This window comes from Kaistella sp. CFF1-2, assembly GCF_059509915.1.
In genome coordinates, this window is the sequence record NZ_JCAKLF010000007.1 from 1 (window position 1) to 57,671 (window position 57,671).

The following is a 57,671-nucleotide window of genomic DNA, read 5'->3' on the forward strand; positions in this document are numbered from 1 at the left end:
GCGGAAAACACCAAATTGGTTTTGGATGAATTAAAAATTGAAAAAGCATCTATTCTAGGACATTCGATGGGCGGAATGCTCGCAACTCGTTTTACTTTGATGTATCCCGAAATGGTTGAAAAACTCATCTTAGAAAACCCCATTGGATTGGAAGATTGGAAACTTTTTGCGCCTTACACCACCATCGAAAAGAATTATCAAAACGAGTTAAAAGCCGATTACGCCACCACGAGAAAATACCAAAACGGCTTCTATTACGACAATAAATGGAAACCGGAATACGATGAATGGGTGTATCTTTTGACAGGTTGGGTAAAAGCGCCTGATTATCCGGAAGTGGCTTTGGTAAACGCAAAAACATCGGATATGATTTTCACGCAGCCCATCGTTTATGAATTTGAAAATATTAAAACGCCTACCCTTTTAATTATTGGAACCCGCGACCGAACTGCCATCGGAAAAGCATTGGTAAAAGATCCTGAAGTTGCTGCAAAAATGGGGCAATATCAACTTTTAGGAAAAGAAACTCAAAAGAAAATTAAAAGATCCCAATTGGTTGAATTGGACGATGTTGGTCATCTTCCTCATATTGAAGTTTTTGACCGTTTCATCGAACCTTTAAAAGAGTTTTTGAAAAAGTAGCAACTTCAAAATTACAAAGAATTCTACGCTTTTATTGAATGTACAGCATCAAAAAAGACTTTCAATTTGGTTTCATCAAGTTTTCCATCAGTGCGAACACTGCTACACAAATCAACTCCAAAGGGTTGAACCATTGCAACGGCTTTCTGAACGTTTGCAGCGTTGATTCCACCCGCTAAAAACAAAGGAATTTTAATGGATTCTCGGACTTTTTTGCTCAACTCCCAATTGTGCGTTCTTCCAGTTCCACCCAATTCTTTAACCTCTAAATTGGGATTTCCGCTGTCTAAAAGCAACGCATCAACATAATTTGAAATTTCAATAGCTTCCTTTACAGAATCTTCGTCAATAACATGAGTAACCTGCACCAATTTCACATGCGGAATTGCTTCACGAATACGCTCATACTCGCGATTTTCTAAACGATCTACAATCTGAATAGTCGTTGTATTTACCTTGAAATAGTGGTTGATAATATCCTCGGCTTTGGTTTCGCTAGTCAGTAAAAAAGTTGAAATCGGCGGTGGCGTTGCTTTAACAATTTCAGAGATCATTTCATCATTAATAACTCCAGGTCCACTTGGCATTTTGCCTACCAAACCAAGAATATCAGCACCATATTTTATCGCTAATTCAGCTTCCTCAACACTACTAATACAACAAATTTTTACTTTTGGAATTCCCATTTTTAAATTTTGAGTGAAGGTAAAGAGAAATTAGACATTTTCATACTTGATTTTATTTACAAATTTTAGACTCTTAGAGTTCTTTATTTTAAGAAAGTTTTTTAATTATTTGACATGGATTTCCAACCGCAACAACATTGGCTGGAATATCCTTCGTGACAACGCTTCCCGCACCAATAGTCGTGTTATCACCAATCGTTACACCTGGTAAAACGACAACATGAGCGCCAATCCAAACATTATTGCCGACAGTGATAGGTTTTGCATACTCCAAACCTTCATTTCGTTGAGGAATGTCTATAGGATGCCCCGCCGTGTAGAAGCCGCAATTTGGAGCAATAAACACATTATCTCCAAAACGAACTTTGGCACCATCCAAAATCACAAGATTATGATTCGAATAAAAATTGACTCCAATTTCAATATTATAACCGTAATCACACCAAAACGGTTGTTCTATTAAAAACTCGGTTTGGCTGGTCTTCAACAAATCTTGAATAATCTTTTTACGCGTATCAAAATCCGAATAATCCGTACGGTTATACTCTTGGCAGAGCGTTTTACAAACATTCCGTTCCTGAATAAGCTCTTCATCAAAATTTGCATTATAAAGCATACCTTTCTCGCACTTTTCCTTTTCTGTCATTTCTAACTGTTCTTATTATTGTAACGTATTTTTTACAAGACTAATTAAAGTCTCCATTTATTTTTCTTCCAACTTCATTTTGTAGTAATCGTAAACATTACCTTCTTCTTTATATTCGGTAACTAAAGCAAAGTATAAAGTCGTGGTATCACTCCAAAATTCTTTATCAATAACGCATAGCCATTTATTTTTTTGCTTTTCGAAAATATCATTTATCTCGATAACTTTTTCAAATTCATTTCCTTTCTTCATCTGCAAGAAATGATCAAAACACTCCTGCCCTTCATAGAGTTTTGTAAACTGATATTTTCCATTGGGAGATATAATTCCATAATCTGGGTTTCCGACATCATACGTTTCTTTTCCAGTACGTAAATTATAGCTTATATCTGTTGTATGACCGCCTTCACATAAGAGAATATCTTCTTCAGGAAAATAGGCAACAGCAATGGTTTCTATAAAATCATATGATACCGTTTTTCCGTTTCTGAATCGTATTTTTCTAATTCCTAAATACTCATCTGTATATTCAAAGGTGACAATTCCTTTTAGTCTTTGTTGAATTAATTTCGGATCCGTAATTCTAACTTTTGGTTTACTAGGAAACTTGACTTGACTTTTCGCGACGTTAAAATCTTCAGAAGTCACTTGTTCGAACGTAATTTTATTTATTCGCTTGGTATCTTGTGAAATTTCTGTTTTTTGTATGGAAACATGCAGGGTATCCGAATTGGGAATGGAAACAGCCACATCTTCGTTCTTCTCCTTTTTACAGCCGATCAAAAATATTCCCATGATTAAAAATCCCGATAGTGTTCTCATTCCTTTCTGTTTTTTTTAAAGCTGGACTTACTCAATTTTTCTATTCCACTTTGCACTCAAAGATGCTAAAATCTTTTAATAAATAATGAAAAATGACAAGCAAAATTATCTCTGTAATTTTCAATTTACTAAAGAACGCAATTCAAGTAGAGACAATTCTCTTTTTAAAATGTTAAATGCGGCAATAACTTTTCAACTACGCTCCTATTTATAATTTCAATTATCTAACTATCTTTGCTTTTTAAAATTCGCCCATGAACACCATACTTCTTATCGACGACGAAGAAAAAATCAGAACCTTACTGTCCAAAATAATTTCTTTGGAAGGTTTTGAGGTCTTTGTAGCTTCCGATTTGAAAAATGGATTGAAGCGACTTGAAGTTTCGGATATTGATGTTGTCATCTGCGATGTAAAGCTTCCTGACGGCAGTGGTGTCGATTTTTCAAAAACCATAAAAGATAAATTTCCTTTGGTTGAAGTGATTTTGCTCACCGCGTTTGGAAATATTCCTGATGGCGTAAAAGCGATAAAAAACGGCGCATTCGATTACATTACAAAAGGCGACGACAACAACCGAATTATTCCACTTTTGTATAAAGCTGTTGAGAAAGTTGCCCTCAATAAGCGAGTTTTGCAACTTGAAAAACAGTTGGGCGGAAAAAAATCGTTCGATTCTATTGTTGGAAAATCCACCGCTATAAAATCGGCAATTGATTCCGCAAAAAAAGTGGCAGGAACCGATGCAACGGTGCTTTTAACGGGCGAAACAGGAACAGGAAAAGAAGTTTTCGCGGAAGCCATTCACAACGCAAGTACGAGAAATAAACAAAATTTTATCGCCGTAAACTGTTCTTCATTCAGTAAAGATTTGCTGGAAAATGAATTGTTTGGGCATAAAGCAGGAGCTTTTACAGGAGCCGTAAAAGATTCAAAAGGAATTTTCGAGGAAGCCAATAACGGAACCGTTTTTCTGGATGAAATTGGTGAAATGCCGCTCGATTTACAAGCGAAATTATTGCGCGTTTTAGAAACGGGTGAATTTTTAAAAGTTGGCGATAGCAAACCCACAAAAACGGATGTTCGCATTATTGCAGCCACCCACAGAAACTTGCAAAATGAAGTGGAAGCAGGAAATTTCCGTGAAGATTTGTATTACAGAATTGCGGTTTTTCAAATCAATTTACCTTCATTACAAGAGCGTTTATCAGATATTAAGGAATTGTCAAAGCATTTTCTACAAACATTTTCACACAAAGCAGGCAAAAATATTTTAGACATTTCGCCGGAATATTTGGATGCATTACAACAGCACCAATGGAAAGGAAACATTCGTGAATTGCGAAATGTCATCGAACGCAGCGTTATCTTAACCGACGAAAATACGTTAGAAAAAGACAGTTTGCCCTTTGATTTCACTTCTTCCAACAGCAGTTCAGGGAAAAACTTATCGGCTTTTTCTATGGCAAGTGCAGAGAAAATTCATATTCAAAAAATTCTAAATTACACCAAAGGAAATAAAGCCGAAACCGCCCGTTTGCTGGAAATCGGTATTGCAACTCTATACCGAAAAATCGAAGAATACGGGATCAATTAACAATGGATAACTGTCAATTGTCAATTGTTAATTATTAATTGTCAATTAAATTTTTTCTTCTCAAAATAATAAAAAGCCTTTCAAAATGATAGGCTTTTTTTCGTGCTAAAATTTCTTCAAAAATCGTAAACCATTTCCTAGAAGTCGTTTGCGAGATTTTCTTGGTTTTCGGTCTGCATCTTGGCATTATGGTTTTGAAATCAATTAAAGATTCAATCATGAAAAACAATTGGCAAAACCGACATCACACAAGACTTCAAAGAATAAAAACAGGATTCTTAACTCCAAAGCAAATTCTGCTCACAATTCTGGCTCTTGCGTTCCTTTTTTGCCTTTTAGTGCAGTTCTTATAAACTTTTAAAATCAAAAATATGCTTACAGTAGTCTTAGTTTTAGCAGGCGTGGCTTGCTTCTTCCTTTTTTACAAATCCATCGATTTTTTTGACAAAATATAAATTCTAAAAACTTAAAAAATGACACTTTTATTTATCGTCGCACTTGCGGTTTTTGGCTACACATGCTACGTACTCTTAAAACCAGAAAAATTCTAAATCCTTTTTCCAGATGAAAATCAATAGCAAAAGAAAATTAAAAGATGCCTTCACAATCCTCATGATGTGGCTCTTCGTCATCGCCATACTTTATTTGGTGATTGAACGGGCAAAACTTCTTCAGTAAAAATTTCATCTCAAGAAAAACGGAACAATTTATTTATAAAACAAAGGATCAACTCAGAAAATGAACACAGAAATATTAGGAATTATCGCCATGTTTTGCGTAACCATCGCGATAGGAATACCGCTCGGAAAATACATTTCCAACGTTTACGGCGGTAAGAAAATGGCGGCCGATAAAATTTTCGGACCCATCGAAAAACTATTCTTCAAAATTAGTGGTCTCGATGCCACCAAAGAAATGAATTGGAAACAGCATTTAACCGCTTTGCTAACCATAAATTTAGTTTGGTTTCTTCTCGGAATGCTGATTTTAATGACGCAAGGAAGTTTACCACTCAATCCAGATCACAACCCAAGTATGTCTGCAGATTTGGCTTTCAACACGATAATTTCGTTTGTGGTTAATTGCAACTTACAGCATTATTCGGGCGAAACGGGCATGAGTTATCTCGGTCAACTTTGGTTAATGTTTTTACAATTTGTAAGCGCTGGAGTTGGCTTAGCAGCTGCTGCCGTAGTTTTCAGAGCTTTTAGAGATAAATGTACCACACAATTAGGGAATTTTTACGATTTCTTCGTGAAATCATGTACTAGAATTCTGCTTCCGCTTTGTATTGTTGTTGCAAGTATTTTGGTTTTCCAAGGAACACCGCAAACTTTTGAAGGGAAAGATCATTTAACGAATTTTCAAGGGGATAAAATGGAAATTTCCAGAGGTCCTGTTGCAGGTTTCGTTGCCATAAAACATGTCGGAACCAACGGTGGTGGATTTTTCGGAACCAACGGAATTCACCCTTTAGAAAATCCAAGTTATTTAAGCAATATGGTAGAAATGTTTGGACAACTTATCGTTCCTGTTGCCATGGTTTTTGCGTTTGGATTTTTCATCAACAGACGAAAGTTTTCCTGGATGATTTTCGGAGTGATGACCGTTGGATTCCTACTTCTCGCCATTCCAAATATCAATATGGAAATGAATGGAAATCCTGCGATTGCTCAAATGGGAATTAATTCAGATCTAGGCGCCATGGAAGGAAAAGAAATTCGTTTTGGTGCGGCTGCGTCAGGTTTTTGGAGCATTGTTACGACGGTAATTTCTACAGGTTCTATCAACTCAATGCACGACAGCTCTATGCCGTTATCTGGGATGAATGAAATGCTTGCCATGATGATTAATGCCTTTTATGGTGGTTGTGGCGTAGGAATTCTCAATTTCTTAGTTTTCATCATTCTTGCGGTTTTTATCAGTGGATTAATGGTGGGAAGAACACCCGAATTTATGGGTAAAAAAATTGAAGCTCGCGAAATGAAAATCGCGATGATTATTGCGCTTTTACACCCGTTTTTAATCTTGGTCGGAACGGCTTTAGCAGCCCATTCGCCAGAATTTGGAGCTTCTACTTTAAACAATCCAGGTTTCCATGGTTTTAGCGAAATGTTGTACGAATTTACATCGGCTTCCGCCAACAACGGAAGTGGTTTCGAAGGTTTAGGCGACAACACGTTATTTTGGAATATCGCAACCGGTTTTGTGTTGATTCTAGGGCGTTTTCTACCGATCATTGGACCTGTTGCAATCGCTGGACTTTTGGCTCAGAAAAAATTCATCCCAGAAAGTGCAGGAACTTTAAAAACTGATACATCAACTTTTGGATTAATGGTTTTTGCAGTGATAGCCATTGTTGCAGCACTTTCCTTCTTCCCTGCTTTGGCTTTAGGACCTATTGCAGAATATTTTAGTTTGGTGAATGGTAAATAGTGAATGGTGAATGGTAAATGGTAAATGGTAAATGGTGAATAGTGAATGGGAAATAGTGAATGGTGAAATGTGTATCAATTCTTCCTTAACAATTTGCAAAAAACATATACAAAATCACAATTTGCTTTTAACAGATTTTATTAACCCCAATAATAATTTAGTAATGATTTCAATTTCATCAAGGTGTTTATCAATATTTTCTTTAGTGGAAAAGTTCAATTCTATGGAAAGTAAAAGTAAAGTTTCTAATTCTGTTAATGAACCTAAAGCAATGTACAAAAAATGAATAAATTCTTTGGAACTATGTCTTGCAGAGCCTTCAGAAATATTTGTAGGAACAGAAACAGCAGCTCTTTTAAGTTGCGAAATCATTCCAAATTTTTCATCAGCAGGAAAAGATTCGGTTAAAATATAAATTTCTTTTACCAAATAAAAACTTCGTTTCCAGACTTCAAGTTGATAATGAGGTCTCATATAAATAAATTTTAAATCAATGAACAATAAAAATAATCAAAAACTCATCAACAGCGAAACTTTTTGGGTAAGTTTCAAAGAGTCTTTTGTAAAACTTAATCCCAAGTTGATGTTCCGAAATCCAGTAATGTTTTTAGTGGAAATCAGTACCATTGTAATGGTCTTTGTGACAATTAATTCATTTTTTTCACACACAGACAATTTACAATTGTCCATTTACAATTTACTTGTAACTTTTATATTATTTATCACTTTACTGTTTGCAAATTTTGCCGAAGCCATCGCGGAAGCGAGAGGAAAAGCACAAGCCGATAGTTTGAGAAAAACAAGAGAAGAAACACCAGCTAAAAAATTGATAATGGAAAATGGACAATTTAAAAATTCAGATTCTCAAAATTATCAAGTATCAATTGTCAATTCTTCATTACTCAAAAAAGGCGACATTTTCCTTTGTGAAGCGGGCGATATTATTCCTGCTGATGGTGAAATTATCGAAGGTTTAGCAACAATCGATGAAAGTGCAATTACGGGCGAAAGTGCTCCTGTTATTCGTGAATCTGGAGGCGACAAAAGTAGCGTAACTGGCGGAACAAAAGTGCTTTCGGATCAAATAAAAGTGGTGGCAACCACCGAACAAGGCGAAAGTTTTCTTGATAAAATGATTGCTTTAGTTGAAGGTGCTTCAAGACAAAAAACACCCAACGAAATTGCATTAACTATACTTTTGGCAGGATTTACTTTGGTTTTCATCATCGTAACGGTTACTCTAAAACCCTTTGCGGATTATGCACAAACGCCGATTACCATTGCCGCATTCATCTCGTTATTTGTTTGTTTAATTCCGACTACAATTGGCGGTTTACTGTCCGCAATTGGTATCGCGGGAATGGACAGAGCTTTGCGAGCAAATGTGATTACAAAAAGCGGTAAAGCCGTAGAAACGGCGGGTGATATCGATGTTTTGCTACTCGATAAAACGGGAACAATTACCATCGGAAACCGTAAAGCAACCCAATTTTATCCTGTAAACGGTGTGGATGAAAGCCAATTTATCAAAGCGGTGGTTTTAAGCTCCATGTCCGATGAAACGCCTGAAGGAAAATCGATTATAGAATTAGGTAAATCGTTAATGGTAAATAGTGAATCTATTTTTACAATTGATGAAACCACCAAGACCATTAACAATTCACCTTTTACAATTCACAAGTTCACGGCTGAAACCAGAAGTTCAGGAATTGATTTTGAGAATTCAAGAATTAGAAAAGGAGCTTCTGATGCCATAAAAAATTTGGTAGAGAAAGCTGGAAACACTTTCCCACAAGAAGCTGCAGAAAATGTAAAACAAATCTCAAGCAACGGCGGAACTCCACTTGTGGTTTCAGAAAATGAAAAAGTTTTGGGCGTTATTGAGCTTCAAGACATCATAAAACCAGGAATTCAAGAGCGTTTCGACAGACTACGAAAAATGGGAATCAAAACCGTGATGGTTACGGGTGATAATCCATTAACAGCAAAATTTATAGCGGAAAAAGCCGGAGTTGATGATTTTATTGCCGAAGCGAAACCCGAAGATAAAATGAACTACATTAAAAAAGAACAATCTGAAGGCCGACTTGTCGCAATGATGGGAGACGGAACTAACGATGCGCCTGCGCTTGCACAAGCCGATGTGGGCGTTGCGATGAACAGCGGAACTCAAGCTGCGAAAGAAGCCGGAAATATGGTGGATTTGGATAATGATCCCACAAAACTCATCGAAATTGTCGAAATCGGAAAACAACTTTTAATGACACGCGGAACTTTAACAACTTTCAGTATTGCCAATGATGTCGCGAAATATTTCGCCATTATTCCTGCGCTTTTCATCACTGCAATCCCTGCTTTACAAGGTTTGAATATTATGAAATTACATTCTCCTGAAACCGCCATTTTATCGGCTATTATTTTCAACGCGATTGTTATTCCGATTCTCATTCCGTTGGCATTAAAAGGCGTTGCGTACAAACCAATTGGTGCATCGGCTTTACTGAGAAGAAACCTATTTATCTACGGTTTGGGCGGAATTATCGTCCCATTTATCGGAATAAAATTAATCGATATTCTGGTTTCTTTTTTCTTCTAAATCTTATTTAAAATTTAAACAAAATGAAACAACATATTTTACCCGCCATCAAACTTACCGCTGTTATGATTCTATTTTTTGCGGTGATTTACCCCGGAATTATTTGGGCAATCGCGCAAGCTGCTCCCAATAACGGAAAAGGAAAAATTATTGAATACAAAGGAAAAACCTATTACGAAAACATCGGTCAGAAATTCGATAAAGACGAGTATTTCTGGTCGCGTCCATCGGCTGTAGATTACAATGCAGCAGGTTCTGGAGCGAGTAATAAAGGAGCTTCCAACAAAGAATATTTGCAAGAAGTGGAAAAAAGAATCGAACACTTTATGCAACACAACCCAGAAATTCAAAAATCGGAAATCCCAATGGACTTGATTACGGCAAGTGGAAGCGGTTTGGATCCCAATATTTCCGTTCAAGGTGCAAAAGTTCAAGTTAAAAGAATTGCGAAGTTGAGAAATATCTCGGAAGAACAAATCCAAAATCTTATTTCTCAAAACACCGAAAAACCTTTGATTGGTCTATTTGGACCAGAAAAAATCAATGTTTTGAAACTGAATATTGCATTAGACCAATTGGTGAATTCTAAGTAGAATATTCGCCTCAAAAATTTAAAGTAGACCATATTTAACTATCATTTCAGTGCTTTTCGGAATTGTTTTTAATTCCGGAAAGCTTTTAAGAGCAAAAACATGAAAAATATATTCATCATCGCTTTTGTCGCACTTTCAAATATCATTATTGCACAAAACGATTCAATTCAAAAACCTTTATCAATCAGCGCTTACGGAGAAGTTTATTACGCTTACGATTTCGGAAACCCCGAAAATCACACCAAGCCTGGTTTTATTTATTCTCATAATCGCCACAACGAATTCACCGTAAATTTGGCGATGATAAAAGCGTCTTATCAAACCGAAAATGTTCGTTCAAACCTCGCTTTAGCAGCTGGAACGTATATGAACGCCAATTACGCTGCAGAAACAGGCGTTTTGAAAAATATTTATGAAGCCAATGTTGGGGTAAAACTTTCAAAATCAAAAAATATTTGGATTGATGCCGGAATTCTACCTTCGCATATTGGTTGGGAAAGCGCCATTGGAAAGGATAATTGGACGTTAACACGAAGTATTGCAGCCGAAAATTCACCGTATTTCGAAACGGGTGCAAGATTTTCCTACACCACCGATAATGGAAAATGGTATATGAGCGTTCTCGCTTTGAACGGATGGCAAAGAATTCAGCGTGTTGATGGCAATAACACGATTGGGTTTGGACATCAACTCACCTATAAATTGAATGATAAAATAACGCTGAACAGCAGTTCTTTTGTGGGAAATGATAAACCCGATAGTTTGCGACAAATGCGGTATTTCCATAATGTATACGGAACTTTTCAGATCAATCCGAAATGGGGAATTATTGCTGGATTTGATATCGGCGCCGAGCAAAAAGCGAAAAGCAGCAAACAGTACAATTCATGGTACACTCCCGTTGTTATTGTAAAATATCAAGCTACGGAAAAAAGCAACATCAGCGCAAGAGCCGAATATTACAACGATAAAAACGGCGTGATAATCAGCACAGGAAGTCCGAACGGATTTCAAACGTGGGGCTATTCTTTAAACTACGATTATCAAGTAACAAAAAATCTGGTTTGGAGAATTGAAGGAAAAGGCTACTCGTCCAAAGACAAAGTTTTCATAAAAAACAACGAGCCTATAAATTCTAATTTTTGCATAACAACTTCGCTGGCGATAGCATTTTAATGGATAATGGGAAATTGTTAATTGTAAATGGTAAATGGTCAGTGGTGAATGGTCAATAGATAATGGATAATTGTGAATGGAAAATTGTAAGTTGTAAACTATTAACTTTTTACAATTCACTATTAACAATTCACTATTAACAATTCACTATTAAATTTTTACTAATCACTATTCACCATTAACTGTTAACTATTGACAATTCACTAATAACAATCATTTAAAATATTTCTTTTGTGGAAAACAACGCGCAACATTTTCTGGATTTAATAAAAAAATCACGACGTGGAAAATTCAAAATCTACATCGGGATGAGCGCGGGTGTGGGAAAAACCTACCGTATGCTGCAAGAAGCGCATTCGCTTTTGCAAAGCGGTATTGATGTTAAAATTGGTTATATCGAAACCCATAACCGAAAAGAAACCCACGATTTACTCAGCGGTTTACCTTTAATTCCGAGAAGACGACTTTTTTATAAAGGAAAAGAACTGGAAGAACTGGATGTTCAAGCGGTGATTAATCTTCGTCCGGAAGTGGTGATTATTGATGAATTGGCGCATACCAATATTGAAGGAAGCAAAAATGAAAAGCGTTGGCAAGATGTTCTGGAAATCCTAGATTCGGGTATTAATGTGATTTCGGCGGTCAACATTCAACATATTGAAAGTTTGAACGAAGAAGTACGTGAAATTACAGGAATTGAAGTAAAAGAACGTATTCCGGACAGCGTTCTGATGCAAGCCGATGAGGTGGTAAATATCGACCTTACCGCCGATGAATTAATTAATCGCTTGCAACAAGGAAAGATTTACGATTCGTCAAAAATCAATGCGGCGCTCAGTAATTTTTTTAAAAATGAACATATTCTTCAACTTCGAGAATTGGCTTTGAAAGAAGTTGCTGCTCAAGTTCAAAGAAAAGTAGAAACAGAAGTTACGGTTGGTAAAAACGTTAGAAAAGAAAAGTTTCTGGCTTGTATTAGTTCCAATGAGAAAACAGCAAAAAACGTCATCCGAAAGACAGCAAGATTGGCGAATTATTACAACAGCAAATGGTATCTTTTGTATGTTCAAATTCCGAAGGAAAGTTCGGATAAAATTGCTCTTGACAAGCAACGGCATCTGATAAATAATTTTAAATTAGCAACAGAATTAGGAGCAGAAGTCATAAAAACCGAAGGCAAAAACGTGACCAGAGCCATTATGGAGATTTGTGAAGAACGAAAAGTAACCACCGTTTGCATTGGGAAACCCCATCTCACCATTTGGAAAATCATCTTAGCCACAGATACCTTCAATACGCTCCTCAATAAATTATCGAAAGAAAATATAGATTTAGTGATATTGAGTTAATGGAGAAAGGTGAATAGTGAATGGGATGTTGGATGTTGGATGAAAGACGTTTGTCTATTTTCAATCATATTAATTAGTAATAAAATCGGATATTCGTATGAGTTATCAATTTACCATTAACCACTATCAATTTTCTATTAACCATTCGCAATTATCCATTATCAATTTACTATTCGCAATTTACCAATAACCATTAACCATTTACAATTAACAGTTCACAATTATCAATTAGCATCTCGTGAAAATTAAAACAAAACTCAATTTCGGCGTCGGATTTCTTTTTGTCATGATTATTGTGCTTTCCGTTCTTAGCGGTTGGTACATCAATCAACTGAAAAAAGACACCAATAATATATTGATCGCCAACTACAATACTTTGGAATATTCCAGAGATATGATGCTGGCTTTGGAGGACATCAAAACAGATTCTACGGCTTTTTCCAGTTTTGAAAAACACTTGGCCAAGCAAAAGAAAAATGTAACCGAAGTTGGTGAAAAAGAGGCGACAGAAAACATTATTCAGCATTTTGAAATCTTAAAAAAAGACGCTAAAAATGAGCAATTATTTTCTTCCATTCGAAAAGATATTGCCGAATTAATGCAACTGAATATGCAAGCCATTCAGCATAAAAGCGAAGTTGCGAATTCTACATCAGAACGGGCGATTGCAGCGATTTCTATTGCAGGAACTGTCTGTTTTTTGATGGCGTTTGTTCTTTTGGTGAACTTGCCTTCAAACATCGCCAATCCTATAAAAATTCTTACTGAAAGTATCAAGCAAATTGCGAATCAAAATTACAAAGAACGCGTCCATTTCGAAAGTCACAGCGAGTATGGCGAACTTGCAAAATCCTTCAACACCATGGCGGAAAAACTGCAAGAGTATTCTGAAAGTAAATTAGACCGCATTATTAAAGGAAAAAAACGAATTGAAACGCTTATCGACAACCTTCACGATCCGGTTATCGGGATTGATGAAAACAAAAAAATACTATTTGTAAACGATGAAGCCATTAAAATTATTGGTCTGAAAAAAGAGCAACTTTTAGGAAACCAAATTCAGGATATTGCGATTACCAATGACTTGGTTCGAGATATTATCCGTGAAATGATTCAGCCTGAGAAAAAGAAATCTAATGAGGAACCGATGAAAATTTTTGCAAACGGAAAAGAAAGTTATTTCGAAAAAGAAATTGTCGACATCAACGTAATTCCTACTGGTGAAAACGCTTCGCAGTTTATTGGTCAAGTAATTATGTTGCGAAATATCACGCCTTTCAAAGAATTAGATTTAGCAAAAACCAATTTCATGGGAACGGTTTCTCATGAATTTAAAACCCCGATTTCATCCATTCAAATGGGACTTCAATTATTAGAAAACGAACGAATTGGCGAACTGAATTCGGAACAGAAAAACCTTGTAAACGGTATTAAGGAAGATAGCAAACGATTGCTGAAAATAACGGGTGAACTTCTGAATATTACTCAAGTTGAAAGCGGTTCAATACAATTATATCGCAAAGAAGCTGCAATTCAGGAAATCGTGAATTACGCCATCAATGCAAACAAAGCTGCGGCAGAACAAAAGCAAATTCACATCAAAACAGAAATCGAACCCGAACTGAAAAACATTTACGCCGACGAAGAAAAAACCTCTTGGGTTCTGAATAATCTGGTTTCGAATGCCATTCGATATTCCCATGAAAATTCAGAAATTAATATTTCAGTAATCGATGACGATGGTAAAACTAAATTTATCGTTCGAGATTTCGGACGCGGAATCGAAGAACAATATGTCGAAAAAATCTTCGATCGTTATTTCCGAATCCCAGGAACGCGCAAAGAAGGTACTGGACTGGGCTTAAGCATCAGCAAAGAGTTTATAGAAGCGCAAGGCGGAAAAATAGGCGTCACAAGCGAAATCGGTAGCGGTAGCCAGTTTTGGTTTGAGTTGGGGTGAAAATCCGGTCTTATGTCCAAAACCTGAAATATTGTTTCCAGATCCTAGCATTTGGCTCCCAATTTTAAAGGGGAATTTTGCTTACACCATTAACCACTATCCATTATTAATACTCAATTATCCATTACAAACAACATGTCGCAGTTAATTTTCCAATTTCAAATGTAAAATTGGATAGGGTTTTCCGGAGGAATCTAATTCTGAACGACTTGACACTTCAAATCCAAACTTTTTATAAAAACCTATGGCTTGCTCGTTTTGTTCGTTCACATCCACTTTTATAACATTCATTTTTTCAATGGAATATTTTAATAAAGCTTTTCCAATTTTTTTTCCTCTGTAATCGGGATGAATAAACAACATTTCCAAATTTTGATCAGCAACACCAAGAAACCCCAGTATTTTTCCATCTTCGCTTCTAACACATCTCAATTCAACGGCATCTAAGTAGGTATTTAAGATCAATGGTTTGAAATATTGAATATCCTCTTCCGCCAAAAAGTCATGCGTTGCCCGAACAGACGCTTCCCAAACCTCGACTACTTCGGTATATTCGTTTTTTTTAATTAAGTCTATTGTATAATCCATGGTATTTAAATTATTCGTCGAAAATCAATGGCGGATGACTTGTTCAGCTTTTATCCTACTAGATTTGCCTCCTTATATTTTCCGTTTTTATCGACATGTATTTCAATGGAATGTCCCCAAAAAATATCATCGTCATTGCAGTAAATCAAAGAAGTACAATCTTCATAAAACACGATACTATTAATGGAAATCCGTTTTCTAAAATCCTCTGCTGTGATTGGAGGTTCATCTTCTCCCGTTTCGTCGTCTTCACCAAGCCATGCGTCATTTTTTAGAGTGACCATTTTGTTTTCCATTTTCAGAAGAACTTCCTCGAAAAATTTTGCACTCATTTGCTGGTCTACGAAAGAAAGTAGTTTTTCTAATTGATGTGGTTCAGCATGGCAAACATTTACATCAATCACCTTATTTTTTAATTGAATTTTTCCTTCATACCATTCCAATTTGTCGTTGTAAGTTAATTCTCCTAGCGACATAATTTTTATGGTTTTGTCTTTTACTTCTAATTTCTTCGGCTGGTTGTATTGTGCGTTCGATAGAGTATTAAAGGCATTTTCAATCTCTTGTTCCGTAATGTTACGATTAAAAAAGTTAAGCTTTTTATTTAATTCCGTTAAATTAGTCGTCACCGTTTTTTCGGCAGTTATGATTTCAATTTCTTGTTCTTTAATTTTAAATTCGTTATAGTGCAAAGTATTAGGCAAGTAAAAATTATTTTCCGTACCACCATCATCATCTAACTGAACAATTGTAATTCCAGATTGGAAATCTTCGTTTTCTGGATGGCAATTTGTGATACGTCTTTCTTCATTCCAAAAACTTACATTGAAATGTCTAAAAAGTAATAAAACGGATAAATCTTCATTTGTAGCAGCTAGCGGCGAATATTTTGATATGAAATATTTCAGTTCTTTAGAATCGTCAAGTCTTGCATCTTCTAGCAAGTCCATAAGATCATAATTCCAAGTTTCTTGCATTTTATTGGTAAATTTTTGGTTAGATTCGTTCGGCATACTGGTCGCTAACGGAAATAGTGATGACAATGCCTCTAGCTTTTCGCGGTCCTAAAATAAAAAAAAAAAAAACAATAAGTGGTTCATTTCTTTCTTCTTGCTTCTAACCTTTACCAATAAAAAAATACCAACTCCTAAAGGGTAGCCATTTCTCCTACTATCCTATCTCGCTAAAACTCTCATTTACGGTTTTTAGAGACTACAAAATTGGGATATTTTTTTTTACAAGTACCTACTCCTTTGTTTCAAAAACAGTTATTAGAGACGTAGCTTGGTTATTAATGCATTCCTACCCAAAATTGCTATTCCCAAAAAAAGGCAATAATAAGGAATTCTAGCACAGCCTTGCAGGGTTTACCCTAAACATCGGAAGCAAGAATAACAATTAGTAAAGTTATGTTTTACTAATGAAAAATAAATTTACTTGCCAACACAGAATCTAACAAAACCTTTATTACTGAGGTTTAAAGATCTTGAATTATACAAAAAGCAGTACTCTATTTTCTAATTTAAAGTTTTTATTTACCCTTAAAAAATATCCAAGGATAATACGTAGTCAGTATATGTAGTGATCATAAAAGACGAGTACAAGCAATTCCAAAATTCAGTACATTTACAATAATCTTAAACCATTCCTTAATCACTAATTTCACACCCCATGGATCTCAAATCGAACGAACCTTTCTGGATGATAAAAAACGGAATTATCAATTCCTATCCTTCTCTGCACCAGGACAAAGAATGTGAAGTGTTGGTCATCGGTGGCGGCATTACGGGAAGTCTCATAGCCCATCAGTGCATTGCAGAGGGCAAAAACACCATCCTGATTGACAAACGCGAAATTGCGCACGGAAGTTCTTCCGCAACAACCTCCATGCTGCAGTATGAGATTGATGTTCCATTGTACAAATTATCAGAAATGATCGGTAAAAAAGGAGCTGAAATGTGTTATAAAGCCTGTTCCGACGCTATTGATACACTTGAAAAAATTGGCATTCAAATAAAATCAAAAGCTGGTTTTCGGAAAAAACATTCCCTGTATTTTGCCTCGTTTAAAAAAGACGTTTCTTGGTTACAAAAAGAATATGAAGCGAGGAAAGAAGCGGGTTTTGCTGTAAAATGGTTAGAAGCTCAGCAAATTGAAACCAAGTTTAAAATCCCAACTTCCTATGGCGGAATCCTCTCCGAACAGGGAGCCAGCGTGGATGCTTTTCAGTTGGTGCACGAACTTTTAGCATACAACGTGAAAAAAGGCCTACAAGTTTATGATAAAACCGAAATGGAATCGGTGAAATATCATAAAGGAAAAAACATCGTTACCCTGAGTTCTGGAGCAAAAATCACCGCAAATAAAATCGTGTATTGTGTCGGTTATGAAAGCACCAATCTCATCAAGGAAAAGTTTGTAGATTTGCTGAGCACCTTTGCCATTGTTTCCGAAGTGGATGAAAAACTGGCGAATGCCTACAAAGATGTACTCCTTTGGAATACAGCCGAACCTTACCTCTACATGCGCACAACCGACGATCATCGGATGTTAATTGGCGGTGAGGATGAAGAATTCTATAAACCTGAATTAAGAGATGCGCTTATTTCTAAAAAATCAAAGATTCTTACTAAAAAATTTGAACGCAATTTCCCTTCTTTTGATTTCCGTGAAGATTTTGCTTGGGCGGGAACATTTGGTTCAACCAAAGATGGTTTGCCTTATATTGGTGAACATAAAGACTTCAAAAATTCTTACTTTGTATTAGGTTTTGGGGGCAATGGTATTACATTTTCGGTTACAGGCATGGAAATGTTGTCGTACTGGTTGCAAAAGAAAAAACATCCTTTGGATAAATATTTCGCGTTTGGAAGGTAAGTGTAGGTGTTTAAAAATAATATGATTTTGCAAATTAAATTGCATTCTTTACTAAGTTTGTTTTGCCAATTAAAATCTCATTTGGAGAAAAGATAGAATTCGTGAAAATCTAGCATATTACAATAAATATCACTATATATGCAAACGAAGGTACTATTATACGCTTTACAATACAAATGAAGATTTACAACCAATGTTCTGATGAACCTATAAAAATACCTGGAAAAATTCAAAACTTTGGTCTATTAATCGGTATTGATGAGGATTTTCGTATCCAATTTTACAGCCAAAATATTCTCGACTTATTTGAAATCGAGTCTATTCCACTAGGTTCACCAATCCAAAATTATAAATCAATTGTTAAGTTCTTAGAAAACTCTGGAGTCTATAAAAAGTGGATGGCGAAAGATAATTCTGTAAACTCGCAACTGAGTGTAATCGATATTTTAGGTTACAAATATTATCTTACCATCAAGTACCACGCACCTTATTATTTTTTAGAATTGGAAAAATCCTATAATGTTGATTACTCTACCGAGCTAGAATACATTGATTTTGAAGGCTATTCTCAATTGAAAGAAGAATCTCTTGTTTGGAATAAACTTGCTAAAAATATTAGCGAATACATCAATTATGATCGCGTAATGATTTACAAATTTTTAGAAGATGGCTCTGGTAAGGTAGTTGCTGAAAGTGTAAAAAATGATATTGAATGTTTTCTCAACCTTCATTATCCCGAAGATGATATTCCGAAACAAGCAAGAGCACTATATTTAACAAAAACGAGAAGGATTTTCAGTGATATTGATGCGCAGCCTATTCCCGTGATTTCCAGCATAGAAGATTTGGACTTAAGTTTTGTTGATGCACGTGCCATGTCACCTATTCATGGCCAATATTTAAGAAATGCTGGGGTTAGATCTAGTTTTTCAACCTCAATTATTGTCAACGGAAAGTTGTGGGGTTTGGTAACTTGTCAAAATACGTTGCCACAACACATAGATCTTCGCAATAGGATAAAAGCAGAGATTGTTACCAAATGGGCAGCAAAAGTGTACAGCAATATTTTGTCTGCTGAAATGGTGGATTTTAGTATCCAGATGGATCAAAAAATCTCCAAACTCAAAAAAAGATTATCCACAGCACCTGTTCTTACAGATGGAATTATTCAAAATCTGAATCATTTCTCGAAATACGCCGACGCAGATGGAATTGCCTTTGTAATAGGTCATGACGTATTTTTTAATGGGATTACGCCGCCCAACTCTTTAGTTTTAAAAATTATAGAGCACTACAAAGCCTATTTAGAGGATAATGATACAATAATTTATAATGAAAGTTTTGCGAAAAATCATCCAGAAATAATGTGTGGTGATGCAACCTTTGCAGGTTTAGCAATTGCAGAAATTAACAGAGAAACTCAAAAGTACATTATTTGGTTTAGAAAAGAATATAAAGAAACCATACATTGGGCAGGAAATCCAGAAAAACAGTACGAGAAAATTTTGAAAAACGGTCAGGAAGAAATGAAAGTTTCTCCACGAAAATCGTTTCAAATATTTATTGAAGAAAGCAAAGGAAAATCTAGATTTTGGACGGAAAAATACCGAAAAACCATTACCAAACTTCTCACTTTAATTTTTGAAATTTCGTACGACCATTATACGAAAATAAAACAATTAAACGATGATCTTCTGGCTGTTAACGAAGAGTTAGACAGTTTTTCCTATACTATTTCTCACGATTTAGGAACGCCTTTAACTGTCATGAAACTTAACCTACAAATGCTGGAAAGAAAGTTACTGGATGGTGATACCCAAGCCAACGCTCAGAAAGTGGAAAATGTCCTTGAGCAAATCAATAATATGGAAAATCTCATGAGAGATGTCCTCAATTTGAGCCGAGCTAAATCTGTAGAATTAGGATTACAAAAAATCTACATGCCATCGTTGATTGAAAGAATCGTTGAAGAATCGCAAATTGTATACGGAAATCCCAACACCAAGGTTGAAATAGGCCATTGTTACGATATTACAGCCGATCAAACTTTGGCGTATCAAGTTTTTCTTAACATCATTAACAATGCTATTAAATATTCGTCTAAAGAAGAATGCCCTGTTGTCACAATAGATTCCGAAGATATTGGTGATTATATTGTGTACTCAATTTCTGATAATGGCATCGGGATTCCCGAAACGGATAAAAGCCAAATGTTCAAAATTTTTAAAAGAATGGAAAACGCAAAATCATTCTACGGAAACGGCGTTGGACTCAACATTGTTTATCGAATTATGGACCGTTTGCAAGGAAAAATAGATTATGAAAACCATAGAGATTCAAAAGGTGTAACCTTCACTATTCAATTTAAAAAATAAAAATGCTCTCAGATTATCTAAAACAAAATACAAGACATCAACATGATTTGCTGGAGGAGAAATTTAACTCTAAAAAAATCTTTGAAAAAGCCTATTCCTTGGAAGATTACAAACGTTTAATTGCGCTGAATTATCAATTTCTACTGAATTATGAAGAGAAAATTAATGATGCAATTTCAGAAGGTTTTAAAGATGAAATTAGGCAGGAACTTCGTTCAAAACTTCCATGGATAAAGAAAGATGCCAATCTTTTGGGAATTGAATTATCACAAAATTTGGAAGTTCAAGAAATAAACTCAGAAGCCGAAGCCATCGGAATGTTGTACGTTATTGAAGGTGCATCTTTGGGCGGCAATGTCATCAAAAAAAATCTTGAGAAAAATCCAAATTTTGATGGGATAGATTTTCACTATTTCGGCATGTACAACCAATCTATTTCCGAATTTTGGAAAGAATTTATCCTTGCTTTAAACACTTATTTACCCGAAGAAAAGTATCCAGAAGTTTTAAAAGGAGCAGAAAGAGCGTATGCAGAACTAATTAATTATGAAATTTAAAGTTTATAAATTCCTTCGTCTGTAAAAAAGTAAAAGCTGGATTTTTCTGGATGATTTCTTGTATCTAAACCCGTAAAAGAACTAAAAGCAGGTAAAATTAATTGATTTTCTGACACAATATAACACGGAAATTTAATGAATTTTCCCACAGGTGTTTTCATCCGAATTCCTGGATGAATGTGTCCAGAAATACAAAATTTTTCTTCAGATTCCACTTTTTCATGGGAGAAAACAAAATGTTGTTCTTCGTAAATTTCCCATATTTCAGTTACACCAATTTCATATAATTTATCTTTCGATACTCGGTCGTGATTGCCTTTCACCAAAACAATTTTTAAATCAGGAAACCGAGATTTCCATTCAGAAAATAAGTTGAATTCCGAATTTTTTCCCGCATGAACAAAATCGCCAACTACAATCAGTTTTTTGGGTTGAAAATGAAAGATTAAATCCGACAAACGTTGTAAGTCACTTTCAATAATTTCGGAGGGTAAAGCAATGCCGTTTTTTCTGAAATGAGCCGTTTTTCCTAAATGCAAATCAGATAAAACCAAAGATTCTGCTTCTTTCCAAAACAACGCACGCTGATTGGTCAAAACAAAAGTATGTTGCTGTATGACAATCGTTTTCTCTGCTAAAATCATTTTCGCTTGGCTTTTTTCTTCATATTGGCTTCCTGCATTTTTTTAATTCTTGTGCTCAAATCCTCACTGGAAAGCGATTGTCGCAAACTGTCCACTTTTATCGGAAAACTTAAGGGCGTAAAGCGATCCGAATGTACGTAAATGATTTTACTTTTAGCAATGCGGTCAAAAGCTGCACTCAATCTTTGCTCTTCCAATTGCTGATTAAAAACTTCGGTGTAGGCTTGCCTTAACAGTAAATTTTGGGGATCATAATCTTCCAAAACCGAAAAAATAATGCCCGATGAAGCCTGCAAAGATTTATTGTTCACTTGTCTTCCAGGCATAGTTTGCACAACCATTCCCGAAATTACGGCTATATCTCTAAATTTTCTACGAGCCATCTCGGTCGCATTAACGCTGGCAACAACGTCCTGCATCAAATTGTCTTTAGAAAGAATCTGATGCAATTCTGCATCAGTTATTTGTATTTCTTTATCCGAAAAAAGTTCGAATCCATAATCATTCATCGCCATCGAAAAACTTATAGGATATAATTTTGAAATACGATATGCCAGCAAAGCTGCCATCACTTCATGCACCAAACGCCCTTCGAAAGGGTAAAAAAACAAATGATAACCTTCTCGAGTTTTGATGCGTTCCACCAAAAATTCGTCTTCTTTCGGAATATGAGAATTTTCATTTTGATTGGCTAAAAGTGGATGCAAAAATTTCAGTTCTTTTTCGCGAGAATTTGGAGACAAAGATTCCGCCAATTTTTTCCTCAAAAAGAAACTTAGATTAGATGATAAAGGCAATCTGCCACCTAGCCAACTTGGTGTTATCGCCTTTCCACTCGATAATTTCACGAAAACCGTCATTTCTTTCAGCATTACATATTCCAACACTCTTCCTGCTAAAATAAATTTGTCGCCTTTATGGAGTTTCGATATAAAATATTCTTCGATCATGCCGATATAACCACCCGACAAAAATTTTACCCTCAACATCGAGTCGCTTACAATAGCGCCAATATTCATGCGGTGAAGCACCCCGATTTTTCTTTTTTCTACGACTAGTTTTCCGTCCTCTTGCTGTACAACTTTATGAAATTCTTCGTAGTTTTTTCCCGTTTTTCCGCCTTGGGTGATGAAGAAGATACACCATTGCCATTCTTCCTCAGTAATTTCCGAAAATGCATAGGTGTTTTTAATAATCGGAAACATTTCATTGGCATAAAAACCGCCACCCAAAGCCAAAGTCACGAGAAATTGAACCAAAACATCGTAGGCCAAAACAAAAGGTTCTCTTTTTTCAATCACCTTATTTTTTACGGCTTCTTTTAAAGCTGAAGCTTCAATCAGTTCTAAAGAATGTGTGGGAACAAAATAGATTTTTGAGGTTTCAAATGGCGAATGTCCGCTTCGTCCTGCGCGTTGCATAAACCGTGCAACGCCTTTGCTAGAGCCAATTTGTATCACCGTATCTACAGGTTTAAAATCAACTCCCAAATCCAACGAAGACGTCGAAACTACAGCTTTTAATAATCCTGAGCTTAAATTTTCTTCCACCCATTGACGCAAATTAGCATCAATAGAACTGTGATGAAGTGCAATTTGTCCGGCAAAATCGGGATAAGCTTCCAATAAAAGTTGGTACCACATTTCGGCTTGACTTCGTGTGTTAGTAAAAACCAGCGTAGATTTGCTGTTCAGGATAATGGGGACGACTTCCTCCACTAACTTTCCGCCCAAATGTCCTGCCCAAGGCAAAATTTCGACTTCTGGTGGAAATACGGAAAGAATTTCGATTTTTTTCTGCTCCTTGGCTACTACTTTTGTTCTTTTTTTACTGTCTGGAATTAATACATCTAAAGCTTCATCCAGATTTCCGATGGTGGCAGTAATTCCCCAAATTTTCACTTTTGGTTGTTGATATTTAAGCACCGCCAAAGCCAACTCTGTCATCACACCACGTTTAGTACTCAACAATTCATGCCATTCATCCACAACTACAGATTGTAAATTTTTGAAAAATCTTTCGTGGTTTTTTTGCGCCAAAAGCAGATGCAAACTTTCGGGTGTGACCAAAAGTACATCGGGCATATTTTTAGTTTGTCGGGTCTTCTGTTTTGCATCCGTGTCTCCGTTGCGAACTTCTACCACCCAATCCAAACCAATCTCGTCCACGGCTTCTTGCATAGCTCTCGCCAAATCTTTTGCAAGGGAGCGCAAAGGCGTGATCCAAAGTAATTTTAAGCCGTTTTTATATTTTTCGGGATGATTAAAAAAATCAATGATTACGGCTAAAAAAAGAGAGTAAGTTTTCCCGAAACCCGTGGGCGCAACAACCATTCCAGAATAGCCGTTGGAAAAGCGTTGCCACGCTTCATTCTGAAAAGAAAAAGCTTTCATGCCCTTATCGCTCATCCATTTTTGGACGATTTGGTATCCTTCGGATTGCTCAAATTTTTCGGTCACGTGATTAATTTTTTAATATCCTCAATATCATCTATTTCATCCACTTTTTTATCGCGTCGCCAACGTAAAATTCTCGGAAAGCGCAAAGCTACACCCGATTTATGTCGGCTGCTAAAACCTATTCCTTCAAAAGCCAGCTCAAAAACCAATTCGGGTTTTACCGTTCTTACAGGACCGAATTTTTCAACTACATTTTTAGAAATAAATTTGCTCACTTCTTGAATTTCTTTATCTGTTAAACCAGAATAGGCTTTGGCGATGGTTACTAATTTTCCTTCTTTTTTTACTGCAAATGTGTAATCTGTATAATATCCACTTCTTCTTCCGCTTCCTTTTTGCGCGTAAATAAGTACCGCATCCAGCGTTAAAGGATCAATTTTCCATTTCCACCAATCGCCTTTTTTACGACCAGTATGGTACGGAGAATTGTAATTTTTCAGCATCAAACCTTCGCTGTTGATTTCGCGAGCGTTTTCACGAATGTCAGGAAGTTCATTCCAATTTTCAAAAACAATTTCTTCGGAAATTTTAATTTTCTCTGAAGGATTCATTTCTAATAGTTTTTGAAGTTGAAAACGCCTCTCTTTCATTGATTGATCTCGAAAATCTTCATTTTCAAATTCTAATAAATCATAAGTAAAAACCACGATTGGAATTTCTTCCAGCATTTTTTTGCTTAAATTTTTGCGATTCAATCTTTTTTGAAGTTCATTAAAATTTAAAACCCGATGGTCTTTAAACGCTAAAATTTCGCCATCAATGACAAAATTGCCGTTCCATTGAAGTAATTCGTCTCTAATCTCGGGAAACTGATCGGTGACTAGTTCTTCACCACGCGACCAAATAAAAACTTCGCCATCTCGCTTAATAAATTGTCCACGAATGCCGTCCCACTTGTATTCTACCAACCAATCTTCGGTAGCGCCCAAATCTTGAAGTTCTTTTTCTAAGGCATACGCCAAACAAAAAGGATAGGGTTTTGATAAATTGGTGTCGGTATATTCACCTTTTATCAAACTTTCAAAATCCACTTCTTCAGGTTTCCAATGTCCCATAATGCTGTGTGCAACGGCACTGGGGTCCATTTCATAAAATTTTGCCAAGGTATTAATCAACGCTTTTGAAGAAACGCCAATGCGAAAACTTCCACCCAATAACTTATTGAAAATAAAACGCTCCACATTACTCAAACTATCCCAAGCGGTAAGCACCAATTCTTTCTTTTCTTCGTCGGTTTTATCTTTAAGTTCGATGATTTTCTGCATCCATTCGGACAAAGAATAGTCAATCGTTTTGGTTGGCGGCGGTAAAATCAAAGAAATAGTTTCCCCTAAATCGCCCACACTGGAATAGCTTTCTACAAATAACCATTCTGGGATTTGCGCAACTTCCATTGCCCATGTTTTCATCAAAGTGGAATTGACATTTCGCTTTGGTTTTCTACCAGTAAACAAAGCCAAAAACCACATCTTGTCCTGCGAAGACGCCACTTTCAGAAACTCGATAATCGCCTCTTGTTTCAAAGAAGTTTTGTTGGTACTATCGAGCGCATTGATTAATGTGGCGAAATCGTTCATTTTTTTCAATTAAAGTTTTTAAACGCGAGGCTATACAAAGTTCTCTATCAATTAAAATGAAATTAAGATAAACTAAGCTACTTCATTTATTACAGTAAGATTAAAATTGTTTTTTCAAATTTGTATTTCAAAATTAAGTGAAACGACTTTGTATAACTTTAAAAAAATACATTGTAAAAATCTTTGTGTCACATTGCGTTAAAAAAATAATAAAGAATTTTCTTTACTATATTTTACCTAAGCACTTCTTCAGCTTCAGTTTTTTCTTCATCATCACCGTATTCGGTTTTTACTTCTTCGGAATAGATACCTATTTCATTCAAATATTTCGAGAAAACAGCCGTTTGACCGTGGGTTACGTAGACTTTTTCGGCTTCGGTCGCTTTAATGGCTGTTAATAAGCCTTGCCAATCTGCATGATCGCTAATCGCAAAACCTGCATCTGCACTGCGCCATCTTCGAGCACCACGAATTTGCATCCAACCCGAACAAATAGCATACGCCATATTCGGGATTTTCTTTATCGCTGGATTGTCCACCAATGCGGGTGGTAGCAGAATTATTTTTCCATCCAAATGTTTTTTATCGTCACGTAAATCAATGGTGGTGTAATCTGGAAGTTTTACACCCACACTTTCATAAGCTTCATTGAGTTTCGCAATGGAATAATGAACATTTAGCTCACCCAAACCTTCCAAAGCTTTCATGATTCTTTGAGATTTTCCTAATGAATAACCGATGAAAACAGAAGTTTTACCATTTCTACGGTTTTGCTCAACCCAATTTTTCATTTGATTTTCTTGCTCTTCAACAGAAAGCCAATTGTAAATGGGAAGTCCGAAAGTACTTTCGGTGACGAATTCGTTGCATTTTACGGCTTCAAAAGGTGTGGATAGTCCATCATCTTGAATTTTATAATCGCCAGAAATTACGGAGACATAGCCTTTGTATTCCATCCTAATCTGCGCAGAACCAATAATATGTCCTGCCGGATGAAGTGAAACTTTTACGCCGTTAATATTTATCACTTCACCGTAAGCTACACTTTCACATTCTATATTTCGACCAATTCGTGAATACAAAATAGGTTTTGTAAAATGATGACACAGATATTTCTTCATGCCACTTCGTGCATGATCAGCGTGACCATGCGTGATGACTGCTAAATCCACAGGTCGCCAAGGATCGATATAAAATTTCCCTGGAACACAATAGATACCTTTGGATGTGAATTTTAGCAGCTTCAACCTAATCGAGTTTTTTTGAATTGTTTTTCAAATGTTTGGCAACTAAAAATCCTGCGCCAATGGCAAGTGCGGTTCCCAAGATTGTTTTTGTTGTTTTAGACGGTTTTGGAAGTGCAGATTCACCATACACTCGGTGTGGATTGTCGGAAGGTTCTAATACATTACCTTCATCATCTTTTCCTTTTTTTAATTTCATCATTAGCCTTAACGCACCTGTTGCCAAATTGGTAAAAGTTTCTGGAAAAGCACCATGAGCAAGCTTTAACATAAAAGAGGTAGCGTCGGGAAAGGTGTCGTTTTTAGGTTTGCCCACCAAATTGTAAATTACTTGAGCGGTATCTCTCGGATCTGCAGCAAATGGAGGAATCTTAAAATCTAAACCCGAAAATTTTGCCGAATGCATATTCCCAGTGGATTGTTGCACTTGCGGATAAATATTGCAGATATGAATTTCTGGATAGACGCTGTATTCGCTCTGCAAACCACTCATCATGCCTTTAATACCTGTTTTTGTTGCTGAATATACCGAACTGAACGGAGCAGGCATATAGCCTCCAATAGATACATTATTAATTAAAACGCCTTGATTTTGTTCTTTAAAAACTGGCAAAACATAATAAGCGCCATGCATATAACCCATTAAATTAGTCTTGATAACCTGCTCGTTAATGTCCATTGGGATTTCCTCGAATTTTCCACTCGCCATAACGCCTGCATTGTTCACCCAAACGTCGATTCTACCATATTCTTTCAATGTAAATTCTACCAAATCTTTCACCTCATTGGCGTTCGAAACATCGGTAGTTTTGTATACAGCTTTTCCACCTAAAGCATTACACTCGGCAACTGCTTTCTCCAAGCCATCTTTTCCTCTTGCTGCTAAAACCAATTGATAGCCGTTTTCTGCAAACAATTGCGCCGTCGCTAAGCCAACACCACTTGAAGCACCTGTAATAACCGCTGTTTTTGTAATTAAACTTGTATCTGTAGTTTCCATAATTATATAATTTTAATGTTAAACAAAAAGTCTCAGAATTCCGAGACTTTATACTTTTTAATTGTTAAATATTTGTAGAAAAAATTTCAATTTATTTAGCAACCATTCGGTAAATTGCTAAACAAAGGACAGCACCTCCAATGGCTACTAGAAAGCTTGAAATATTGAAGCCCGTAACATCTACTCCGAAGATCATTGATCCTAACCAACCTCCAACTACTGAACCTACAATCCCAATAATAATTGTAATAAGCCATCCTCCAGGGTCGTTACCTGGGTGTATAGCTTTTGCAATTGCTCCAGCGATAAGTCCGAAAATAATCCATGTTAAAATTCCCATAATGTGTAATTTTTTAATATTTGTAAATTGTTATAATTAAAAAAAAGGTTACAAATGCAATGCCATAAATACTATGTTGTTGCTTTTTTATTTGCTAGTTTTTTTTTTAAGAGTTGCATTGTAAAGGAAAATAAATCCTTCTTAAACTTTCAGTTCACCTTCTATTCCTCCGTCTTCTACTGGACTTCCGTTAACTGCCGCAAACAGCATTTTCGACATAGCAATAAATTTATTGTCTTTGGTTTCGTAATAATATCCATCGTTAGGCGAAACTTTTATGACACTGATATTGGGGTCATCTTTGCCATCGAACCAAGCATTAGCAAAATTGGACCAATATTTTTCGATTAAGCTTTTGTCTTGTGACGCACTTGCTTTTCCTTTAATAAAGATATATTCGTATTTAGAATTATTCATAAAATACAATTCTACATTCGGATTGGCTTCAATTTCGTCATTTTTTAGTGAACGAACATCGCTCAAAAACCAGAGATTTCCCGCCTCATCCACTTCTTGAAGAGCCATTGGTCTGCTCGTGGTATTACCGCCAATATTGGTGGTGAAAAAGCAGGTTCTAGCAGTTTCTGATATAGCTTTAATTTTTTCGATTGCGGCATTCCCGCTCAAATTTTCGTGTGGTGATTGTGCATTTCCCATAATTTGGTAATTTTAATTGTTATTATGTGGTAGTATCGTGTGGGAAGCAATTTCTTTCTTCATTAATATGAAAAGTAAAATTGGTGCACACAATAACATCGTTACTATCAAAATGTTTTACAATTCCGTCTTTTTCCATGGTGACCACCCAGCAGGAGTTTTGGTGCATGCCATAATCAATAATAAATATGGTGTGACCACGTCCCAAAGGGGTATCAACAAGTATCGTTGGGCTTAGTTGTAAAATCATTTTGTGTCTTTTTTTGATTTAGATTAGTGATTTGCTTATATTAAGATGGAACTTTTCTTTGTTCTTCACGCTCCCAAATACGATGCAGTTTCATTGTTTTAATAAAAGATTCTGTCCAATTGGATTCTCTACTTTCCAGTTTAACCCCTTTATCAACCTCCACAAAAGACTTATCCAATAAGCTTTCCGCTTCTTTCGCAAAAGCTAATACTTTACAATGTCTATATGCATCGTTGATAAATTCATAATAATCTGCATTCTTCTTCAGTGCTTCTACCGATTTGCCTCCTGGCGTAAACACAGCGTCATAACAAACTGATGGATCGGTAAGATAAGTGTGTTCAATATTATCGGTTCCGCCTTCTTGATACGTGAGTGGACCCACCTTGGATGAAATTAAAACGGCTTCTGCTCCTTCTTTTTCTAAAGCTTTTTTAAGCTCATCAACACTCGCTTTGGAAACGCCATTATCCACCAAAAAGGCAACTTTTCTGGTTTTAATTGTTCCTTCCCCTGTTTTTACCTTCATGCTAAGCGCTTCGGAAGATTTCACTTCATTCTTTTTAACTTTTAATGGGTAGTTCGGATGGTTTTGTCTGGCAAATTTTAAAGTCAATTCATCCAATTCTTTAGGAGGAGTGATATTGAGATTATTACCCACTTTTTTAGCTAAATCGGCGTCAATTTGATGTAAAATAGCAACCTGACGTTCCCTGATTTTAGGATCATTTACTTTGCTTAATTCAAAACTTAAAGCATTAATGATATGTTGTTTCTCTGGTTCGCTTTGTGAATTGAAAAACAATGTGGCTTGACTAAAATGATCAGCAAACGAATCGGAGCGCGCACGCACTTTTTTACCATCAACTTTTTGCTCATGCGATTGGAAACCTTCTTCTCCTTTCAACATAGCATGATATGGGCATCCAGATGATTTACTGTTGGGGAAATAGCTAACGCCACCTTTCAAAATATCAATTCTACCCGTTCCGTCTTTTTGGTTATTATGTTTTTGATTTATAGATCTATTAATCGGAATTTCATGAAAATTAGCGCCGCCTAATCTATAATTTTGGGTATCCATATACGAGAAAACTCTACCTTGTAACAAAGGATCGTCGCTTAAATCAATCCCAGGAATAATTCTTCCAGGGTCAAAAGCCACTTGTTCTGTTTCGGCGAAGAAATTGTCGGGATTACGGTTTAGGGTCATTGTTCCAATAATTTTTACAGGAACCAATTCTTCCGGAACCAATTTGGTAGCATCCAAAATATCAAAAGAATATTTAAACTCATCCTCCTCTGGAATCAACTGTACGCCCAAGTCCCATTGTGGATAATTGCCCGCCTCAATAGCTTCATATAAATCTTGACGGTGAAAATCGGAATTGAACCCAGACAACTTTTGAGCTTCGTTCCAAGCTACAGAGTGTACCCCTAATTTTGGTTTCCAATGGAATTTTACAAAGGTTGCTTTCCCTTCTTTATTCACTAATTTGAAGGTATGAACCCCAAAACCCTCCATCATTCGTAGACTTCGTGGAATGGCTCTATCAGACATCGCCCACATTATCATGTGTGCAGATTCGGGCATTAAGGAAATAAAATCCCAAAAGGTATCGTGTGCCGAAGCGGCTTGCGGATATTCTTTATCGGGTTCAGGCTTTACAGAATGAATTAAATCTGGAAAATTCATCGCATCCTGAATAAAAAAAACAGGAATATTATTGCCTACCAAATCATAATTACCGTCTTCTGTATAAAATTTAACCGAAAAACCACGCACATCTCTCGCCAAATCAGTCGAACCTTTAAAGCCTGCCACCGTAGAAAAACGTGTAAACAGCGGCGTTGTGGTTCCTTTCTGCAAAAATTTAGCACACGTATATTCAGAAATATCGTCATGGATTTCTAAAATGCCGTGCGCACCGCTACCTCGGGCATGTACGACACGCTCCGGAATTCTTTCGCGGTCAAAATGCGCTAACTTGTCAAAATAAATGTGATCTTGCTGAAGAGAAGGGCCGCGATCTCCAACTTTCAAAGTGTTGTTGTTATCATAAATCGGGACACCATCATTGGTTGTCAATTTTTGATTAGAATTATCAACTGTAGATTGATTCATCTGTTCGATCTTTGCATCGGATTGCTTGTTTTTTTTCATGAAATTATTTTTTGATTTTAGTGTAAGATATTTATTGCAAAACAAAATAAACAATAGAAAAATTTAGGATTTATTTTAAGTTTTTTACAAATACTGTATAAATATACAATTATTTATAGAACAAAAGGAGTGCCATAAAAATTGATAATTTTTTAAATAAAAATATATTTTGGTAACATTCTTACAAATAAATATAAAATTTATTTACAAATTTTTAAAATGTTTTGTAATAATTTTTGATATAATTTGTATCAAAAATTATTTTTGAACTTGATATAAATTTTATATTTTTAAAAATTAGATTTGATGCAATGGATAGAATTCAGGAAAAATTAATGATCTTGGCTGATGCTGCGAAGTATGATGTAAGTTGCAGTTCTAGCGGTAGTAAAAGGAAAAATACGGGTGGAATTGGCGATGCTTCTTCGTCAGGGATTTGCCATACTTATACGGAAGATGGAAGGTGCGTTTCTTTACTGAAAATCTTGCTCACTAATCATTGTATTTACGATTGCTCATTTTGTGTAAGCCGAAAAAGTAACGATGTAAAGCGAGCTGCGTTTACGGTGGATGAAGTGGTAGAATTAACCATGAATTTTTATCGTCGAAACTATATTGAAGGTTTGTTTTTGAGTTCTGGAATTTTCAAAAATGCCGATTTTACCATGGAGCGCTTGATGCGTATTGTTAAAAAACTCCGTACCGAAGAGCGTTACAACGGCTACATTCATCTGAAAACCATTCCTGGAGCCAGCGAAGAATTGATTAAAGAAGCGGGTTTATACGTTGATAGAATGAGTATTAATCTGGAAATGCCCACAGAAAAAGGCCTAAAAATGGTAGCGCCCGAAAAAGATCACGACAGCGTGAGAAAACCTCTGGCTTTCGTTCAAAATCAAATTCAGGAATTGAAATCGGAGTCCAAACTTATCAAGTCAAAACCCTTATTTGTTCCAGCAGGTCAAAGTACGCAAATGGTGATTGGAGCAACGCCAGAAAACGATTTCGAAATTATGAGCGTTGCCAACGAGTTTTATCAAAATTACAAATTAAAAAGAGTGTATTACAGTGGGTATATTCCTATAAATAACGAAAATGCATTGCTGCCTCAAATTGGCTCGCAACCGCCATTAATTCGCGAAAACAGACTGTATCAAACAGATTGGCTGTTGCGTTTTTATGATTTTAAATTAGATGAAATTCTCAATCCTACATTCACCAATTTGGATATGGATATTGATCCTAAACTGAGTTGGGCACTGAGAAATCCACATTTTTTCCCAGTGGATGTTAATAAGGCGAGTTTCCAAGAAATAATAAGAATTCCTGGTGTGGGTAGAAAGTCGGCGATGAAGATTGTGCAAAGCAGAAAATTTGGAAAATTACACGAATATCAAGTCAAGAAAATGGGAATAAGTTTTAACAGAGCGCAGTATTTTATGACGTGCGCCGATACTACAATACGTCTGGGCGAATTAGCACCTTTGAAATTAAAATCACTTATAACTTCCACTTCCAAAAGCAAATATAAATCGACAGTACCCAGTAATCAGCTGAGTTTGTTTTAGTATTAATCAAAAAAAGGATGAAGATAAATTCATCCTTTTATTAAAATAGTTGTGGAAAAATTTTATTTCTTATTTCCACCCATAAATTTTGAAATTAACCAAATGATGAGGGCGACGCCGCCAAAAATCAGGATAAATGCCCACCACATTCCTGCCTTAAAAATAGTGTTTACAGCTTCGCAACTCGTCAATAAAGAAATAGATAAAATGGAAAAGAATCCCAGTGTTAATTTTTTCATAGTAAATTGATTTATAATTTGGAGGTAAGTATTCAAGAAGTTTGCCATTAATGGGAGTGGGTAAATTATAGATTTAAAAAATTGTGAATTAAATGGACTAAATTTTGGCGGGAAAATTGTTGTGTCTTAATAAAAATTAAATGAAAAATAACAATTTAAAAAATGTGCTTTTTGCCGTAGCTGGCATAGGTGTACTTGCTGGATTGTTGGCTTGTTCTGGAAAGAAAGCCATGAGTAATAACGTGGAAGTGATTCAAAATTTTGATGGCGACAAGTATCTAGGAACATGGTATGAAGTGGCTCGTTTCGATTTTAAATTTGAAAAGGATCTTAAAAACGTGACCGCAAATTATTCCAAACGCGACGATGGCAAGATTAAAGTCGTCAATAAAGGCTTCAACTTTGTAAAAAACAAATGGGAAGAAGCCACAGGAAAAGCGAAATTTGCAGGTTCTGAAAAAGAAGCGGCTTTAAAAGTTTCGTTTTTTGGTCCATTTTATTCGGAATATAACGTTGTCATGATGGAACCCGATTACCAAACCGCTCTTGTTTTTGGTGAAAGCACAGACTATATCTGGATGCTTTCCCGAACAAAATCAATTCCTGAAGCGACCAAACAGAAGTACATCGAATTTGCCCAAAAGCATGGCTACGACACGTCGAAATTGGTGTGGACGCAGCAAGACTAAAAGAAATGATTTATTGTTTTGATGGAAGTTACCAAGGATTTTTAACCGCTGTATTTGAAAGTTTCGAACGCAAACATTTCGAAGTGAGTTTAGTGGTAAAAGATGAATTTTTTGCGCCACTTTTTGAGGAAGTTTTTGATATTGTTACAGATCGAGAAAAAGCGCAACGGGTTCTAAAAGGTTTAAACAAAGTATGTTCTCCAAAACAAAAAACGGATATTTTTAAAGTCTTCTTGTCAGAAAAACCTGAGGTGTGGAAGGCGTTGATATATATCCTTCAAAATCTATTTTTGGGTAACAAAGAAATTTTGGATAATTATGCTGATGCACAAGTTTTGCTTTTTCATAAAACACTAACCAGCGTCGATCGGGAACGCCATCGCATGAAAGCATTTATTCGATTTCAAAAAACCAACGACGGCATGTTTCACGCAATCATAGAGCCCGATTTTAATGTTTTGCCGTTGATAACAGAGTTTTTCAGAAAACGCTATGCTGACCAAGCATGGTTGATATACGATGTAAAACGAAAATATGGCGTTTTATATGATCAGCAAATGCTTTCTGAAGTATACTTAACACCACATCAGCAAAATGCATTAACAAAATCAGAAGATTTCATAAGCTTTGATGAAACGGAAGAAAAATACCAAACCTTGTGGCAGCAATATTTCAAAAGCACCAATATTGAAGCCCGAAAAAACATGAAACTCCACCTGCAACATGTTCCAAGACGGTATTGGAAATATTTGGTGGAGAAACAGTAATGGATAACAATGTACCCATCCACAATTAGTTTATAATCGTTAACCTTTACCTGATAATACATTTACTAATTCATCATTTACAACGTACCATTTATAGAATTTTCGAATGTATTTACTTTAATATACGATGATATAGCAGTTTTTATTGTCTGGCACCATATTAGAACTGCAACAATAAATTTAAAATACATAATTATGGGAATTCTTACATGGATTATTTTCGGACTAATTGCTGGCGCTATTGCTAAAGCGATTCACCCTGGTTCAGACCCAGGAGGATGGGTAGTAACTATTTTAATAGGGGTCATTGGAGCTGTTGTTGGAGGCTGGTTAGGATCAATGATATTTGGCGTTGACGTCACAGGTTTCAATTTATCAAGCTTCTTAGTCGCAATTGGAGGAGCTGTGCTTTGCTTAGCTATCTATAGAGGAGTAGCAAAATAAATTAAACTATGATAAAATAATAAAGAGGCTGTCAAAAAACAGCCTCTTTTTGATATATCGTAATAAGAATTAGTTGAAAAAAAGGCGCATATACGAAAAGGCAAAAACCTTATATAATTTCCATTTTGGCATTTTTTTAACGTTTTTTAATTTGGTGCAAGATTTAAAGTATCTACTTTTATGGAAGAGAGTGAGTAAAAAACTACTCCAAAACCAAATAAAAATAGAAAATATGAACAAGGCAAATGAACCAACAAACTGGAATGTAGAAAACTACGAAAACCGTCTTAAAGAATATCGTAATGAAGCTAAAGAAAGCAACCAACCATTTACAGAACAAGGTTGGTTAGATAGAGTTAAAAATAATGTTTCAGATGCGTGGGAAGACACAAAAGACGCAGCTTCCGAAGCTTGGGAGAAAACTAAAAATTGGACGGAAGATGCTTGGGAAAATACAAAAGATGCTGCTGAAGATGTCAAAGCAGAAATCAGAAAAAGCACCAATTAAAAATATCAGTTTACCATCAATACATTGAAGTTCCAGCAATCTGGAACTTTTTTTGTATTTCGTGGAAATTAAAAGCTCCTTCTATTCCCTTAAACTCTTACTAAACATTAAATATTATCCATTATCAATTATTCATTATCCCTTATCAATTATTCATTATCAATTATTCATTATCCCTTATCAATTATCCCGCATTCCCAAAATTTTTAATAAATTTAGAAAGATCTTATTTCATCTAAAATGTTTAAAATCACACCCCATAGATCTCAGAATGAACCTTTCTGGATGATAAAAAACGGAATCAACAAATCCTGCCCTTCTTTGCAAAGATAAAGAATGAGAAGTATTGATCATTGGTGGTGGCATTACAGGAAGCCTCATAGCCCATCAATGCATTGCGGATGGCAAAAATACCATATTGATCGACAAACGGGAAATTGCGCACGGAAGTTCTTCCGCAACCACCTCCATGCTGCAGTATGAGATTGATGTTCCATTGTACAAATTATCAGAAATGATTGGCAAAAAGGGACTAGAATCATGTTATATAGCCTGTTCCGCTGCCATTGACACACTTGAAAAAATTGACATTCAAATAAAATCAAAAGCTGGTTTTCGAAAGAAGCAATCCCTGTATTTTGCCTCGTTTAAAAAAGACGTTTCTTGGTTGCAAAAGGAATGTGAAGCGAGGAAAGAAGCAGGTTTTGGGGTTAAATGGTTAGAAGCGCAGTAAATTGAAACCAAGTTTAAAATCCCAACTTCCTATAGCGGAATCCTTTCCGATCAGGGAGCCAGTGTGCATACTTTTCAGTTGGCGCACGCATTTTTAACTTTCAACGTTAAAAAAGGCCTACAAGTATACGATAAAACCGAAATGAAATCGGTTAAAAATTATAAAGGAAAAAATCTTGTTTCGCTTGCTTCTGGAGCAATAATTACAGGGGATAAAATAGTGTATTGGGTTGGGTATGAAAGTACCAATCTCATTAAAGAAAAGTTCGTGGATTTGCTGAGCACCTTTGCCATTGTTTCCGAAGTGGATGAAAAACTGGCGAATGCCTACAAAGATGTACTCCTTTGGAATACAGCCGAACCTTACCTTTACATGCGCAACTCCGACGATCATCGGATGCTTATTGGTGGTGAGGATGAGGAGTTTTACAATCCCGAGAGGGCATTAATCACCAAAAAATCAAAGATTCTTATTAAAAAATTTGAACGTAATTTCCCTTCTTTCGAGTTTCGTGAAGTTATGGTTGGGCAGGAACATTTGGTTCAACCAAAGATGGTTTACCTTATATTGGTGAACATAAAGACTTCAAAAATTCTTACTTTGTATTAGGTTTTGGGGGTAATGGTATTACATTTTCGGTTACAGGCATAGAAATGTTGTCGTATTGGTTGCAAAAGAAAAAACACCCTCTCGACAAATATTTCGCGTTTGGAAGATAGAAAATTTCTGTAATCACGAAATTAATCTATCGGTTTACGTCCCGAAATAATGTTGAACAAAACGACAATTACGGCAATAACAAGCAAAATATGAATTAGGTAGCCAGTACTCATACCCGGTACAACACCTAAAATTCCGAGAAGCCAAATTACAATACAAATAACAGCGATCGTCCATAATAAATTTCTCATGATAGTATATTTTTATATTGATAAAAAGGAGAAACCACTAGGACTTCTCCTCTTAAATTGAATTTAATAATTAGGATTATCCTCTCGTTCATTTGTAGCACTTTCCCAAGTATCGTCTGCCCAATTTTTCGTTTTTTGCCAAGCCTCACTTGCAGCATCTTTGGTATCTTCCCAAGTATCAGTAACATTGTCTTTCACTCGGTCAAACCAGCCTTGCTCCGTTGGCATTTGATTTTTTTTCTTCAACTCAGCGCGATAATCTTTAACACGATCTTCAAGATTTTCGGTAGTCCACTGAGGTCGTTGTGATTTTGGATTTTGATTGTTCATAATACTAAATTTTAAGATTACTATGGAGAAACTCTTTTTCTTCATTTTATACTTCTAAGGTAGTAAAGAACCAACCATCCCCCTTATGATTGAAATCATAAACCATTGATTTATAACAAAAAAAGGTAGCCAACACGAAAGTTGACTATCCAAATCAAGTGCAGATTTCGAGTTAATGAAGACATTTGATTGTTGTAATAAAGTCGCTATGAATGTTTTCTAAAAAATTTTACTCTTGCTCTGCATCAAATTCGATAGCACGTTCGGCAATTCTGGTTAGATTCTCATTCGTTTCTTCCTCCACCTGAAGGGTTTGCTCTAACATAATAGCCGCTTTGCGCTCGCCCATCGTTAACGCCAACTGCACCAAACCTCCATAGGCGGCAATTTCATAATGTTCTGCTTTTTGGGCCGCAATAATTAAGGCTGCATCTCGGGTCATGGATCCTTCTGGGTAGATTGGATGATTTCATCTCCTTCTTTTAAAATCCCATCAATCCCTTAACAGGTTTCTTTAGAAGGCTTCTCACCAAACAGCTGAAAAACCTTATCCAAACGGCGGAGGTGTTTTTGAGATTCAAATTGATCATTTTCAAAAGCATCCTGAAGTTCTTCGGTGGTAGCCGCTTTATCAAATCGAAGCGGCGCTTCTGTTAAGGCATATTAATATCTTTAATCGCGGCAATAAAAAATCTGCGTAAAGGCGCTGTATTTTTCGTTTGACTTGGAAGCGCATTTTCCAAAGTCGTATTTTGTACATCTCTTTGTGATCTGGCCATAATAAATCACGATTTAATGAATGGTTGAAAAAAGGCCACTTTCCAAATAAGAATAGAAAAGAATCTCAGAAAGCAGCCTTACGATGTATACTTAGGAACTTCTCCTTCCACCAAATCTGATCTAACGCTTCCATGAGACGCTTGCCCACCCATACGAGCAATTCGAGTTCGCACCGCCTTACTCATGGCGGCGGAGCCTCGTTTAGATGTACCAGAATTTTGCTTTTCAGATTTGTCTCGGGTCGTACCATACGATTTTTGACTTCCACAAATTGATCGCTCTGTAGATACATAGCGGCCATGTTCATCTCGCGGCTGATTCATGCGGTTTCCTGAACCGTAGTTTCCGTAATGATTTCCTCTATACTCATTTTCGTAATCGTAATCCTCGTTGGGATTATAATTATCGTTGTATCGATTGTCATAGTCATAGTCGTAGTCGTAGTCTTCGTCATAATCTTCATCATAGCCTGCACTTGATCCATCGATATAGCCGTTGTTATATCCCATTTGGTATGTATCATCGGTATGGGTTCTACTTTTTGTGTAGTTTCTGTTATAAGGGTGTCTGGTGTTCATTGTGATTGTATTTTAAGGTTACGAATAGCTCAAATTGATTTTCAATTTGCTTGTAAACTTAACCTATTCCAGAATAGCTTTTTAGTACAAACCAAAGGTAAAGACCTTCCAAATCAATTATTTATGACTCAAGTCATAATTCAAATAAAAATTTTGCCATTTTTTATCTTAAGCTTGCCATCACGTTCCAATTGCTTGATGCTACGGATTACGGTTTCCACTGTTAAGCCTGTATAATTTGCAATTTGTTGCCGTGTTAAATGAACTTCGTATGTCAAAGGGTGGGAAGTGAATTGATAGCTTCTAAGATAGTTGATAAAAAACCATATCTTACAAATTGGGTTTTTATTCGTGTTGTTATGACTCATCACAAATTTAAAGTACATTTTTTCCGATAGACAAGTTAAAAGAATCTTGGAGATTTCAGGATGAGCCAATACCAACTTCCAAAATTGTTCTCTTGGTAAACTAAAAACCGAAGTTTCCTTCATCGCTATAGCATTCATAGGATACGCATGTTCATTAAACAACAACCACTCCCCGATGCATTGTCCCTCACCTAAAATATTGTGAATAAATTCGGTACCATCCTCATTATAATTATTTAACTTCACTCGACCACGAAGGATCTGATAATAGTTCATAGCCTTCTTTTCCTCAGTAAATATAAAGTCTGAAGCATGATAATATAAAATCTCTGCACCATACTGAATAAGTAAGTTTTCTTGAATAACCATCTTCTTGATATTAGACGGTGCATATCCGAATCAATGCATCCTCATGTTCAATATAAGTTCCTGCAAATTATCAACCATACTCTATTATAAAACAATAATCTTTTATTAAATTTTAATTATCAGTGTTAATTTTTCAAAGATAGAGGCGTTTTGCTTAATTTTTGCAGCAATCTCTAAAAAGAACAGATGAAAAATTCAAGTAAAAAAAATCGTCCACTTCAACACCAGCGCCGTCCAGGACTAGAAAAAAATATGCTTCCAATACCGGATACCGACCCTATTTCATATTCCAAAAAAGGAAAACTATCGGGAAAAAAGGTGCTTATTACAGGAGGTGACAGCGGCATCGGAAAAGCAGTAGCCTTACTATTTGCCCAAGAAGGTGCGCATCTTTTCCTCATCTACCTTTCGGAAACATCCGAAGCGAAACAAACCAAAAAAGAAGTACAAGCCTATGGAGTCCAATGCCATATTCTAAAAGCAGATTTGTCTAAAGAAAATCAATGCAGAAAAGCCGTAGCCGCTATGACGAAAAAATATCAAACAATAGATATCCTCATTAATAATGCAGCTTTGCATTGGGAAACGGATTCTTTAGAAAAAATATCCACCGATCAACTTACCCGTACTTTTGAAAACAACGTCTACTCTTGTTTTTGGGTCACCAAATACGCTCTTCCATTCATGCCTAAAAACGCTAACATCATTAATACCGCCTCGGTAACTGCCTACCGCGGTAGCCCAAAATTAATAGACTACGCCGCATCCAAAGGGGCTATTGTCGCATTTACAAGAAGTTTAGCCACCAACTTAATCGACAAAAAAATCCGTGTAAACGCCGTGGCTCCTGGCCCTATTTGGACACCATTAATCGCTTCTTCCTTCACACCGAAACGGGTTTCCGAATTTGGAAGCGACACACCAATGAAACGTGCAGGCATGCCCAACGAAGTGGCTCCAACATTTTTATTTTTGGCTTCTGATGACGCACGCTACATCTCGGGACAAGTAATCCATCCGAACGGCGGGGAGATTATTAACGGCTAATCACAACTTGGGAAGTGAGGCTAATAAACATTACATCAACAGAATATTAAAGCGATGCTCATCCAAATCGCTAAATACAAAGCCAAAATAACCTTGCTCGTCTTCAAACGGCGCAGATTCAAGAATGCCTCCTGCGGCTTGTACTCGGGCAAACCATTCATACACTTCTTGTCTTGAAGTTGCAGAAATACTCATGATAATCTCACAAATAGCACCATAACCAGAAGGTAAATACGGATCGATTTGCGAATTGTTCTCAAAAAAATTAATGATAAACCCAGCTTCACCAAATCGAAAACTGACCAGCTTCATTTCGGGTAAAAAGGCATGCAATGGTATTCCGAGAAATTCGTAAAATCCTTTGGTCTTAAGAATATCCCCCACCTTGTAATTAGCCCAAATTTTAAAATCTTTCATAGGACAAATACCGTTTAAAATAAAAAAATAGGAAGCCCAAACAAGGAACTTCCTACAATGCTAAATGAATGTCAAAACATCGGATGGGCATTAGCAGACACTTTCGGAACATCTTGATGAGCATCCCAATGTTCTACAATCTTGCCATCAGCAATTCTAAAAATATCTATGGTGGATGTCAATGTACCATCCGACTTTTTATTTTTGAGGTGTATAATCACCAAATCATTCTCTGCTGCGATATGCTGCACATCAATCTTGGTTTTGGGCTGCCCTTCAAACGATTTTTTTGCAGTCTCCTTAAAGACTTCAGGACCATCAGCAACACTTGGATTATGCTGAAGAAAGTTTGTCCCAATATAACGATCTACGGCAGTAACATCTTTATCACCAAACATTTGCTGATAAAATTCCAGTACCAATGTCTTATTGGCTTCCAATTGCTTCGTATTCGAATCTACAGTCGGCATAACAGGAGTATCGCCCATCGGATTTTCCTTGGACTGATTGCAAGCAAGAACAATTGCAATCAATACCATAACACCAACGAGTAAGGAAAATTTCATTCTGGATTTCACAAATGGACTATTTAGAGTTATACGTCCAAAGCTACATGATTCCGATGCTACAATTTTATGCGTTCAATCATAAAATACGTGATTTTCAATGAAGTAACTTTGAATTCATAAGTAGATACTATGGAAGCTCTCAGTAACAGTCCAGGTTTTCAGATTACCTTAGTTTTAATCACCATTCCTTTTATTTTTGCTTTAATCCTAATGTTGCTTAAAGTGAATGGGATAATTTCCAGAATAAAAACCAGACATGAACTTCAACGAATTCAGGAAAAAATTAAAAACCTAAGCCCCGAAGAAATCCAAGCTTTAGTAAAAAGAAAAAAAGAACTTGAGTTTAAACTTTCAGGTAAAGAATTGGCAACCAATAGGGATGTTGCCGACGAACGTGGACTTATCAATGAAAGTGAGGAAGTAAAAGACATCCGTTTCTTACAAACCAAACGTCAGGAAAAAAGCATTATTCACATTCCCGAAGCAGAAAAAAAACTCATCATCTGGTATATCGCCTGCTCCATAGTTTGGCTTATACTGGGTACAACAGTAGGAATGTATTTGGGTATCAAATTCGTGGCTCCCGATACCGATCATGTGAGTTGGTTGAGTTTCGGAAGATTGCGCCCTGTACATACCAACATTGTATTCTGGGGTTGGGCTTCTATAGCAATGGTGGGCTTTTCCTATTTCGTGGTTCCTCGGGTTGGGAACACCACGATTTTTAATGTCAAACTAGGTTATTACACCTTGATTTTAATGAATACTGCGGTAATTCTTGGGAGCATCCTATTAATGGCTGGTATCAATAATGGTGGTGGCGAATATCGGGAATATATTTGGCCTGTCATGCTGCTCTTTGCAATCGGAATCGTCATCACTTTATACAATCATTTTAAAACCGTTGCAGCACGCAAAACGGAAGAAATCTACATTTCCAATTGGTACATCATTTCGGCACTAATGTTTGTGATTACAATTATAGTGGTAGCATACCTTCCCTTTTGGCAAAACGGATTGGGCGAAACCATCGTGCAAGGCTATTGGATGCATCAAGGCGTTGGCATGTGGTTCATGTTTTTAAACTTAGGCCTCATGTATTATTTCCTTCCGCAAGAACTCAACAGCCCGATTTATTCGTACAGCTTGGGAATTCTAGCCTTTTGGACTCAAATTTTATTCTATACTTTAATTGGAACCCATCATTTCATTTTCTCTGCGATTCCGTGGTGGTTGCAAACCGTAGCAATTATCGCAAGTATGGGAATGATCATCCCCGTCCTCGCAGGGTCAATGAATTTCTTTCTAACGATTAAAGGGTCATGGCATCGTTTAAAACTAAGTTACGTGCTGCCATTCTATTTCGTATCTACTATTTTTTATTTTAAGGCATCCATGCAAGGGACGGCGGAAGCCTTTCCAGCAACCAATTTAATGTGGCATTTCACCGATTTTACGGTAGCACACTCCCATTTAACCATGTACGGCATCATCACGTTTATGTTGTGGTCATTTACATACACTTTAATTCCGAGATTAACCACCTTCGAGCCGCCTAGTCTTAGTGTTGGAATTCATTTTTGGGTAGCCTTAATTGGCTTATTAGTATATACGGTTTCCTTAATGATTGGGGCTACAGAAAAAGGATTGATGTGGATGGACAAAAAACCCTTTATCGATGCAGTGGCACACATGATGCCTTATTGGTTATGGCGCGCGATCGGCGGTACCATGATGTGGTTATCTCACCTTGTTTTCGCATTCAACTTTTTCCGAATGTTGAAACCTAGAAATGAACTGGTTTTACCCGAGTCGCCACAGCAAATACTCGACCTCATCGAATCGAATAAAAGTGCAAACTAATGGATTTCTACAACAATCATAAACAACTATTCTCAGCATCCATCGCATTTTTCTTGGGATTGACAATATTGGTATGCCTTCTACCTGCACTTAAAAACCAGCGGGTGTATCAACCAATTTCAACATCCAAAGTTTTAACCGAACAAGAACAAAGAGGAAAAGCAATTTTCATCCGCGAAGGCTGCGTGGCTTGTCACACCCAGCAAGTCCGTAATGTAGATATGGATCAAGTTTTTGGCTCCAGACCAAGTATCGCCGCTGACTATGCGAGAAATAAAAGAATAAATCTTTTCCAAAATACGGCAACTTTAATGGGAACGGAACGTACAGGTCCAGATCTCACAGCAATTGGCGAACGTCAACCGAGTTTAGATTGGCATTATGCGCATCTATACAATCCTAGAGCGGTAGTGCCAAAATCGATTATGCCGTCCTACCAATGGTTGTTTTTATACAAGGAACAACTAGATCCCAACGATGTGGAAGTTAAAATTCTCCCTGCGTTTCAGAACAGATATAAAAAAATTACAGCCTCCCAAGACGCCAAAGATCTAGTAGCGTATTTACTTTCCTTAAAACAGGCGGAGCTTCCAAAATCAATGGTGCCACAAGAATTTTTATACAAGAAAGAAGACAAAAAAACACCAGGTACAACTGCTGCCAATCTTCCTGATGGCGAGGCTTTATTCATGACGCATTGTTCGGCTTGCCATCAAGCAAATGGTGAAGGGGTCCCTGGCGCTTTCCCTCCATTGAAAGGTGACGCCGTTGTCCTCGGAACAAATATCGAACTCTATGTCACCATCATCGTAAAAGGCTATAACGGCTTAGCTCCTGCGTACGGCGAGATGCCTCCTGTAGGGACAACCGCCAAACTAACAGCGGAAGAGATCTCCGCCATTATGAATCATGAGCGTGCAAGCTGGGGCAACAACGCTCTAAAAGTGACCAAAGAAGAAGTACAAACCATCATGGATAAAATAAAGTAATATGAAAACTTCAAAAATAATAATACTTGTATTCGTGCTTATCACTCAAGCTTATTGGGCATGCGATGCCTGCAAATTGTAACAACCGAAGCTAACTCAAAATTTCACGCATGGTGCTGGTCCCCAATCCAATTGGGATTGGGTGATCGTGAGTAGTATTGCATTAATTACAGTATATACACTGATTTATTCGGTGATATATTTAATTAAACCAGGCGAAAATAAGGGAAGCCATATTAAAAATCGCATTATAGATTACGGAGATGAAAACGGAAAATAACCATAACGCTAAGGTATTTCTCTACATCGATAACAAAATCCAACCGATAGCCGAATTGCAAACGCCGGTGGTTTTTAATTTGGACACCACGAAATTGACAGATGGAGAGCATACCTTGAAAATCATAAGTCAATACGGCACCAAAGAAGGTATAAAAATCATCCCGTTTACCGTACGTAACGGTCCAATTATTAATATGGAAGGTCTTTACGAAAACGAAGTGGTGGATGGTATCTTGCCCCTCATGCTCAACGCTTATGATACGGGCAGAAAACAAAGTTTCATCATTAAAGGCAGCGAAAACCCAAGAGTAATACCCGTATGGCTTTGGGTAGTCATCTTAATCTTTGCTGCTTGGGCAATTTTTTATCTGATAACAAATTACCAACTTTAAGCAAAAGATAAAAGACACTAGACAAGAGATATGAGACACTAGACTTTAGACTTTAAACGTTACACTTTAAACTCTTTGATTTTTGATCTTTACTCTTTACTCTTTAATCTGTAATCTAAAATCCAAAATCTAAAATTAACCAGTCATGGCAAAAAAACAAAGCTTAGCAAGCAAAAAAGTAGAAAAAGCGATGCACGAAATGAAAGAAGGCACACTAAAAACAGGAACGGGCAAAAAAGTAACCAACCCGAAACAAGCCATCGCGATCGGCTTATCCGAAGCACGTGAAATGGGCGCAAAAATTCCGAAAAAACCAACGAAGAAAAAGTAAGCCTAATTAGGTTCTGGACGTAGAACCACGACCCTAAAACAACTCCAATTTATATTTTTTACAAAAACCTCTTTGCTCTTTCCTCTTTCCTCTTTCCCTTCCCGTCAGTTCGAGTAGCGAAGCGTATCGAGAACCACACCCAAACTTATTGTACATAGTACAAAAAAACCTCTTTACTCTTTCCCCTCCCGTCAGTTCGAGTAGCGAAGCGTATCGAGAACCACATCCAAACTCATAGTACATTGTAGATTGTACAAAAAAAGTCTCTCGTCTCAAAGTCTAACATCTAACATCTAACTTCTAACCTCTAACCTCTAACCTCTAACCTCTAACCTCTAACCTCTAACCTCTAGCCACAAATAGCCCCCAACCCCTAAAGGAGAGCTCATTCCACACCAATCCATTAACCATTCACAACTCACAATTAACCATTATCAATTAACAATTTACCATTAACAATTAACCATTATCAATTGTCCATTATAAATTATCAATTATCCCCTAGCCTCCAACACCATTTGTAAAGACTGGTGATCCATAAAAAAAAGAACTTCAAATATTGAAGTTCTTTACTAATACAAATAATTAGTTCTTTTTATTTTTTAATAAATTTTTTCTGGTAATTACCCTTGTCAGTTTTTACAATAAGAATGTAGATACCTTTAGCAAGATCATTGACTTGTAATTCATTGTTTAGCACTTTTGCTCTAATTGCTCTACCCGACATATCAAAAACGGCAATAGTCTCTATTTTTTCAGATGTCACGATTTGAAGCTTATCGACAACTGGATTTGGATAGATTGATATAGCAACTTTCTCAACATCCGAGGTTCCTAAAGTTGTATTTGAAACCGTAATTACATGATCAATCATTTTTCCATTCGAAATAAAACTTAAAACAATTTGGCTAGTTCCTGATATTCCTGGTGTAAGAACTAATTCGTCGTTCGAATTGATTTCTGCGGTCACAACAGAAGGATTCGTGTTAGATTTAATAGTTTTAACAATGGCATATGAATTCGTATCACCATCACTAACTTTATCTCTTAAATCAAGTATGGTAATTTCATTGGTAGAAATCGTTTTTGGCAACATTTCACTAATAACAGGCGCATCATTATCAGGAAACACCGTCACTGCTGGGAACCAATAGTAGTCGTTAAGCGTTTGTGTTTTGATTAATGCGCCCGTTGTGTCATAAGTATGAATCCAGTTTTTTTGATAATGCGCACCATAACCACTTTCTGTAGTATTCAGAATTAATTTATCAGAAACTGGGTCAACTCGTAATGCCGCACCATAAGGAATTTGTTTGTAAGTCCCCGTTTGTCCTGGGATTGCTGCAAAGTTTTCATTAAAAGTTTTTGTTGTTACATCAAATTTTACAATCTGAGTTCCTGAGGCCCATTCACTTTTAGAATTGATCCAATACAAAGCGTTTTGTTGTGTACTCGCTGTAAAGCTTCCAGCATTCCAAGCGCCCCATGACGCAATGTATTTTGTTGTCGGAATAGCATATTCTGTCGTTGCAAAAGTTGTTGGATTAATATTAATTAACTTTTGATTCTGAATCGCCCAAACACTTCCATCTTTAGCTTGTGCAACCGAATGGAAAGATCCTGGAATGGTCGTTTTTAAAGTATGCGTTTTAGGATCGATTATTAAAACGCCACTATTTTGTTTAACCACAAAAACATACTGAGAAGTTCGTATCATATTTCCTATTTGGCCAGAATAAGTGGCTCCACCACCAGTACCAGCAATCAAATCACCAACTTTCATATTTGCAATATCAAACAAGAAAACACCATTAGCAGCACCAATATAACCAGTATTTTGGTCAACCCCAACAAAGGATCTTCCATCGCCACCGCCGATGTTATCGAAACCTGCAATCTTCTCCATAGTTTTAGCATTAGCAACGACCAATCTTCCACCTGGTGTGTATTGCGTATCTCCTCCGTCAGAATCTTGTTTAGAAATGAAATAAAATTTATCACCATAGATAGTACCGTACTGTGTTGTAGCACCAAAAGCTTGGTTATTATTTTTCTCGCTATACACACGGTAATAAACTTGATCATTTTCGCCCACAAAGTTAACCGAACCATTGGTATGCCCAAACCACTCTTCGTTCACCATAAAAAAACCTTTGGTAAAATCTGCTTGTGAAGAATATACAGAAACTGGCGTGAAAGTGCTTGAAATATCTTGAGGATTCATATCGACATTGTAATTCCATAAGTCCCAAGATCCTTTACCATCTAGGTCAAAGCCAATACCTCCGATAGCCGAACCGTATTGAGTCCCCTGATAAAGCAATGTATAAAAACGTTTGTCCACTTTTGCAATGGCTTTTATCATATCTTCGCCAGTTGCGTTACCATCCCAACGGAATCCCCAAACGAGAGCATCAGGATTTTTTTGATCATTCCATTGGATAGCTAAAACCGCTTTATTAGATCCAGTCCCAACCCAATAGACAACATCATCCATTGTAAAATTGCTGTTTTTAGCTTGTTTTTTCAACGTTGTGTTTTTGACCTCCGATCGAGGAACGCCTTGCACTGTAACTTGAGCATTAGTAGAGAATGCAAAAAGAAACAGCAAAAAGAAAAGATACATCTTTCTCATAAGTACTGATTTTTATTGTTTGTTCTTTTATTTTTATTTAAAATGTAAATTGTAAGCTCCTGCCACTTCTGTCGAAACTTCTCCTAACCAACCTGCCTCTTGATTGATACCCGTATAAACTTTCACGAAATCGATACCTGGAAGTTTAACATAGTTTCCGTATTTGTCAACCGCCCAAGAGATATCAATGTTTGAGGCATCATCATTGTTTGGTGCGTTGTCAGCATAACCATACGCATAAGATTTACCAACCCAATAGGTGCCTGTGCCGCTTTGATCATAGAAGTTATCCTTAAGGCGAGTTCCTTTTAAAGAATAAGACATTTCTGAAAACCATAAAGGATAATAGCTTTGCGCATGGAACGTATTTCTAGTTTTAAAACCAGAAACACCTTGGTTATCTTGCCATTTGATGTATTGGGTGTCGGTCTGCCAGAACTCAGCGCCAGGAACAGATTCTTTATTTTCATCTGGTTTGAAGTAAGTAATTTCGTAGTTTCTTATAGTTGATTCTTTAAAATACTCGCTACCTGCAATCTCGTACCACTCGTCTTCATCGGGTTTTCCATTTTTGTTTCGGTCGTAGGCCACCATGATAATACCAGGTTCGCAAGAGCCAGCTCTTTCTTCAATCGCTTCATTTCCCCAAAACGCATTTCCTAGAATTTTGAAATCGCGACCATCATAATTCGGAATGGTATGATCAAAACCAAAAACCACATAACCTCCAAAGCCACCCAGAGTCACCATGGTCGAATTACCACCAACCAAAGATTCTTTCGCTTTTATAATCATTTTTTCTTGAGTGTCTCCAGTGGCGTACTCAGGGATTTCGTTAATGAATTGACCAACCGCTGGACGATAATCGAAAACATCCGAAATATATTTACTGTAGGTTTTTACTTCCTTGTTGACGATAATTTGGGATGTATATTTTTTAGAAACACCATTAGTTTCGGCAGTTAAAGTCAATGCATAATTCTTGGCATACCGCGAAATAAACTCTAGTTTGGGTACATCTTTAGCAATGATGGAATCATAAACGACTTCCTTGTTATCAACTATTTTCTTGGCACTAATACTCCAAGTAAGTTTTGAATCCAAATCTAAATTTGAATCGATGTCCAAAACACGATAACGACTAACCGAATAGTGATCGGCCAAAGTTTTTTCTGGAAGATTTCCTCCGTTATCAACTTCTTCACGATCCGATTTACAAGCGACAAGTGCAATTAGCAAGCTGCTTGCAAAACTTAAAGTCAATACTTTTATAGAATTTTTTTTCATAATAAATTACATTTTATTTGTACAGAAAAACAAAATGCGCTGGGATATTTCCAGCTTCTGTTTTCCATTTGAATTTTCCATTTTTATCAAAACAATATACAAATCCCATCGAAACATAATTGCGGGCATCCGTCATATAGATATCTTCCGTAATTGGGTTTACTGCAATACCATAAGGCGTTTTTATAGCGTCGGCATAAGTGGGTTCAATGATGTTTTTAGAAATAATTTGTTCGGTTTTAACATCGATAATTCCGAAAGATTTGGTGTAAGTGTGCGTGTTATAATTAAACTCATTACCGTAATAATAGAGTTTGTCATTAACAATCGTCATCTCGCTGACAGCAACGCCAAAATCTTTTTTAACCTGTCCAGAAACGGGATCAAGCAAATACAGACTCGATGGAATGGTATAATAATCGCCTCGAGAACTCACATACAAATCACCATTATTGTCTTTTTCGATATGGTGAAGATTAATCGCAACATCTATTTTTCTTAATTCTTTAAATGTCGTTAAATCCACTTCCGATACGGTTTTATCATAATTCGGAAAACGATAACCACCCGAATTGGCGACATAAAGTTTGTTCCCGATAATTTGCATTTCTTCAGGTTGATAACCAACAGTCACCTCTCTCGTAATCGCCAAAGACAATGTATCTATTTCTGCGACTTTACCGATTGGCGCGTTAGGATCCAAAACCACAGGACCTGCATAACTACTCGCATATGCCTTCCCATTTTTGAAAGCCATATAACGGCAGTTCTGAAGTTTAATCGTTTTGATACGTTTGGCAGTTTTCGCATCTAGAACTTCAATTTTATTGGAAACATTGACCACGACGTACATTTTGCTGCCGTAGATTTTAATATCGTTACCAACATCACCCAATTCCTTAACCACTTCGGGATTAATATCAGCGTAGATATTTCGATGATACGTTCCCGTTGCATAGTCGAAGTAATCCAAAGTCGATTTGTTACTTCCCATATTACCTTCATTTAAAAGATAAAAACCTTTGATAGCCGTATCTTGAGGTGGTTCTAGACCGGATTCCACTTCGGGACGAACAATAATATCATCCGTTCGACACGAGAAAATCAACAATAAAAGTGAAAATAAAAAATAGAGTTTTAGATGTTTCATAAAGTATAATTTAGGATGAGACGGAAACTTCTGCCAGGCATCGGAAAATTGATAACCACATCATAATACTGATTGAAAATATTGTTCATTTCCAAACTTGCTTTAAACTGATGTTGCTTCCAACGGAAAATCTTTTGCACCGACAAATCGTGCGTATACCAAGGTTGCACATAGTTGTACTGAATATTATCTTGGTTAACATCATAACGCTCGCCAACATACATTGCACTGTAGTTAAAACTCCAATCTTTATAATCCGCCATCATCGTGAAAGTCCCACTGTGCCACGGCGTATACGGAATTTGGTTTTTGTAAAACGTATCATCAGGATCGCTAACATCCTGCGCTTTTTGATACGTGTAAGAAAGCAACGGTCTTAGTTTTACATTTCCAATTTTGAAAGTGGACTGTAGGTTAACGTCCACACCGCGGATCTCCACACGACCAAGATTCATCATCAGCCAACGGAACATACTGCCATTGGGAGCTGCCACAATTTTGTCCTGAACTTCATTATAATAGCCATCAACTTTTAAATACAACTCTTGAAAAAAATCATTTCTAAAACCTTTGTGATAAGTAAAACCAACATCATATTGCGTGGTATATTCAGGTTTTAGATAGGTATTCCCGATGTTGGTGTAATACAAATCATTAAATGTTGGCATTCTAAAAATCCGTTTATAGAAAGCTCTTAACGTTAAATCTTTAGTATTGAAAGGCTGATAAGCAGCATAGAAAGCAGGTGTCCATTCTCGACGGTCTGGGGATTTCGCATTTTTTTCAACATTTTCATGAACGAAAGTTCCTAGAAAACTTCCCATAAAACGAAGTCGATTCCATTGATAAGTCGACGCTAAAGCCACTAAATTGGTATAACGCGTCGGATATGAAAAATTAACCAAATTGGCATCCAAATTATTAAATTGGAAATCACCATTTAAGCTGACATCCCAACTCGGTGTAATCGTGTAGATGTTAGAAGAACTAACGTAGACTTCGCGTTGTGTATAAGAATTCTCGGATCTTATCACATATTCTGTACGCACCGTGTCCGCATAATACGTGTAATCGTAGGCGAACTTGGCTTTAAGTTGGGTTTCGAATTTTGGAAAAAGTTTTTTTCTAAAAGTGGCTTGCACAAAGTAATTATCATCCGTCATCCTAGAACCACGAGCACCAAATCGACCGTTAACAATGGCCGCAGGAATACCGCGGTTAGAGTTGTAGGCGTAACCACGAATATTCCAACTACCGTTACGGATTGTGCCATTGAGTGTGGTTTCAAAACGTTTGGCTTTAATGTCCGAATCTTGCCTTTTTGCAATCGTGTCATACGCGATCGCTCCATCTGGATATCTTTTGAAATAGCGAAACTTGTACACGCCATCACTTTCCAAATATTCCGAGCTAAAGCTCATCGTAATATTGTCTGACAGTTTTTGCTCTAGTCGAAAAGAAGGATTAAATAATTGTATCGTACTATTTTTGAGACGTATAGAGAGATTCGTTGTTTTGCCACCAGTAAACGAAGGCGTTTTGGGTTGAAGATAAATGGCACTTGCCGAGGCAAAATCTTTTGCAGGTTGGAAGATTTCACTTTTTTGACCATTATATAAGGAAATACCGTCGAGATCGTCTAAGGAATAGCGTCCCAAATCAACCAAACCATTTTGCGCATTTCCGAGCTGGATGCCATCGTAAAAAACACCAACATGTTGACTTCCCAAACTTCGTACATTGATAGTTTTTAGACCACCAACACCGCCATAATCTTTGATCTGGACTCCCGAAAAATAACGTAAAGCATCTGCAACCGACGCGCTGCTCAACCTTTGTAAGTCTTCACCACTTAAAGTTTGCGCAGGGATTACATCCTTCAAATCACGTTTGAAAAGAATAACTTCCGTGATTTCTTTTTTGAAAATACTGTCTTTGCTCTGTCCAAAAACCAAAGACATCGCAAAAAAAGCCACAAAAAATGCCGCTCGAAAAATCGATAAAAAAAGTCGGGTCACCATTAGCTCATGTAGATTAATGATGACGCTAATGGAGAATAAGAATACAAAGCAACAGTGCAAAAACTGCACAGTAACTCCGTTGTTCTAGGCTTTATTCCACGAAAGCGCCAAACGTTAAACATACTGGCAGGTCTTCTGACTTACTTCATTTTCGGAATCCTTCCCATTCTAAGAACAGTGGATATAGTTACCAAAAACCTTGTGTGAAGCTTACAGCAGCGGGTCTGTCTGGGATTTTCACCCAGTTCCCTTTTAAAGCTTTTTATAGCTCACCAGTTTTGCAAAAGTAAAGATTAATTGTGGAACTTGAAAATAAAAAAAGACATCCGAAATCTTTCCTCTTTTCTCTTTCCCCTCTGATCCTTCCCCACCCGTCAGTTCGAGTAGCGAAGCGTATCGAGATCCACAGCCAAACTCATAGTACATTATACATTGTACAAAAAAAGTCTCTCGTCTCAAAGTCTAACATCTAACCTCTAAATCAAAAAAGGCCCCAACCCCTAAAGGGGAGCTCATTCCACACCAATCCATTAACCATTATCAATTGTCCATTAACAATTAACCATTAGCCATTATCAATTAACCATTAGCCATTATCAATTAACCATTGTCCATTATCAATTACCAACTAACTTCTAATCTCTATTTCCCAATGCAGAATCTAAAGAAGTGTTTATTAATAGTAGTTTAAAGATATTGAAGCGTACAAAAGTAGTACGAAACTTATTTACCTTTAATAGAATACTATTTATACTTAAGTAGAGACTTTTGAATTAATGCGCCGTTAGATTGACTAACGCCAAATTCTTTTGATACTTCTGACCACTTAGAAAGCGCAGAAACAGTTTGCTCCATCACATTCTCAATGAATTCTTTTGATAGTTTAGCTTCTAATCCTAGTTTTATTAGATGTTTTGATGTAACATTCCTACCTTCTCCCATGACCATCGTGCTTTGTTCACCACCTGGTCCAGATGAAAAAGTAAGGTCGTAAGCAGGTGATAATTTCCATTCTCCAAATTCATTCATCAGAAAAGAAAAATTCTTAGCGTGATCGTCCCGATTGTGCGCCATCACATTAAAAACGGCAAACCGAAACATTTTTTCTACTTCACGAATATCTTTGGTTAAAGCTCCCGTCAATGCTAACAAGTCCTCATAATCAAGCGATGGCAATCTAAAATTACTGTGAACAAGTCCGCTCACGGTATGCATATGGAAACGCTTATTTCCCTCTCTATCAAAACGTTTTACGGCAAAATAACCATTACCTTTCTGTGATGGAAACAAATGTACTTCAGGCATCTTAATTCCAGCTTCTAAAGCCATCAATGCATAAACATATTCTATTGCTCCTGCATCTTTTCCGTCTTGAGAATTAGGAAATTTCACCATCCAATGTTCTAAACCATCGCTCAGCTGATCAGCACCAAAAGCTATTTTTGTTCGATCAGTGTTTACACCAATCAATGCTTTTGGTCGCGCTCCTGCAGAAGATCCATTCAAAGCCAAAAGTTCGGCAATTACATCTTCTGAATCACCTTCGAAAATCTCTTCGGTTTGTGTAGCCAAAATATCCAAATCAATCATCTCAGTACGAGTATCTGGACTTTGATCGGGTTCATAAATCAATGCACCCATACCGTGCAATCCAACGTACGCCAAACGGTCAAGTGGTGAAATATCCGATGGTAAAATCCCCTCTGAACGTAACATACGATCAAATAGTAATCTTCCCCAACCGTCGGGCAAACTATCATTGAAAACACCTGCCAAACCTTCAAAAGGATCTCTTGGAAGCGCTATTACATCTCGTTGCAAAGGAAGTTTTATAGGTGAAATTTCGATATTGGCTTGCAGAAATTCTTCATCGTATTGAAAATAGAGGATACCATCACGAATTGCCAGTCGACCAACGTGTTGAATCCCAGAACCAAAATTCAGTCCTACTTTTATTTCAGTAATGCCTATTTTCATTTTCTGCTTCCTCGTTTTTTAATTGGTTTTTCCTCTAATTTTAGTACATCATCAATAGATTTAAAAATCTGTTCTTTCGGTTTTAAAACATCAACCATTTCTTCCAATCCACCAATTACAGAAAGAATTTTTAAAAATGATTCTAAAGAAATCACTCCTTTTTGTTCAAATTTCCTTAAAGTAGGTAACGGAACTCCCGATCTTTCTGCCAACCCTTCCTGTGTTAGATTCATTTGCAATCGCCTTTGACGGAGATGTGCTACTAGCTTTTTTTGTATTTTAGACAAAGAATTAAATAACATAATGGTATTATTTAATGTGCTTATTTAATTATAAGTAATAGTATTGTATTACAAATATAATGAATTTACATCTAATTTATTATTATAGTAAACAATACAACCAATGACCTGACTTTAAAGTGCACAAAATCACTCCCAAACAATCTTTATTTTTCATTTGATAAAAAGTAAAAAACTAATAGACTTGGTTTGTCTATAATGGTTCGGAGCTTTGTTAAAAAATAAAACAATATGAATATTGCAATTGTAGGTGGTCGTGATTTTAACGATTATGATCTTTTGAAAAAAACAATGGATGAGTACATCAATAACAAAAGTTCTTTAACGGCAATAGTCTCTGGAGGCGCAAAAGGTGCTGATTCTCTTGCCGAGAAATACGCCTCGGAAATTCAATACTGAAATGATTGTTTTCCCTCCAGAATGGGAAAAATACGGTCGAGACGCTACATCTATGCGCAACACTCAGATTATTGAAGCATCGGATGTTATATTTGCGTTTTGGGATGGTAAGTCTAAGGGAACTTTGGATAGTATAAATAAAGCTAAAAATTTAGAAAAAACATTGTTTATTATCAACTATTAGACAAAGAAACTAGGAATTATCCTAGTCTCTTTTCGTTTATGCATAAATTCGATTTGATTTCTTTAAGTATTTTTTAAATTTTCAATACCCACATTTAAAAACCGTAAAAACTCTTCCTTTACATACGGCGGTTCTATTGAAATAAGTCGTTCTGTATGGGTTAATAGTTCTTGATAGAAATCGTAAGTTGGCACCAAATGAAGTTCAATTTTGTATTCATTTTCATCATCAACCAAAACTTTTTGACTCCCATGCAAAGGAAGTGACTTAACATATTTTCCTTGTTCTGTATCAAATGAAAGTACTATGCGATCAGGCTCTTGATCCAAAGTGGATATAATTCCAAATGAATTTTTGAACAAATTTTCCACTTCTATCTCTTCCTTTTCAAATGTCTTTTGATGAATATCCAAATTTGAAATACGATCGAGTCCAAATGTTTTGATAAAGAACTCCCTACCATCTTGCTCATTTGCAAGAAGATACCAGCGGTTTCTAAACTCCTTTACAGCATAAGGTTCAAGAACTTTTTTGTGAGCAACGTTCTCCCAATGTTTGGTATACTCTAAACTGATTACTTTTTTATTTTTTATCGCATGCACTATTCCGTCAATATTATGAAGTCCTGTAGCTTGGCGTTTTTCGAACAAAATAATGTTAGCTTGATCTGAAGTTTGCCTATACGCATTTACCAATAACAAATTATCAAAAATAGTTTGCGACGAATCAGATAAACCTTCTTCCAAAATTTGATACGTCATTGTAGAGCGTTTAAAACCAATTTCAATACCGAAAAGATCTTCCAAAAGTTGCCGATCTCGTTTAAATGTTTTTTCACTAAAAGCCAATTCTCCATCAAAACTATCTTTATGGTATTTTTCTTCCAAATAATTTCTGATTTCATCATAAGATGCACCTTTTGGTTTCGTTTTCAAATAATCTCTAATATACATTAGACGGTACATTTGTTCTCTTTTTGCCATGCTATTTTATTTTTATAGTCCAAAGCTAAATAAATAAACAGACAATTAATGTCTGTTTATCTTCTTGTAAAGAAATTTAAATTAACTTCTTCTATTCCAGCTTCGCCCATCATTGGTAGAGTAAAAGAGACCTTTAGAAGTGATTCCTAAAACTTCTTTTCCATTATCCGTCAGGTCAGAAAACTCTCCTGTTGAAGTACTCCCTGAAAATCGCGAATTCCATGATCTTCCATCATTTGTTGAATATTCGATTTTCTTTGCATCTTTTGGGGAAATTCTGATAAACTCATTTCCTCTTTTAATCATTGTTGGCATTGTTGTATGTTTTAAAATTATAGACAAAACTATAATGCTACTGGGCCAAAAGGTGTCTTTTTACTATTTTATCTAAATTCTTTTATTAGCACTAAACATTAAAAAAAGTCGGCAACATTAAGTGCAGAAAAATCGGGCTTAATCGTAATGAATAAAAAATAATCCATTTCATTATTCATTTTTCTATACTTTTCATCAAAAAAAATAGGAACATCTAAAAATGTCTCCTTAATTACTCTATTAATTTCTTGTTCATGATGATACGAAAACGTAGTACCATTTCGCGAACCATATTGAATCAAAATTTATAGAAATGGATCAAAAATGTTAGAACGGGATGAAAACTTATTTTTCACTTGAGATATTAAAGCGTGAGAGTCGCCATAAAAACAATATACGGATTGCATTTCTGGAGTATAGAAAGAGTAAGATCTTTATACTTAATAAGATCTAAATACGTACTAGCTGGTAAACTTTCTTTTTGAAAATGATGATACTCTGTCCATTGTTTTAAAAGTAATTCAATATCAGTATTGATCTTACCTTTGCGTAAACTTCTAATCTGTGATTGATCTTTAAGATGAATACTCTTTTTCTGAAAATATTCTTCCGAAATAAATGACTTATATCTATTGTCGAAAGGCGCTAACAAGAATAAAAGTTCAGTATACTCAACATCCCCTTGTGCATCTAAAAAAAAAATCCATTTGGCAACTAAGTTTTCAAACTTTTCTTGTGTTTCAATAATTTGCCTCTGTAGCAATACCGCAGTCTCATACTCCTGATTGCGAACAAATCTTCTTTTCTTTAAGTTAAGGCCAAAAAAAGAATCCCATTTCTGGGAATCTTTTTATCTATTTTTCCATTGATGGACTGCTTCAATGATGGAATTACAGTACTCTTTTGTTGAGATTTTCCTGTTATTAGGATGATATGCATTAAGCAGAAGATGTTTTTCATTTTTATATATGTGCAAATCTGGATTTTCTTCATTTATCTCAAGTTCTCCAA

Annotated in this window: 59 protein-coding genes, 2 pseudogenes and 1 riboswitch (1 of these 62 running past the window's edge); of the genes and pseudogenes, 26 read left to right on the top strand and 35 right to left on the bottom strand. The window is 36.3% G+C overall.

Translation table 11 applies throughout. From position 1 onward, the window contains the following. Window positions 1-642 (top strand): alpha/beta fold hydrolase (locus AC5XHR_RS12810; protein WP_495951185.1); only part of this gene is annotated, 642 nt, incomplete at its 5' end. Window positions 643-665: 23 nt separating this feature from the next. Here AC5XHR_RS12810 and AC5XHR_RS12815 read toward each other — a convergent pair. From AC5XHR_RS12815 to AC5XHR_RS12825, 3 genes are all read right to left on the bottom strand, one after another. Then, complete coding sequence (locus AC5XHR_RS12815; protein ID WP_495951186.1) at window positions 666-1,328, bottom strand: phosphoribosylanthranilate isomerase; 663 nt, start codon at window positions 1,326-1,328, stop codon at window positions 666-668. Window positions 1,329-1,416: 88 nt separating this feature from the next. Next, window positions 1,417-1,974 carry a sugar O-acetyltransferase gene (locus AC5XHR_RS12820; protein WP_495951187.1) on the bottom strand — a complete coding sequence of 186 codons (558 nt, stop codon included), beginning with the start codon at window positions 1,972-1,974 and terminating at the stop codon, window positions 1,417-1,419. 57 nt (window positions 1,975-2,031) lie between these two features. Next, complete coding sequence (locus AC5XHR_RS12825; protein WP_495951188.1) at window positions 2,032-2,796, bottom strand: hypothetical protein; 765 nt, start codon at window positions 2,794-2,796, stop codon at window positions 2,032-2,034. Between the two features lie 254 nt (window positions 2,797-3,050). Here AC5XHR_RS12825 and AC5XHR_RS12830 point away from each other — a divergent pair, with 254 nt between their 5' ends. From AC5XHR_RS12830 to kdpA, 3 genes are all read left to right on the top strand, one after another. Continuing rightward, window positions 3,051-4,391 carry a sigma-54-dependent transcriptional regulator gene (locus tag AC5XHR_RS12830; protein ID WP_495951189.1) on the top strand — a complete coding sequence of 447 codons (1,341 nt, stop codon included), beginning with the start codon at window positions 3,051-3,053 and terminating at the stop codon, window positions 4,389-4,391. Between the two features lie 473 nt (window positions 4,392-4,864). Then, on the top strand, window positions 4,865-4,942 hold the full coding sequence (locus tag AC5XHR_RS12835; protein ID WP_495951255.1) for a potassium-transporting ATPase subunit F: 78 nt from the start codon (window positions 4,865-4,867) through the stop codon (window positions 4,940-4,942). A 187-nt stretch (window positions 4,943-5,129) separates the two neighbouring features. Beyond that, complete coding sequence (gene kdpA, locus AC5XHR_RS12840) at window positions 5,130-6,827, top strand: potassium-transporting ATPase subunit KdpA (RefSeq protein ID WP_495951190.1); 1,698 nt, start codon at window positions 5,130-5,132, stop codon at window positions 6,825-6,827. Between the two features lie 114 nt (window positions 6,828-6,941). On the opposite strand, the gene AC5XHR_RS12845 is transcribed toward kdpA, so the two are convergent. Beyond that, the gene (locus AC5XHR_RS12845; RefSeq protein ID WP_495951191.1) at window positions 6,942-7,301 is read right to left on the bottom strand and encodes a four helix bundle protein; all 360 of its coding nucleotides are present in this window, start codon (window positions 7,299-7,301) and stop codon (window positions 6,942-6,944) included. Between the two features lie 19 nt (window positions 7,302-7,320). On the opposite strand from AC5XHR_RS12845, the gene kdpB reads away from it, so the two are divergent. From kdpB to AC5XHR_RS12870, 5 genes are all read left to right on the top strand, one after another. Then, window positions 7,321-9,423 carry a potassium-transporting ATPase subunit KdpB gene (gene kdpB / locus AC5XHR_RS12850; RefSeq protein WP_495951192.1) on the top strand — a complete coding sequence of 701 codons (2,103 nt, stop codon included), beginning with the start codon at window positions 7,321-7,323 and terminating at the stop codon, window positions 9,421-9,423. A 23-nt stretch (window positions 9,424-9,446) separates the two neighbouring features. Continuing rightward, entirely contained in the window at window positions 9,447-10,016 is a 570-nt protein-coding gene (locus tag AC5XHR_RS12855) for a K(+)-transporting ATPase subunit C (protein ID WP_495951193.1), read from the top strand. A 99-nt stretch (window positions 10,017-10,115) separates the two neighbouring features. After that, on the top strand, window positions 10,116-11,192 hold the full coding sequence (locus AC5XHR_RS12860; protein WP_495951194.1) for a porin: 1,077 nt from the start codon (window positions 10,116-10,118) through the stop codon (window positions 11,190-11,192). A gap of 224 nt (window positions 11,193-11,416) precedes the next feature. After that, on the top strand, window positions 11,417-12,541 hold the full coding sequence (locus AC5XHR_RS12865) for a sensor protein KdpD (RefSeq protein ID WP_495951256.1): 1,125 nt from the start codon (window positions 11,417-11,419) through the stop codon (window positions 12,539-12,541). Window positions 12,542-12,779: 238 nt separating this feature from the next. Continuing rightward, on the top strand, window positions 12,780-14,501 hold the full coding sequence (locus AC5XHR_RS12870; protein WP_495951195.1) for a HAMP domain-containing sensor histidine kinase: 1,722 nt from the start codon (window positions 12,780-12,782) through the stop codon (window positions 14,499-14,501). A 144-nt stretch (window positions 14,502-14,645) separates the two neighbouring features. On the opposite strand, the gene AC5XHR_RS12875 is transcribed toward AC5XHR_RS12870, so the two are convergent. Beyond that, entirely contained in the window at window positions 14,646-15,089 is a 444-nt protein-coding gene (locus AC5XHR_RS12875; protein WP_495951196.1) for an acetyltransferase, read from the bottom strand. 50 nt (window positions 15,090-15,139) lie between these two features. Beyond that, on the bottom strand, window positions 15,140-16,132 hold the full coding sequence (locus AC5XHR_RS12880) for a DUF2262 domain-containing protein (RefSeq protein WP_495951197.1): 993 nt from the start codon (window positions 16,130-16,132) through the stop codon (window positions 15,140-15,142). Window positions 16,133-16,760: 628 nt separating this feature from the next. Here AC5XHR_RS12880 and AC5XHR_RS12885 point away from each other — a divergent pair. The 3 genes from AC5XHR_RS12885 (at window position 16,761) to AC5XHR_RS12895 (ending at window position 20,898) form a co-directional block, all read left to right on the top strand. Beyond that, the gene (locus AC5XHR_RS12885) at window positions 16,761-17,966 is read left to right on the top strand and encodes an NAD(P)/FAD-dependent oxidoreductase (protein ID WP_495951198.1); all 1,206 of its coding nucleotides are present in this window, start codon (window positions 16,761-16,763) and stop codon (window positions 17,964-17,966) included. 176 nt (window positions 17,967-18,142) lie between these two features. After that, a complete protein-coding gene (locus AC5XHR_RS12890) occupies window positions 18,143-20,341 on the top strand; it encodes an ATP-binding protein (RefSeq protein ID WP_495951199.1) in 2,199 nt (732 codons plus the stop codon). Window positions 20,342-20,343: 2 nt separating this feature from the next. Further along, the gene (locus tag AC5XHR_RS12895; protein WP_495951200.1) at window positions 20,344-20,898 is read left to right on the top strand and encodes a biliverdin-producing heme oxygenase; all 555 of its coding nucleotides are present in this window, start codon (window positions 20,344-20,346) and stop codon (window positions 20,896-20,898) included. Here the strand turns inward: AC5XHR_RS12895 and pdeM are convergent. The 9 genes from pdeM to AC5XHR_RS12940 all read right to left on the bottom strand — a co-directional run bounded on the left by pdeM (window position 20,895) and on the right by AC5XHR_RS12940 (window position 31,233). Beyond that, window positions 20,895-21,542, bottom strand: coding sequence for a ligase-associated DNA damage response endonuclease PdeM (gene pdeM / locus AC5XHR_RS12900; protein WP_495951201.1), 648 nt, complete (start codon window positions 21,540-21,542; stop codon window positions 20,895-20,897). The two genes, AC5XHR_RS12895 and pdeM, sit on opposite strands and share 4 nt — an antisense overlap. Then, complete coding sequence (locus tag AC5XHR_RS12905) at window positions 21,539-24,001, bottom strand: ligase-associated DNA damage response DEXH box helicase (protein ID WP_495951202.1); 2,463 nt, start codon at window positions 23,999-24,001, stop codon at window positions 21,539-21,541. The genes pdeM and AC5XHR_RS12905 overlap by 4 nt, the downstream gene beginning before the upstream one ends. Then, window positions 23,998-25,578, bottom strand: coding sequence for an ATP-dependent DNA ligase (locus tag AC5XHR_RS12910; RefSeq protein ID WP_495951203.1), 1,581 nt, complete (start codon window positions 25,576-25,578; stop codon window positions 23,998-24,000). Before AC5XHR_RS12910 ends, AC5XHR_RS12905 begins: the two co-directional genes overlap by 4 nt. Before the next feature lie 233 nt (window positions 25,579-25,811). Then, window positions 25,812-26,825, bottom strand: a complete 1,014-nt coding sequence (locus AC5XHR_RS12915) for a ligase-associated DNA damage response exonuclease (protein WP_495951204.1) — start codon at window positions 26,823-26,825, stop codon at window positions 25,812-25,814. Between the two features lies 1 nt (window position 26,826). After that, window positions 26,827-27,822 (bottom strand): SDR family NAD(P)-dependent oxidoreductase, encoded by a 996-nt coding sequence (locus tag AC5XHR_RS12920; RefSeq protein ID WP_495951205.1) that lies wholly within the window; start codon window positions 27,820-27,822, stop codon window positions 26,827-26,829. A 91-nt stretch (window positions 27,823-27,913) separates the two neighbouring features. Continuing rightward, entirely contained in the window at window positions 27,914-28,162 is a 249-nt protein-coding gene (locus AC5XHR_RS12925; protein ID WP_495951206.1) for a GlsB/YeaQ/YmgE family stress response membrane protein, read from the bottom strand. Between the two features lie 141 nt (window positions 28,163-28,303). Beyond that, window positions 28,304-28,819 carry a pyridoxamine 5'-phosphate oxidase family protein gene (locus tag AC5XHR_RS12930; RefSeq protein ID WP_495951207.1) on the bottom strand — a complete coding sequence of 172 codons (516 nt, stop codon included), beginning with the start codon at window positions 28,817-28,819 and terminating at the stop codon, window positions 28,304-28,306. A gap of 22 nt (window positions 28,820-28,841) precedes the next feature. Next, on the bottom strand, window positions 28,842-29,069 hold the full coding sequence (locus AC5XHR_RS12935) for a hypothetical protein (RefSeq protein ID WP_495951208.1): 228 nt from the start codon (window positions 29,067-29,069) through the stop codon (window positions 28,842-28,844). A 40-nt stretch (window positions 29,070-29,109) separates the two neighbouring features. Then, window positions 29,110-31,233, bottom strand: a complete 2,124-nt coding sequence (locus AC5XHR_RS12940) for a catalase (protein WP_495951209.1) — start codon at window positions 31,231-31,233, stop codon at window positions 29,110-29,112. Between the two features lie 311 nt (window positions 31,234-31,544). Here AC5XHR_RS12940 and AC5XHR_RS12945 point away from each other — a divergent pair, with 311 nt between their 5' ends. Continuing rightward, window positions 31,545-32,801, top strand: coding sequence for a putative DNA modification/repair radical SAM protein (locus AC5XHR_RS12945; protein ID WP_495951210.1), 1,257 nt, complete (start codon window positions 31,545-31,547; stop codon window positions 32,799-32,801). A 62-nt stretch (window positions 32,802-32,863) separates the two neighbouring features. On the opposite strand, the gene AC5XHR_RS12950 is transcribed toward AC5XHR_RS12945, so the two are convergent. Next, window positions 32,864-33,040 carry a phosphatidate cytidylyltransferase gene (locus AC5XHR_RS12950; protein ID WP_495951211.1) on the bottom strand — a complete coding sequence of 59 codons (177 nt, stop codon included), beginning with the start codon at window positions 33,038-33,040 and terminating at the stop codon, window positions 32,864-32,866. Between the two features lie 140 nt (window positions 33,041-33,180). On the opposite strand from AC5XHR_RS12950, the gene AC5XHR_RS12955 reads away from it, so the two are divergent. The 6 genes and pseudogenes from AC5XHR_RS12955 (at window position 33,181) to AC5XHR_RS12980 (ending at window position 36,900) form a co-directional block, all read left to right on the top strand. Continuing rightward, entirely contained in the window at window positions 33,181-33,729 is a 549-nt protein-coding gene (locus AC5XHR_RS12955; RefSeq protein WP_495951212.1) for a lipocalin family protein, read from the top strand. Then, entirely contained in the window at window positions 33,711-34,496 is a 786-nt protein-coding gene (locus AC5XHR_RS12960) for a TIGR03915 family putative DNA repair protein (RefSeq protein ID WP_495951213.1), read from the top strand. The genes AC5XHR_RS12955 and AC5XHR_RS12960 overlap by 19 nt, the downstream gene beginning before the upstream one ends. A 195-nt stretch (window positions 34,497-34,691) precedes the next feature. Next, window positions 34,692-34,940 carry a GlsB/YeaQ/YmgE family stress response membrane protein gene (locus AC5XHR_RS12965; RefSeq protein ID WP_495951214.1) on the top strand — a complete coding sequence of 83 codons (249 nt, stop codon included), beginning with the start codon at window positions 34,692-34,694 and terminating at the stop codon, window positions 34,938-34,940. Window positions 34,941-35,172: 232 nt separating this feature from the next. After that, window positions 35,173-35,448, top strand: a complete 276-nt coding sequence (locus tag AC5XHR_RS12970; protein ID WP_495951215.1) for a hypothetical protein — start codon at window positions 35,173-35,175, stop codon at window positions 35,446-35,448. 346 nt (window positions 35,449-35,794) lie between these two features. Further along, a pseudogene (locus AC5XHR_RS12975) lies at window positions 35,795-36,790 on the top strand (NAD(P)/FAD-dependent oxidoreductase). Further along, window positions 36,748-36,900, top strand: a complete 153-nt coding sequence (locus AC5XHR_RS12980; protein WP_495951257.1) for a hypothetical protein — start codon at window positions 36,748-36,750, stop codon at window positions 36,898-36,900. The pseudogene AC5XHR_RS12975 and the gene AC5XHR_RS12980 overlap by 43 nt, the downstream one beginning before the upstream one ends. A 21-nt stretch (window positions 36,901-36,921) precedes the next feature. Here the strand turns inward: AC5XHR_RS12980 and AC5XHR_RS12985 are convergent, their stop codons facing one another. From AC5XHR_RS12985 to AC5XHR_RS13015, 7 genes and pseudogenes are all read right to left on the bottom strand, one after another. Continuing rightward, a complete protein-coding gene (locus AC5XHR_RS12985) occupies window positions 36,922-37,092 on the bottom strand; it encodes a lmo0937 family membrane protein (protein ID WP_495951216.1) in 171 nt (56 codons plus the stop codon). Window positions 37,093-37,155: 63 nt separating this feature from the next. Then, complete coding sequence (locus AC5XHR_RS12990) at window positions 37,156-37,422, bottom strand: hypothetical protein (protein ID WP_495951217.1); 267 nt, start codon at window positions 37,420-37,422, stop codon at window positions 37,156-37,158. A gap of 229 nt (window positions 37,423-37,651) precedes the next feature. After that, on the bottom strand, window positions 37,652-37,864 hold the full coding sequence (locus tag AC5XHR_RS12995; RefSeq protein WP_495951218.1) for a DUF892 family protein: 213 nt from the start codon (window positions 37,862-37,864) through the stop codon (window positions 37,652-37,654). 59 nt (window positions 37,865-37,923) lie between these two features. Then, window positions 37,924-38,004 (bottom strand): annotated as a pseudogene (locus AC5XHR_RS13000) (ferritin-like domain-containing protein); the annotation flags it as partial. 71 nt (window positions 38,005-38,075) lie between these two features. Further along, complete coding sequence (locus AC5XHR_RS13005) at window positions 38,076-38,201, bottom strand: hypothetical protein (protein WP_495951219.1); 126 nt, start codon at window positions 38,199-38,201, stop codon at window positions 38,076-38,078. 78 nt (window positions 38,202-38,279) lie between these two features. Then, complete coding sequence (locus AC5XHR_RS13010; RefSeq protein WP_495951220.1) at window positions 38,280-38,780, bottom strand: hypothetical protein; 501 nt, start codon at window positions 38,778-38,780, stop codon at window positions 38,280-38,282. Window positions 38,781-38,920: 140 nt separating this feature from the next. Further along, on the bottom strand, window positions 38,921-39,517 hold the full coding sequence (locus AC5XHR_RS13015) for a Crp/Fnr family transcriptional regulator (protein ID WP_495951221.1): 597 nt from the start codon (window positions 39,515-39,517) through the stop codon (window positions 38,921-38,923). A 186-nt stretch (window positions 39,518-39,703) separates the two neighbouring features. On the opposite strand from AC5XHR_RS13015, the gene AC5XHR_RS13020 reads away from it, so the two are divergent. Further along, window positions 39,704-40,564, top strand: coding sequence for an SDR family oxidoreductase (locus AC5XHR_RS13020; protein WP_495951222.1), 861 nt, complete (start codon window positions 39,704-39,706; stop codon window positions 40,562-40,564). A 30-nt stretch (window positions 40,565-40,594) separates the two neighbouring features. Here the strand turns inward: AC5XHR_RS13020 and AC5XHR_RS13025 are convergent, their stop codons facing one another. Together AC5XHR_RS13025 and AC5XHR_RS13030 are read right to left on the bottom strand one after the other, a co-directional pair. Further along, window positions 40,595-40,981 carry a VOC family protein gene (locus tag AC5XHR_RS13025; protein WP_495951223.1) on the bottom strand — a complete coding sequence of 129 codons (387 nt, stop codon included), beginning with the start codon at window positions 40,979-40,981 and terminating at the stop codon, window positions 40,595-40,597. Window positions 40,982-41,052: 71 nt separating this feature from the next. Next, the gene (locus tag AC5XHR_RS13030) at window positions 41,053-41,547 is read right to left on the bottom strand and encodes a nuclear transport factor 2 family protein (protein ID WP_495951224.1); all 495 of its coding nucleotides are present in this window, start codon (window positions 41,545-41,547) and stop codon (window positions 41,053-41,055) included. A 132-nt stretch (window positions 41,548-41,679) separates the two neighbouring features. Here AC5XHR_RS13030 and AC5XHR_RS13035 point away from each other — a divergent pair, with 132 nt between their 5' ends. The 4 genes from AC5XHR_RS13035 to AC5XHR_RS13050 all read left to right on the top strand — a co-directional run bounded on the left by AC5XHR_RS13035 (window position 41,680) and on the right by AC5XHR_RS13050 (window position 45,407). After that, complete coding sequence (locus AC5XHR_RS13035; protein WP_495951225.1) at window positions 41,680-43,413, top strand: cbb3-type cytochrome c oxidase subunit I; 1,734 nt, start codon at window positions 41,680-41,682, stop codon at window positions 43,411-43,413. Further along, window positions 43,413-44,402 carry a cbb3-type cytochrome c oxidase subunit II gene (locus AC5XHR_RS13040; RefSeq protein WP_495951226.1) on the top strand — a complete coding sequence of 330 codons (990 nt, stop codon included), beginning with the start codon at window positions 43,413-43,415 and terminating at the stop codon, window positions 44,400-44,402. The genes AC5XHR_RS13035 and AC5XHR_RS13040 overlap by 1 nt, the downstream gene beginning before the upstream one ends. 263 nt (window positions 44,403-44,665) lie before the next feature. Beyond that, window positions 44,666-45,076 (top strand): cytochrome C, encoded by a 411-nt coding sequence (locus AC5XHR_RS13045; RefSeq protein ID WP_495951227.1) that lies wholly within the window; start codon window positions 44,666-44,668, stop codon window positions 45,074-45,076. A 145-nt stretch (window positions 45,077-45,221) separates the two neighbouring features. Further along, window positions 45,222-45,407 (top strand): DUF6496 domain-containing protein, encoded by a 186-nt coding sequence (locus tag AC5XHR_RS13050; protein ID WP_495951228.1) that lies wholly within the window; start codon window positions 45,222-45,224, stop codon window positions 45,405-45,407. A gap of 595 nt (window positions 45,408-46,002) precedes the next feature. On the opposite strand, the gene AC5XHR_RS13055 is transcribed toward AC5XHR_RS13050, so the two are convergent. The 6 genes from AC5XHR_RS13055 to AC5XHR_RS13080 all read right to left on the bottom strand — a co-directional run bounded on the left by AC5XHR_RS13055 (window position 46,003) and on the right by AC5XHR_RS13080 (window position 54,779). After that, window positions 46,003-48,042: a DUF5074 domain-containing protein gene (locus AC5XHR_RS13055; RefSeq protein WP_495951229.1), complete on the bottom strand. Its 2,040-nt coding sequence runs from the start codon at window positions 48,040-48,042 to the stop codon at window positions 46,003-46,005. 33 nt (window positions 48,043-48,075) lie between these two features. Then, the gene (locus tag AC5XHR_RS13060; RefSeq protein ID WP_495951230.1) at window positions 48,076-49,329 is read right to left on the bottom strand and encodes a cell surface protein; all 1,254 of its coding nucleotides are present in this window, start codon (window positions 49,327-49,329) and stop codon (window positions 48,076-48,078) included. A 13-nt stretch (window positions 49,330-49,342) separates the two neighbouring features. Continuing rightward, complete coding sequence (locus tag AC5XHR_RS13065; RefSeq protein ID WP_495951231.1) at window positions 49,343-50,479, bottom strand: YncE family protein; 1,137 nt, start codon at window positions 50,477-50,479, stop codon at window positions 49,343-49,345. After that, window positions 50,476-52,500: a TonB-dependent receptor plug domain-containing protein gene (locus tag AC5XHR_RS13070; protein WP_495951232.1), complete on the bottom strand. Its 2,025-nt coding sequence runs from the start codon at window positions 52,498-52,500 to the stop codon at window positions 50,476-50,478. Before AC5XHR_RS13070 ends, AC5XHR_RS13065 begins: the two co-directional genes overlap by 4 nt. Window positions 52,501-52,608: 108 nt before the next feature. Continuing rightward, a riboswitch (cobalamin riboswitch) is annotated at window positions 52,609-52,792 on the bottom strand. Between the two features lie 452 nt (window positions 52,793-53,244). Then, a complete protein-coding gene (locus AC5XHR_RS13075) occupies window positions 53,245-54,477 on the bottom strand; it encodes a type II toxin-antitoxin system HipA family toxin (RefSeq protein WP_495951233.1) in 1,233 nt (410 codons plus the stop codon). After that, complete coding sequence (locus AC5XHR_RS13080; protein WP_495951234.1) at window positions 54,474-54,779, bottom strand: helix-turn-helix domain-containing protein; 306 nt, start codon at window positions 54,777-54,779, stop codon at window positions 54,474-54,476. Before AC5XHR_RS13080 ends, AC5XHR_RS13075 begins: the two co-directional genes overlap by 4 nt. 231 nt (window positions 54,780-55,010) lie before the next feature. Between AC5XHR_RS13080 and AC5XHR_RS13085 the strand changes: the two genes are divergently transcribed. Together AC5XHR_RS13085 and AC5XHR_RS13090 are read left to right on the top strand one after the other, a co-directional pair. Further along, window positions 55,011-55,178: a DUF2493 domain-containing protein gene (locus AC5XHR_RS13085; RefSeq protein ID WP_495951235.1), complete on the top strand. Its 168-nt coding sequence runs from the start codon at window positions 55,011-55,013 to the stop codon at window positions 55,176-55,178. 1 nt (window position 55,179) lies between these two features. Beyond that, window positions 55,180-55,362 (top strand): hypothetical protein, encoded by a 183-nt coding sequence (locus AC5XHR_RS13090; RefSeq protein WP_495951236.1) that lies wholly within the window; start codon window positions 55,180-55,182, stop codon window positions 55,360-55,362. Between the two features lie 62 nt (window positions 55,363-55,424). Here the strand turns inward: AC5XHR_RS13090 and AC5XHR_RS13095 are convergent, their stop codons facing one another. From AC5XHR_RS13095 to AC5XHR_RS13110, 4 genes are all read right to left on the bottom strand, one after another. Next, window positions 55,425-56,345 carry a helix-turn-helix transcriptional regulator gene (locus AC5XHR_RS13095; protein WP_495951237.1) on the bottom strand — a complete coding sequence of 307 codons (921 nt, stop codon included), beginning with the start codon at window positions 56,343-56,345 and terminating at the stop codon, window positions 55,425-55,427. A gap of 81 nt (window positions 56,346-56,426) precedes the next feature. Next, window positions 56,427-56,660, bottom strand: coding sequence for a beta propeller repeat protein (locus AC5XHR_RS13100; protein WP_495951238.1), 234 nt, complete (start codon window positions 56,658-56,660; stop codon window positions 56,427-56,429). A 364-nt stretch (window positions 56,661-57,024) separates the two neighbouring features. Next, on the bottom strand, window positions 57,025-57,423 hold the full coding sequence (locus tag AC5XHR_RS13105) for a hypothetical protein (protein ID WP_495951239.1): 399 nt from the start codon (window positions 57,421-57,423) through the stop codon (window positions 57,025-57,027). A gap of 87 nt (window positions 57,424-57,510) precedes the next feature. Next, window positions 57,511-57,671 carry the 3' portion of a hypothetical protein gene (locus AC5XHR_RS13110; protein ID WP_495951240.1) on the bottom strand. It continues 190 nt past the right edge of the window, so 161 of the gene's 351 nt are visible here — the last part of the coding sequence; its start codon lies beyond the right edge, outside the window; it ends in the stop codon at window positions 57,511-57,513.

Bases quoted from the DNA above. Each gene is read 5' to 3' on its own strand.
- AC5XHR_RS12815 (WP_495951186.1), bottom strand. From the start codon at position 1,328: ATGGGAATTCCAAAAGTAAAAATTTGTTGTATTAGTAGTGTTGAGGAA.
- AC5XHR_RS12820 (WP_495951187.1), bottom strand. From the start codon at position 1,974: ATGACAGAAAAGGAAAAGTGCGAGAAAGGTATGCTTTATAATGCAAAT.
- AC5XHR_RS12825 (WP_495951188.1), bottom strand. From the start codon at position 2,796: ATGAGAACACTATCGGGATTTTTAATCATGGGAATATTTTTGATCGGC.
- AC5XHR_RS12830 (WP_495951189.1), top strand. From the start codon at position 3,051: ATGAACACCATACTTCTTATCGACGACGAAGAAAAAATCAGAACCTTA.
- AC5XHR_RS12835 (WP_495951255.1), top strand. From the start codon at position 4,865: ATGACACTTTTATTTATCGTCGCACTTGCGGTTTTTGGCTACACATGC.
- kdpA (WP_495951190.1), top strand. From the start codon at position 5,130: ATGAACACAGAAATATTAGGAATTATCGCCATGTTTTGCGTAACCATC.
- AC5XHR_RS12845 (WP_495951191.1), bottom strand. From the start codon at position 7,301: ATGAGACCTCATTATCAACTTGAAGTCTGGAAACGAAGTTTTTATTTG.
- kdpB (WP_495951192.1), top strand. From the start codon at position 7,321: ATGAACAATAAAAATAATCAAAAACTCATCAACAGCGAAACTTTTTGG.
- AC5XHR_RS12855 (WP_495951193.1), top strand. From the start codon at position 9,447: ATGAAACAACATATTTTACCCGCCATCAAACTTACCGCTGTTATGATT.
- AC5XHR_RS12860 (WP_495951194.1), top strand. From the start codon at position 10,116: ATGAAAAATATATTCATCATCGCTTTTGTCGCACTTTCAAATATCATT.
- AC5XHR_RS12875 (WP_495951196.1), bottom strand. From the start codon at position 15,089: ATGGATTATACAATAGACTTAATTAAAAAAAACGAATATACCGAAGTA.
- AC5XHR_RS12885 (WP_495951198.1), top strand. From the start codon at position 16,761: ATGGATCTCAAATCGAACGAACCTTTCTGGATGATAAAAAACGGAATT.
- AC5XHR_RS12890 (WP_495951199.1), top strand. From the start codon at position 18,143: ATGAAGATTTACAACCAATGTTCTGATGAACCTATAAAAATACCTGGA.
- AC5XHR_RS12895 (WP_495951200.1), top strand. From the start codon at position 20,344: ATGCTCTCAGATTATCTAAAACAAAATACAAGACATCAACATGATTTG.
- pdeM (WP_495951201.1), bottom strand. From the start codon at position 21,542: ATGATTTTAGCAGAGAAAACGATTGTCATACAGCAACATACTTTTGTT.
- AC5XHR_RS12910 (WP_495951203.1), bottom strand. From the start codon at position 25,578: ATGAACGATTTCGCCACATTAATCAATGCGCTCGATAGTACCAACAAA.
- AC5XHR_RS12920 (WP_495951205.1), bottom strand. From the start codon at position 27,822: ATGGAAACTACAGATACAAGTTTAATTACAAAAACAGCGGTTATTACA.
- AC5XHR_RS12925 (WP_495951206.1), bottom strand. From the start codon at position 28,162: ATGGGAATTTTAACATGGATTATTTTCGGACTTATCGCTGGAGCAATT.
- AC5XHR_RS12930 (WP_495951207.1), bottom strand. From the start codon at position 28,819: ATGGGAAATGCACAATCACCACACGAAAATTTGAGCGGGAATGCCGCA.
- AC5XHR_RS12935 (WP_495951208.1), bottom strand. From the start codon at position 29,069: ATGATTTTACAACTAAGCCCAACGATACTTGTTGATACCCCTTTGGGA.
- AC5XHR_RS12940 (WP_495951209.1), bottom strand. From the start codon at position 31,233: ATGAAAAAAAACAAGCAATCCGATGCAAAGATCGAACAGATGAATCAA.
- AC5XHR_RS12945 (WP_495951210.1), top strand. From the start codon at position 31,545: ATGGATAGAATTCAGGAAAAATTAATGATCTTGGCTGATGCTGCGAAG.
- AC5XHR_RS12950 (WP_495951211.1), bottom strand. From the start codon at position 33,040: ATGAAAAAATTAACACTGGGATTCTTTTCCATTTTATCTATTTCTTTA.
- AC5XHR_RS12955 (WP_495951212.1), top strand. From the start codon at position 33,181: ATGAAAAATAACAATTTAAAAAATGTGCTTTTTGCCGTAGCTGGCATA.
- AC5XHR_RS12965 (WP_495951214.1), top strand. From the start codon at position 34,692: ATGGGAATTCTTACATGGATTATTTTCGGACTAATTGCTGGCGCTATT.
- AC5XHR_RS12970 (WP_495951215.1), top strand. From the start codon at position 35,173: ATGAACAAGGCAAATGAACCAACAAACTGGAATGTAGAAAACTACGAA.
- AC5XHR_RS12985 (WP_495951216.1), bottom strand. From the start codon at position 37,092: ATGAGAAATTTATTATGGACGATCGCTGTTATTTGTATTGTAATTTGG.
- AC5XHR_RS12990 (WP_495951217.1), bottom strand. From the start codon at position 37,422: ATGAACAATCAAAATCCAAAATCACAACGACCTCAGTGGACTACCGAA.
- AC5XHR_RS12995 (WP_495951218.1), bottom strand. From the start codon at position 37,864: ATGACCCGAGATGCAGCCTTAATTATTGCGGCCCAAAAAGCAGAACAT.
- AC5XHR_RS13005 (WP_495951219.1), bottom strand. From the start codon at position 38,201: ATGGCCAGATCACAAAGAGATGTACAAAATACGACTTTGGAAAATGCG.
- AC5XHR_RS13010 (WP_495951220.1), bottom strand. From the start codon at position 38,780: ATGAACACCAGACACCCTTATAACAGAAACTACACAAAAAGTAGAACC.
- AC5XHR_RS13015 (WP_495951221.1), bottom strand. From the start codon at position 39,517: ATGGTTATTCAAGAAAACTTACTTATTCAGTATGGTGCAGAGATTTTA.
- AC5XHR_RS13020 (WP_495951222.1), top strand. From the start codon at position 39,704: ATGAAAAATTCAAGTAAAAAAAATCGTCCACTTCAACACCAGCGCCGT.
- AC5XHR_RS13025 (WP_495951223.1), bottom strand. From the start codon at position 40,981: ATGAAAGATTTTAAAATTTGGGCTAATTACAAGGTGGGGGATATTCTT.
- AC5XHR_RS13030 (WP_495951224.1), bottom strand. From the start codon at position 41,547: ATGAAATTTTCCTTACTCGTTGGTGTTATGGTATTGATTGCAATTGTT.
- AC5XHR_RS13035 (WP_495951225.1), top strand. From the start codon at position 41,680: ATGGAAGCTCTCAGTAACAGTCCAGGTTTTCAGATTACCTTAGTTTTA.
- AC5XHR_RS13040 (WP_495951226.1), top strand. From the start codon at position 43,413: ATGGATTTCTACAACAATCATAAACAACTATTCTCAGCATCCATCGCA.
- AC5XHR_RS13045 (WP_495951227.1), top strand. From the start codon at position 44,666: ATGAAAACGGAAAATAACCATAACGCTAAGGTATTTCTCTACATCGAT.
- AC5XHR_RS13050 (WP_495951228.1), top strand. From the start codon at position 45,222: ATGGCAAAAAAACAAAGCTTAGCAAGCAAAAAAGTAGAAAAAGCGATG.
- AC5XHR_RS13055 (WP_495951229.1), bottom strand. From the start codon at position 48,042: ATGAGAAAGATGTATCTTTTCTTTTTGCTGTTTCTTTTTGCATTCTCT.
- AC5XHR_RS13060 (WP_495951230.1), bottom strand. From the start codon at position 49,329: ATGAAAAAAAATTCTATAAAAGTATTGACTTTAAGTTTTGCAAGCAGC.
- AC5XHR_RS13065 (WP_495951231.1), bottom strand. From the start codon at position 50,479: ATGAAACATCTAAAACTCTATTTTTTATTTTCACTTTTATTGTTGATT.
- AC5XHR_RS13070 (WP_495951232.1), bottom strand. From the start codon at position 52,500: ATGGTGACCCGACTTTTTTTATCGATTTTTCGAGCGGCATTTTTTGTG.
- AC5XHR_RS13075 (WP_495951233.1), bottom strand. From the start codon at position 54,477: ATGAAAATAGGCATTACTGAAATAAAAGTAGGACTGAATTTTGGTTCT.
- AC5XHR_RS13080 (WP_495951234.1), bottom strand. From the start codon at position 54,779: ATGTTATTTAATTCTTTGTCTAAAATACAAAAAAAGCTAGTAGCACAT.
- AC5XHR_RS13085 (WP_495951235.1), top strand. From the start codon at position 55,011: ATGAATATTGCAATTGTAGGTGGTCGTGATTTTAACGATTATGATCTT.
- AC5XHR_RS13090 (WP_495951236.1), top strand. From the start codon at position 55,180: ATGATTGTTTTCCCTCCAGAATGGGAAAAATACGGTCGAGACGCTACA.
- AC5XHR_RS13095 (WP_495951237.1), bottom strand. From the start codon at position 56,345: ATGGCAAAAAGAGAACAAATGTACCGTCTAATGTATATTAGAGATTAT.
- AC5XHR_RS13100 (WP_495951238.1), bottom strand. From the start codon at position 56,660: ATGCCAACAATGATTAAAAGAGGAAATGAGTTTATCAGAATTTCCCCA.